The organism is Bradyrhizobium sp. HKCCYLS3070 (assembly GCF_051167575.1).
In the GTDB taxonomy this organism is placed as follows: domain Bacteria; phylum Pseudomonadota; class Alphaproteobacteria; order Rhizobiales; family Xanthobacteraceae; genus Bradyrhizobium.
On record NZ_JBNPTI010000003.1, the window covers coordinates 454,090 to 511,372 of the forward strand.

Sequence of the window (57,283 nt, forward strand, 5' to 3'; positions counted from 1 at the left end):
ATGTCGGCGAGCGCGTCGATCGCATCGTCGGTGATGTCGAGCGTCACGCCCTCGGTCTGCATCAGCGCGACATATTGCTTGATCAGCGATGCCTCCGGCTCGGTCAGGATGCGCCGCATGTCGTCGCGCGTCAGCGCCTGCAGCTCGACCCGGATCGGCAATCGTCCCTGCAGCTCCGGCAAGAGGTCCGAGGGCTTGGCGATGTGGAACGCGCCGGAAGCAATGAACAGGACGTGATCGGTCTTGACCGCGCCATGCTTGGTCGAGACCGTCGTGCCCTCGATCAGCGGCAGCAGGTCACGCTGCACGCCCTCGCGCGAGACGTCGCCGCCGGCGCGGTTCTCGCGCACGCAGATCTTGTCGATCTCGTCGAGAAACACGATGCCGTTGTTTTCGACCACGCTGATTGCTTCCTGCACCAGCTGCTCGCTGTCGAGCAGCTTGTCGGATTCTTCCGCGATCAGGATGTCGTGCGAGGCCTCGACCGTCACGCGCCGCGTCTTGGTGCGGCCGCCGAGCTTGCCGAAGATGTCGCCGATCGAGATCGCGCCCATCTGGGCTCCCGGCATGCCGGGGATCTCGAACATCGGCAAGCCGCCGCCGGAGGACTGCGTCTCGATCTCGATCTCCTTGTCGTTGAGCTCGCCGGCGCGCAGCTTGCGGCGGAACGAGTCGCGCGTCGCAGCACTCGCATTGGCGCCGACCAGCGCGTCGAGGACGCGCTCCTCGGCGGCGAGCTGCGCGCGGGCGGCGACGTCCTTGCGCTTGCGCTCCCGGACCTGGGCGATCGCGACCTCGACGAGGTCGCGGATGATCTGCTCGACGTCGCGGCCGACATAGCCGACCTCGGTGAACTTGGTCGCCTCGACCTTGAGGAACGGTGCGCCCGCAAGCTTGGCCAGCCGCCGCGCGATCTCGGTCTTGCCGACGCCGGTCGGCCCGATCATCAGGATGTTCTTCGGCAGCACCTCTTCGCGCAGGCCTGCATCGAGCTGCAGCCGGCGCCAGCGGTTGCGCAAGGCAATGGACACCGCCCGCTTGGCGTCGGCCTGGCCGACGATGTAGCGGTCGAGTTCGGAGACGATTTCGCGGGGTGAAAAGTCGGTCATGAGGCTCTAGCTAGGGTCGGACGGGGATGAGGGCAAGCCGGATTTCCGCCGTCACAGGAGCGGCGGTCCGGCCTGCCACTGCCGGATCGCCTCGGTTGGATAGATCAGCATCAAGATGTTCAGGGTCAGGTTGTCACGGATGTGCAGGCCCACCCCGATCTCGAACGCGACTGCAATCACGACGGTCAGCCAGACCGGCAGCACCCGCGCCAGCAGGAAGCCGGTCATCATCGCCAGCGTATCGCCGACCGAGTTCACGATGCTGTCGCCGAAATAGTCCAGCGAGATCGTGGCGGCACGATAGCGCTCGATGATGAAGCTGGAGTTCTCGACCAGCTCCCAGGCGCCCTCGATCAGCATCGCGATGATCAGCTGCCACGGCAGAAACGGCAGAACCAGCGCGGTCAGCGCATAGAACAGGAAGCCGTGAATGACATGGGAGAACGTGTACCAGTCGGCGAGATGCTGGGAGTTCTCCGAGCTCTGCACCACGCCGTGCCACAGCTTGACCGTGCCGCAGGCGCAGATCGGCAGCCGGCCCATCGCGAACAACAGTGCGGCCTGCAGCGCCAGCAGACCGAGCGCCAGGATGAGCCAGGGTCCGGACCAATGCCGGGACGGGGCGCCGATCTCGTCCGCGGTCATCGTCTACTCGGCCGACAGCGCTTCGATGGTGATGTTGCGGTTGGTGTAGACGCAGATGTCGGCGGCGATGTCGAGCGAGCGGCGCACGATGCTCTCGGCGTCCTTGTCGGTGTCGATCAGCGCACGCGCGGCCGCAAGCGCATAGTTGCCGCCGGAGCCGATCGCCATCACGCCGGCCTCCGGTTCCAGGACGTCGCCCGTCCCGGTCAGCACCAGCGAGACCTCCTTGTCGGCCACGATCATCATGGCTTCGAGCCGCCGCAGATAGCGGTCGGTGCGCCAGTCCTTGGCGAGCTCGACCGCGGCCCGGGTCAGCTGACCCGGATATTGCTCGAGCTTGCTCTCCAGCCGCTCGAACAGGGTGAACGCGTCGGCGGTGGCGCCGGCGAAGCCGCCGATGACGTCGCCCTTGCCGAGCTTGCGCACCTTCTTGGCATTGGACTTGATCACGGTCTGGCCGATCGAGACCTGGCCGTCGCCGCCGATCACCACCCTGCCCCCCTTGCGGACGGTCAGGATCGTGGTGCCGTGCCAGACAGTGGGCTCGTTCGAAGATGCGTGCATGGGGGATCCCTGGTTGATGCCCTGATTTAGGCGCTCAGGCGTCGGGATACAATTACCGGGTCCCTGCCCTGCCCGACCGGGTCTTGAAATCCGCTCACCATGGCCCGAGATCAGGCCTCATGGGGCTCATCCCGCAGTAGCTAAGGCGTCATCCGTTTGATAAAAGGGCCGCGTTTTCAAGGGAAAGCTGACCCCATGCGTAGCGCGACCATCAAGCGCAAGACCAAAGAGACCGACATCGAGGTGTCCGTGAACCTCGACGGCACCGGCGTCGTGAACATCGCGACCGGGATCGGCTTCTTCGATCACATGCTGGATCTGCTGGCCCGGCATTCCCGCATCGACATGACCGTCAAGGCGGTCGGCGACCTCCATATCGATTTCCACCACACCACCGAGGATGTCGGCATCGCCCTCGGCCAGGCCGTGCGTCAGGCGCTCGGCGACATGGCCGGCATCACCCGTTACGCCTCGATCCACATGCCGATGGACGAGACCCTGACGCGCGTCGTGATCGACGTATCGGGCCGGCCGATGCTGGTATTCCGCACGACCTTTGCGCGCGACAAGATCGGCGAGTTCGACACCGAGCTGGTGCGCGAATGGTTCAACGCCTTTGCCATGAACGCCGGCATCACCCTGCATGTCGAGACGCTGTACGGCGAGAACGCCCATCATATCGCCGAATCCTGCTTCAAGGGTCTGGCGCGGGCCCTCCGCGCAGCCCTTGCGATCGATCCTCGCAATCAGGGCGAAGTGCCATCCACCAAGGGTCAGCTCGGCGGCTGACCTCCCTCCTCCCAAGGGATTTTCGACATGCCCGTCTATACGGTTCACGCTCCCCTGGCCGCCGGGGCCGATCTGCGTTCGACCGATCGCTTTGTCTTCATCCGCGACGGCTTCCATTTCTGGGCCGCCGTGCTCGGCGCCGTCTGGCTGGCCTGGCATCGTCTCTGGCTTGCGATGCTGGTCTGGGCCGTGCTGACGATCGCGCTCGACGTCGTCCTGGTGCGCGTCGGCGTCAGCGGCGGCGCGATTGCCGGCATCGATCTGTTGCTTGCGATCCTGCTCGGGCTCGAAGCCTCGAGCCTGAAGCGCTGGAGCTACTCGCGCGGCAATTGGCGCCAGATCGACGTCGTCGTCGCCGACGATCTCGATGCCGCCGAGCGCCGCTTCTTCGAGCGCTGGGCCGCCCGGCGCAGCACGCTCGGCTACGACAACCACACCGTCGATCGCGGCGCGGCGCCGCCGACACGCGACAATGGCAATGGGCAGCACCCGCCGCCGCTGCCGCATGCCAGCATCATTGGCTTGTTTCCCGAACCCGGAGGTGGACGATGAGTGTTGCGATCATCGATTACGGCTCCGGCAATCTGCATTCCGCCGCCAAGGCGTTCGAGCGCGCTGCGCGCGGCATGGCGGATCCGCAGAAGGTCGTCGTGACACGCGATCCCGATACGGTCTATCGCGCCGATCGCATCGTGTTGCCCGGCGTCGGCGCCTTCGCCGACTGCCGCCGCGGGCTCGACTCCGTCGACGGCATGCTGGAGGCGATGACCGAAGCCGTGCGCCACAAGGCGCGGCCATTCTTCGGCATCTGCGTCGGCATGCAATTGATGGCAACGCGCGGCAAGGAGCACGTCACCACCGACGGCTTCGACTGGATCTCCGGCGACGTCGAGAAGATCACGCCTCGCGACGAGAGCCTGAAGATCCCGCATATGGGCTGGAACACGCTCGATGCGCTGCAAGAGCATCCGGTGCTGGAGCGGCTGCCGCTCGGACCGAAGGGCCTGCACGCCTATTTCGTGCACTCCTATCACTTGAATGCCGTCAACGAGAGCGACGTTCTGGCACGCGCCGATTACGGCGGACCGGTCACCGCGATCGTCGGCAAGGACACCGCGATCGGCACCCAATTCCATCCCGAGAAGAGCCAGCGTTTCGGTCTCGCCCTCATTTCCAACTTCCTGAAGTGGAAGCCATGAGCGCAGCGTGCCTGCTCGTCCAAGGGGCGAGCAGGGCGCTTGCCTGAAAGACAGCTCCGATGATCCTGTTTCCTGCCATTGATCTGAAGAACGGCCAGTGCGTGCGCCTGGAGCAGGGCGACATGGCGCGCGCCACCGTGTTCAACCTCGATCCCGCTGCGCAGGCCAAGAGCTTCGCCGACCAGGGGTTCGACTATCTCCACGTCGTGGATCTCGACGGCGCCTTCGCCGGCAAGCCGATGAATGCGCACGCCGTGGAAGCGATGTTGAAAGTCGTCAAGATGCCGGTGCAGCTCGGCGGCGGCATCCGCGATCTCAAGACGGTGGAGGCTTGGCTCAGCAAAGGCATCACCCGTGTCATCATCGGCACCGCGGCGGTGCGCGATCCCGAGCTGGTGAAGACCGCAGCCAAGGCCTTCCCCGGCCGCGTCGCCGTCGGGCTCGATGCGCGCGACGGCAAGGTCGCCGTCGAGGGTTGGGCCGAGACATCCGAAGTGACGGCGCTCGACATTGCCAAGCGTTTCGAGGACGCCGGCGTCGCCGCGATCATCTTCACCGACATCGCGCGCGACGGCCTGCTCAAGGGCCTCAACCTCGATGCCACGATCGCGCTAGGTGACGCCATCTCGATTCCCGTGATTGCCTCCGGCGGCCTGGCCTCGATCGAGGACGTCAAGGCGATGCTGACACCGCGGGCGAAAAAGCTAGAAGGCGCCATCGCCGGCCGCGCGCTCTATGACGGCCGCCTCGATCCCGCGGAAGCACTGGCGCTGATCCGCGCGGCGCGTGCGTAGGAGGAAACAGGATGTTCAAGGTCCGTGTCATTCCCTGCCTCGACGTCAAGGACGGACGAGTCGTCAAGGGCGTCAACTTCGTCAATCTGCGCGATGCCGGCGATCCGGTCGAAGCCGCGATCGCCTATGACGCGGCCGGCGCCGACGAGCTGTGCTTCCTCGACATCACCGCCACCCATGAGAACCGCGGCATCATGCTGGACGTCGTCCGGCGCACGGCGGAGGCCTGCTTCATGCCGGTCACGGTCGGCGGCGGCGTGCGCACCATCGACGACATCAAGACCCTGCTGCGTTCCGGCGCCGACAAGGTTTCGATCAATTCGGCCGCGGTGAGCAGGCGCGAATTCGTCAAGGAGGCGGCCGAGAAGTTCGGCGAGCAGTGCATCGTGGTGGCGATCGACGCCAAGTCCGTGTCGCGGCCGGGCGGCGGCAGCCGCTGGGAGATCTTCACCCATGGCGGCCGCAAATCGACCGGCATCGATGCCCTGGAATACGCCCAGGAGGTGGTCGCGCTCGGTGCCGGCGAGATCCTGCTGACCTCGATGGACCGCGACGGCACCCGCCAGGGCTTCGACCTGCCGCTGACCCGGGCAGTCGCCGACAGCGTCCCGGTGCCGGTGATCGCCTCCGGCGGTGTCGGTAACCTCGATCATCTGGTGGACGGCATCCGCGAGGGCCACGCGACCGCGGTGCTGGCGGCGTCAATCTTCCATTTCGGGGAATTTACCATCCGGCAGGCCAAGGAGCACATGGTGCGCCAGGGGCTGCCGATGCGGCTCGATCCCTGACGACATTGCGTCGCAAAAATGTTAGATGAACGCTGGTCCGGCCGCCGTGGTCGGGCAGGCGTTCCGAGTACCGGCTGATGTCCCGCTTCACGCTTCACGACCTGGCTGCCATCATCGACGCGCGCGCCGCGGCGGGCGGCGAGGCGTCCTATACGCGCAAGCTGCTCGACAAGGGCCCGCCGCAATGCGCCAAGAAGATGGGCGAGGAGGCGGTCGAGACGGTCATCGCCGCACTTGGCACCGACCGTGAGCATCTGATCTCCGAAAGCGCCGACCTGCTGTTTCATCTGTTGGTGTTGTTGAAGTCGCGCGACGTCCGGCTCGAGGAGGTCGAGGCGGCGCTCGGCAAGCGGACCGGCCAATCGGGGCTGGAAGAAAAGGCGTCGCGCAAGACGGAGTAGGGCGCGACGGCGGGGGAAACGAAGGGCAGCGTCATGGACATGCGCACCACCGAACAACAATATAATCCGTACCGCGTCTTCACCCGCGAACAATGGGCCGAGCTGCGCAACGACACGCCGATGACCTTGGAGCCCGGCGAGTTCTCCAAGCTGCGGTCGATGCACGATCGTCTCGACCTTCAGGAGGTCGAGGACATCTACCTCCCACTGTCGCGATTGCTGTCGATGTATGTCGATGCGGCGCAGCGGCTGTACTACGCGCAGCGCCAGTTTCTCGGCATCCGCGACCGCAAGATGCCCTACATCATCGGCGTCGCCGGCTCGGTGGCGGTCGGCAAGTCGACCACTGCGCGCGTGCTGCAGGCGTTGCTGACGCGCTGGTCGCCGCGGCCCAAGGTCGATCTCATCACCACCGATGGCTTCCTGTATCCGAACGCGGTGCTGGAGCGGCAGGGCCTGATGCAGAAGAAGGGCTTTCCGGAAAGCTATGACCTGCCGCGGCTGCTCGGTTTTCTCTCCGACATCAAGGCCGGCCGCCATCCCGTGCGCGCACCGGTGTATTCCCATCTGAGTTACGACATCGTGCCCAATCAATGGGCCGAGATCGACCAACCGGACATCCTCATCGTCGAAGGCGTCAACGTGCTGCAGACCGGACCGCTGCCGCGCGACGGCCAGGCCGTGCCGGTCGTCTCCGACTTCTTCGACTTCTCGGTCTACATCGACGCCGACGAGGCGATCCTGCGCAAATGGTACGTCAAGCGCTTCCTGTCGCTGCGCGACACGGCGTTCCATGATCCGCGGTCCTACTTCAACCGCTACGCGCTGCTGTCGGACGAGGAGGCCATCGCCACCGCGATCGCCATCTGGGAGCGCACCAACCTGGCCAATCTCGAGGACAACATCCTCCCGACACGGCCGCGTGCGACCTTGATCCTGAAGAAGGGCGCGGATCACGAGATCGAGACGGTGGCGCTGAGGCGGTTGTGAGCGGGGCCCGCGAGCGCGGCGCCGAGCTGATCCGCTCCAACTAATGACCTACGCTGGCACCTGTCGCGCCGCCGCCAGATTCGCCAGCGCCTCGTCGAGCTTGTCGCGATCGATCGGCTTGACCAGGAACCCATCCATGCCCGCCTCGAAGCAGGCGTAACGGTCCTCGACCAGGGCATTGGCCGTGAGCGCCAGGATCGGGGTGCGCCCGCCGGGCTCGCTGGCCTCGATGGCGCGAATGCGCCTGGCGGCGGCAATGCCGTCGAGCTTCGGCATCTGCACGTCCATCAGGATCAGATCATAGGGCGCGCCGGCCGAGCGCGCCGCGAGCCAGGAGTCCAGCGCGGCTTCGCCATGCACGGCGATGTCGGCGTGGTGGCCGAGCTTGCTCAGCAGCGAGCGCATCAGCAGTGCGTTGATGTCGTTGTCCTCGGCGACCAGGATGGACAGTCCCGCGCCGGCCTGGGCTGCGATCGGCGGCGCGATGGTCGGGATCGGATCGTCGGCCATGACCGTGCCGTCGGTGTCGAAGCTCACGCGCGCGGCGAGCGAGGCGGCCCGCAGCGGCTTGACGAGATAGCCGTTGAATGGCGCCCCTGGCGCCAGCTCGTGGCGGCTCGCCGGTGTCACCAGCACGATCAGCCGCGTCGTATGACGTTGCGCGACCCCGCCCACACGCAGCGATACATCGCCGCCGATGCTGTCGTCGACCAGCACGGCGTGCCAGGCGCGTTCGGGCAGCAGGGCCTCCGCCACCTCGGCCTCGGCGACCAGGCAGGTCTGCGCGCCCCAGTTCTGCAAGCGCCGCTCGATCAGCTCGGCCTGCAGCCCGGCCGGCGCGACCAGCATGATTGACCGTCCTGCGAGATCGGGGCCGCGGAAGCTGTTCTGCTCGCCGCGCTCCAGCGCCGGCGGCAGCGGCACCGACACCTCGAAAGTCGAGCCGGCGCCGAGCGCGCTCTGCAGCGCGATGCGGCCGCCCATCCGCTTGACGATCCGGTCCGAGATCGCAAGGCCAAGCCCGGTGCCGCCGAAGCTGCGCGCCACGCTGTCGTCGGCCTGTTCGAATTCGCGGAAGATCCGCTCCTGCGCGTCGGCTGCGATGCCGATGCCGGTGTCGCACACCTGGAAGCTGATCTCGTTCGGCCAGATGCCGGGCTCGGCGATCAGGGCAACGCCGCCCGTCGCGGTGAACTTGATGGCGTTGCCGGCGAGGTTGAGCAGCACCTGGCGCAGCCGCGCGGCGTCGCCCGTCACCCAGGTCGGCAGCCGCTCGTCGAGATAGGCCGCGATCTCCAGTTGCTTGGCCTGCGCCCGTGGCGCCAGCAGCTCGGTGATCTCCTCGATCAGCGCCGCCAGCGAGAACGGCTGCGCCTCGAGCGCCAGCTTGCCGGCCTCGATCTTGGAATAGTCGAGCAGCTCGTCGATCAGCGACATCAAGGCCTCACCCGAGGTGCGGACCGCCTTGGCGTAGGTCGTCTGCTCCGGCGTCAGCTGCGTCTCGAGCAAGAGCCCGCTCATGCCGAGGATGCCGTTCAGCGGCGTGCGGATCTCATGGCTGGCCATCGCCAGGAACCGCGACTTGGCGCGGTTCGCGGCGTTGGCCTGATCGCGCGCTTCCGCCAGCGCCCGCTCGGTCTCGGTGCGGTCGGTGACGTCGCGGCCGACACATTGCAGCACGGCGGGCTGGCCGGCGTCGGAACGCACCAGCGCCTCGCGCCACGCGATCCAGCGCGGCCCGATCGCGCTCTCGATACGCTGGTCGTGGACGCGCGTGCCGTTCGGCTCCAGCGCGCTGTCGCCCTGCTCGATCAGCTCGAAGGTGAACGCGCTGCCGAGCAGGTTGTCGCGATCGAGGCCCGCCATCCGGCAAAAGGCGTCGTTGACGAAGATGATGCTGCCGCCGCGCTCGCGCATGACGATGAGATCGCCCTGCTGCTCGAACAGATTGCGGGCGCGCTGCTCGGCTTCCTGCAGCTCCCAGTTCCGGTCGGCCAGCACCTCGTTGTGGAGCGCAATCTTGTGCATCTTCCTGGCGACGAAGCGCAGCCGCATGCTGAGCGTGGCCAGGCCGACGCAGGCGAGCGCGAACAGGAAGCTGGCGCCGATCGCGAACGTGTGCGGGTTATAGCCGGAGTTGTCGGAGATGCTGGCCTTGATGAAGCCGTACGCGCCGCCGAAGCCGGCGGAGAAGATCATCAGCGAGCGCAGGATGGCGAAGATGGTGCGGTGACGGCGCATGAACCGGCGCAGGCGCAGCCTGACGTGAAAAATCGGTCCCATCTCGATCACCCCCGACGATTTCGATCCCAATGTCATGGCCGGCCCGCACCATGCGGCGTCGGTATTGCTGAGACTTTGAAAGGTCATGCACGCGCGATGAAGCCGTGCTGAGATGGTGAACCGGGCGTTAGCCCGACTCACCGAACCGGATCGGCCGGCGGTGAGTCGTGGCCGCGGGCCGAGACGATGAGCGCGGCGGCGTGAGCATCTGCTGCACTGTCCTTGGCGAGATGGATCCGGAGCGCGCCAGGATGCGGATCGGCGGCGATCGCGACGACCGCAGTCGCGGCAGTCATGCCGCAGCCACGATCCTCCTTGGCGAGCACATCGTCGACCACGACGAGATCAGCCGTCTCCGGACTGTCGGCCAGCGCCACGCGAACGGTGGCGAGCGCCGGGTCATCGGTGACGTCGACATGGAGATCGGCGGTAAACGGCGCCGAGCCGAGCGAGACGCTGTCGGCGCCGACGGCAATGCAGGGCTGCGGGGAGGGCGCCAATTCGAGTCTGGCGATGACAGCGGCCGCGATCAGCGGCACAGCCGAGACGAGGACCTTGAAACGCAACATGATACGCACCGACGCGGCAGGCCTGAGGACAAAACGCGGGCCCTATGGTTGTCGGAGCGTAAAGAGAAGTCGTTACCGGAGTGTTGAGGGGGAGGGGGCGCCTTTACGCCGCATGCCGGCTGTCCTCCGCCAGCGCGCGATACGACAGCGCCTCGGCCAGATGCAGCCGGCCGATCGCATCAGTGTGGTCGAGATCGGCGAGCGTCCGCGCCACGCGCAGGACGCGGTGATAGCCGCGGGCGGACAGCCGCATCGTCTCGGCGGCTTCGCGCAGCAGCTTCTGGCCGGGCGCGTCGAGCCTGGCGATTTCGTCGAGCACGGCGGCGGGGGCCTCGGCGTTGGTCCGGATGTGCGGCAGGCCGGCTTTGGCATAGCGGGCGCGCTGCAGGTCGCGCGCGGCGGCGACGCGGGCGGCCACCTCGGCCGAGCCTTCCTTGGCGGGCGGCAGGATGAGGTCGGCGGCGGTGACGGCGGGGACCTCGATGCGCAGGTCGATGCGGTCCATCAGCGGGCCGGAGATGCGCGTCTGGTAGTCGGACGTGCAGCGGTCGATGCGGCCGCGCTTGCAGGCGTAGCCGGGCTCGAACGCGTTGCCGCAACGGCACGGATTCATCGCGGCGACCAGCATGAAGCGGGCAGGGTAGGTGACGCGGTGGTTGGCGCGCGAGATCGAGACCTCGCCGTTCTCGAGCGGCTGGCGCAGCGAATCCAGCACGCGCGGATCGAACTCCGGCAGTTCGTCGAGGAACAGCACGCCCTGATGCGCCAGCGAGATCTCGCCGGGTCGGGCGCGCAGGCCGCCGCCGGTCAGCGCCGCCATGCTCGCGGAATGATGCGGGCTGCGGAACGGCCGGCGCGACGTCAGCGCGCCACCCTCGATCTCGCCGGCGACCGAGGCGATCATCGAGACTTCCAAGAGCTCTGCCGGCGACAGCGGCGGCAGGATCGACGGCAGCCGCGCCGCCAGCATCGACTTGCCGGCGCCGGGCGAGCCGATCATCAGCAGATGATGCCCGCCGGCGGCCGCGATCTCGAGCGCGCGCTTGCCGCTCTCCTGGCCCTTGATGTCGCGCAGGTCGAGCAGGCTTGCGGGCGCCTCCTGGATCTTCGGTTGCGGCCGCGACAGCACCTGCGTGCCCTTGAAATGGTTGGCGATCTGGATCAGCGAGCTCGCCGCGATGATCTGCAGGTCCGGGCTCGCCCACGCCGCCTCGGCGCCGCAGGCGGCCGGGCAGATCAATCCTTCCTCGCGCGCATTGGCGCCGATCGCCGCCGGCAGCACGCCGGCGACTGGCGCGATCGAGCCGTCGAGCCCGAGCTCGCCGAGCACGGTGAAGCCGCCGAGCGCATCCGGCGGAATGGCGCCGATCGCGGCCATCAGGCCGAGCGCGATCGGCAGATCGTAATGGCTGCCTTCCTTGGGCACGTCGGCCGGGGCCAGATTGACGGTGATGCGCCGCGCCGGCAGCGCCAGGCCCGAGGCGATCAGCGCCGAGCGCACCCGCTCGCGCGCTTCCGACACAGCCTTGTCCGGCAGGCCAACGATCGCGAAGGCCGGCAGGCCGGGCGCGACCTGGACCTGCACGTCGACCGCGCGGGCCTCGATCCCCTCGAAGGCAACGGTGGAAACGCGCTGGACCATGATGCCCCTCCCGGGCAAGGAGGCTAGCGGAAGCCGGCATCGTTCGCAAGAACAATACGGGAACATTGTCGTTGCCGCGCTCTGTCGCAATCCATTAACGACAGCCGCGTGGGGTTGCAGCTCCGTCCGCTGCGCTTAACGCCCCTTTAGTCCGGCCTTCGCATTCTTCCTCAATTGATGATCGACCCGCGCCTCCGTCACAGCCGGGGGAGGCGCCCAACGAGGGACGTGTGATGCCTCCAGCGCCTGCGGCAGCTCCGACCGCCAAGACGCCCGCCGGTGATGCACGGACGGTGTCCGAGCTCGCCACCGACATGCTACGCCGGACCACCAGCCTGTTCCTGGCCGGTCCGCGGCCGGCGTCGACCGAGCAGCTCGATCTCTACGATCAGATGTTCGCCCGGCTGATGCCGCAGGTCGCGACCGAGCTGCTGGCCGAGCTGAGCATGGCGCTCGCCGGCGTCGAGCGCGCGCCTTACGCGACGGCGCGGATGCTCGCCGTTCACCCCGAGTTGCGCGTCGCGGGGCCGATGCTGGCCAAGGCGGCGGTGCTGACCGAGCGCGATCTCGCCGAGTTCATCCGCACCGGCAGCCCGGCGCATCTCGTCGCGATCGCCAGCCGCAGGGGCATCGGCGACAGCCTCACGACGCAGCTAATCGCGCGCGGCTTTCCGGCGGTGCGCATGGCGCTGGCGCAGAATCTTTCCGCGCGGCTGTCCGAGGACGGCTATCGCAGCCTGTTCAAGATCGCCGAGCGCGACGAGGATCTCGCCGAGAAGCTGGCGCTGCGCACCGACCTGCCGGCCAAGCTGTCGCGGGCCTTCGTCGCCGCGGCCAGCGAGGGCGCCCGCGCCCGCTTCATCAAGGCCGCACCGCCGGCGACCCGCGCCACCCTTCAGGCGACGCCGACGCGCTCGCCCGGCGCGGCGATGCGCGCGATATGGGATTATCAGCAGGTCAAGGCCGAGGTTGCCGCCCTCAGCCGGACCGGCAAGCTCGGCGACTCCGCCGTCAACCGCTTCTGCGCCACCGGCGATTTCCCTGCCGTGATCGCAGCGCTGGCGCTGCTCTGCGTCGTTACCATCGAGACGATCGAATCGCTGCTGGAGGAGGATCGCATCACGGACCTGCTGCTGGCCTGCAAGGCCGCGCGTCTGAGCTGGGCGACGACGTCGATGATCCTGCGCGATCGGCCCGGCTGCGACGCGCTTCCGGCCGATGACCTCGAGGAGGCGCGCAAGCGCTTCGAGAAGCTCGCACTGTCCGAAGCGCAGTGGAAGGTGCGCGGGCTCGAATCGCGCTGAGCGAGCGCGAGAGGCGGCCTCAGCCCGGCGGTGTGGACGGGTAGGCCGTGAAGTCGATCTTGAACATCGCCGGATCGAGCTTCTTGGTCGTATCCAGATTGTAGACGGCAATCGTGGTGTCGTAGCCCTGCGGATCGGTCACGGTCCACTGCTTGAGCTGGCCGTCCTTGGCGCCGAGCATCAGCATCAGCCGGCTGGTCCCGATCAGGGCCTGCTTCTCCTCGATCGTGATCGTGACGTAGAGGTCGTCGGCGGCGACCGCGATCACGTTGGTGTCCTTCAACAGGTCGATGCGGTCGGACAGCAGATAACGCAGCGGCGTCTGCGACAGCGGATAGACGTCCTGGGTCGCGAGCTTGCGGTCGCGCACCACCAAGGAAGAGCCGTCGGCGATGATGTCGATCGGCGTCGGCGGCTCGTATTCGAAGCGGACCTTGCCGGGCTTCTGGATGTAGAAATCGCCCTTGGTCTTGCTGCCGTCCGGGCCGACCTGGACGAAGTTCCCGACCAGGGTCTGCAGCGACGACAGATAGGCGCTGACCTTGGCCGCCTGCGCCTTCTGGTTGGCGTCGAACGAGGTGAAGATGCTGGCCGGCACGTTGCGCCGGGGATCGGGAATGACCGGGTTGGGCGGGGCCGTCTGGGTGGTCGAGGGGCTCTGGCCGGCCCGCTGCTGGTCGGAGGCGCTGAGCTGGGAGCCGCTCTTCGGGCCTGATTTCGGAGCCGGCGTGCCCTGCGCGGCGGCGTGACCGGACGCACCGGCGACAGAGCATATCGTCACGGCGCAGGCGACCAGCCAAGCGCCGATCCGGCGCCCGCGCCAAGCTGCGTGATACGAAAACGTGCTGTTCAACAAGGAGCTTTTCAAAACGACGTCCTGAGGTTTTACGCGTTCTATCCCGGTTCGGCCGGGCAGCGTGATCGTAATCGCGTGAAGATCGGGCACCGAAGCGGCGTTTCTGCGGCCATCGGGGCCGTCAGAACCCGCCTTCCTCCTCGGGCACCAGGATCTCGCGCTTGCCGGCGTGGTTGGCCTGGCCGACGATGCCTTCCTGTTCCATCCGCTCCATCAGCGAAGCGGCCTTGTTATAGCCGATCTGCAGCCGGCGTTGAATGTAGCTGGTGGAGGCCTTGCGGTCGCGCTTGACCACGGCGACCGCCTGGGAGAACAGGTCGTCGCCGCCGCCACCGCCGCCCATGCCGGTGGCATCGAACACGGCGCCATCCTCCTCGCTCGGCTCCTCGGCGGTGACCGCCTCGAGATATTCCGGCGAGCCCTGTGCCTTGAGATGCTTGACGACCTTCTCGACCTCCTCGTCGGAGCAGAACGGGCCGTGCACGCGGCTGATGCGGCCGCCGCCGGCCATGTAGAGCATGTCGCCCTGGCCGAGCAGTTGCTCGGCGCCCATCTCGCCGAGAATGGTGCGGCTGTCGATCTTGGAGGTCACCTGGAAGGAGATGCGGGTCGGGAAGTTCGCCTTGATGGTGCCGGTGATGACGTCGACCGACGGGCGCTGCGTCGCCAGGATGACGTGCAGGCCGGCGGCGCGCGCCATCTGCGCGAGGCGCTGCACCGTGCCCTCGATGTCCTTGCCGGCGACCATCATCAGGTCGGCCATCTCGTCGACGATGATGACGATGTAGGGCAGGGGATCGAGGTCGAGCTTCTCTTCCTCGTAGATCGCCTTGCCGGTCTCCTTGTCGAAGCCGGTATGGACGGTGCGCGTCAGCTCCTCGCCCTTGGCGCGCGCTTCGCCCAGGCGCGCGTTGTAGCCGTCGATGTTGCGCACGCCGAGCTTGGCCATCTTCTTGTAGCGCTCCTCCATCTCGCGCACGGCCCATTTCAGCGCGACGACGGCCTTCTTCGGATCGGTCACGACCGGCGTGAGGAGATGCGGGATGCCGTCATAGACCGACAGTTCGAGCATCTTCGGGTCGACCATGATCAGCCGGCACTGGTCGGGCCTGAGGCGATAGACCAGGCTCAGGATCATGGTGTTGATGGCGACCGACTTGCCCGAGCCGGTGGTGCCGGCGATCAGCATGTGCGGGGTGCGGGCGAGGTCGATGATGATGGACTCGCCGCCGATGTTCTTGCCGAGGCACAGCGGCAGCTTGGCGACGCTCTCGGTCGCCTCCTTGGCGACGAGCAACTCGCGCAGGTACACCTTCTCGCGATGCGCGTTGGGCAGCTCGATGCCGATGGCATTGCGGCCGGGCACGACCGCGACGCGCGCCGACAGCGCGCTCATCGAGCGGGCGATGTCGTCGGCGAGACCGATGACGCGGGACGACTTGATGCCCGGCGCCGGCTCCAGCTCGTACAGCGTGACGACCGGGCCGGGATGCGCCTTGACGATCTCGCCGCGCACCCCGAAGTCCTGCAGCACGCCTTCCAGCGCGCGCGAATTGGCCTCCAGCTCGCTCTTCGACAGCGGCTGGCGGTCGGAGGATTTCGGCGCCGCCAGCATCGAGACCGAGGGCAGGTCGTATTTGTCGTTGGCCTTGCGGGCCGGCGTCTTGGCCGCGGGCTTCTTGCGGGCGCGGGGAGCGGGCTCCTCCTCCTCTTCTTCGTCCTCGCCTTCGTCGGCCTCGTCCTCGTCGCCGCCGTCCTCGTCCATCTCGGGCGCGAGCGTCGGCTTGCCGCGACCCAGGCTGGGCTCCTGCCGGCCTGCGGCGGCGGCGCGCGGCTGCGGGCCGGAGGAGACCAGCGCACGATAGGCCGTGCTCAGGAACCAGACGACCTGGGCCTTGGCGCTCATGATGGCGTGGAACACCCAGCCGAGCCGGATCGCCTTGCGGTCGTCGTCGTCCTCGGGGTCGGCCAGCGGCGTGTCGTCGTCCTCATCCGCGAGCAGGCTCGGATCGGCTTCCTTCGCGCCCATGCCGCCGGCCACCAGCAGGCAGCCGATCATCGCAACCAGAAGAAGGGCGCCGAGCACCAGCCGATAGATCACACCGGGCGGACCGAATACCACGGCCGGTGCGCGCACCAGGGCGTCGCCGACGACGCCGCCGAGACCGGTCGGCAGCGGCCAGGCGTGCGAGCGCGGCCAGCAGCTGGCAAAGCCGGCGGCGATGACGGCGCCGAGAATCCAGGCGCCGAAGCGCAGCGCCTCGCGGTCGAACGGCCGGTGCGTCATCATCCGCCAGCCGCGGATCGAAAGCGGCAGGATCGCCATGATCGAGCCGAGACCAAGGATCTGCATCAGCAGATCGGCGCTGATCGCGCCGGGATAGCCGACGATGTTGCGGATGGCGCGCGAGGTGGCGTGGCTCAGGCTGGGGTCCTGCACCGACCACGTCATCAGCGCCGCCGCGGCCACGCCGCACAGCGCGATCAGGCAGAGGCCCGCGAGCTCGCGCAGCCGCCGCACCAGCGCGTCGCGCAGCGACGTCGGCAGGTGGTTGACCAGAGGGATGACTCGTTCGATCGCCGGCATCTGCATCAGCCCCGCGATTATCCCAGGACCTCGACCAGCCGGTGCAACGCCTCACCGGTGGATCCGGCATCCGCCACCAGCGCCAGCCTGATGTAGCCCAGGCCCGGATTGAACCCGTCGGCTTGCGGCCGCGCCAGGTAGCTGCCGGGCACCACGCGCACGCCGGCGTCGCGATACAGCCGCAACGTCACGTCCTCGTCGCCGCCGCGATCAGCCACGTCGAGCCAGACGCAGAAGCCGCCATCGGGACGCTTGTAGCCATAGCGGTTGCCGATGATCTGGTCGGCGAGATCGAACTTGGCGCGGTACAGCCGCCGGTTCTCCTCGACATGCGCCTCGTCGGCATAGGCGGCGACGGCCACGTGCTGCAGCGGCACCGGCACCTGCGGCGCCGCGACGTTGCGCAGCTCGTGAAAGCCCGCGAGGAATCGGCGGTCGCCGGCGGCGAAGCCGATCCGCATGCCCGGCACGTTGGAGCGCTTCGACAGCGACTGGAACGCGACCACGTTGGTATAGTCGGGTCCGGCATGCTCGAGCATGCTGCCGGGTGCCGCCTTCGTGTAGATCTCCGAATAGCATTCGTCGCTGAAGATCAGGAAGCCGTAAGCGTTGGCGAGCTGGACCAGCTTGCGCATGTAGTCCGCTGATGCCACCGAGCCTTGCGGGTTGGCCGGCGTCGCGAGGTAGAACGCGATCGTGCGCGCCAGGGTCGCCTCGTCGATCGCATCGAGATCGGGCAGGAAGCCGTTGTCGCGCGTGGTCGGCAGATAGATGGAGTCGCAGCCGGCGGTGCGGGCGCCGACGCCATACACCGGATAGAACGGGTTCGGCATCAGGATCGCCGGCCGTCCGCGGCGCGGGCCGACATGGCGGAGCGCGGCATGGGCGGCGAAGAACAGGCCCTCGCGGCTGCCGTTCAGGACCAGAATCTCGTGCTCGGGATCAACAGCGCGCGGCAGCGCGAATCGGCGCGACAGCCAGCCGGCGGCCGCCTTGCGGAACGGCTCGATGCCCTTGGCGGCCGGGTAGCGGCCGAACTCGGCGATGTGCTGGGCCAATACAGGCCCGACGAAGTCCGGCACCGGATGCTGCGGCTCGCCAACGGCGAGTGTGATCATCGGCTTGCCCGGCTTGTAAGGGGCGAGCAGCTCGTTCAGCCGCGCAAACGGCGAGCGTTCGCTCTCCGAATGGCTGGCGCCAGCGGGCGCGGGGGATGAAGCGGTCATTGCCATACGTAAAACGCGCGCCAAACCAGTGGAAGCCGCCGATCGCCCATGAACCGGTGCCTGTCTGGTCACCATAGGTGGGGCGAGGTTAAGACGCGATTAACCATCGGCGCTGCCGCCCGTTTTGATCGGTTTTCCCGCCCCGATCCAGAGGCAATTTCGCAACAGCGGCGGACATTGTGGTGATTCGGGTGGGGCGGCGGGAACCGTGGGAGGGCAAGGCGGCCGCCGAAGGCGGCGGCCGGCACACCGCCGCGCAGCGCATTCGCGCTCAGACCGTGGGCATGGCGCTGCCGCGACCTCGGATGGAGCCGCGGCACGACCGCCTCCGCCCATCCTACGGGCCATCGGCTCGCGCGCGAGGGAAAACGGGCGGCCCGGTGCGCCGGAATATAAATGGGAATCTACGCGCACCGGGCCTTGGCCGAACTACTTGGGGGCTTAGTTCGGATGACGATCAATTAGCACCCTCGTTTTTCCCTCGTATTGCCAATTTCCGAAGATTTGTAGAATTTGATTTCGGAAGCCACCGAATGCGGCGCGGCCGGGCCGATTGCTTAACGGAGATGTCCGTCTCAGCCGTGGCTTTCCGGTCGCAGCGCGGGCGACGCACTTATTAGCTGCTCATGCCCTCTGCCGCTCGGTTGGCCCGAGAATCTTGTCTGACCGGAAACACTCAGTCACATCCAGCATCATCAGACATTTCACGAAACGAGATCGGCGCATCGCGACCATCTTTGACGGGCATCAGCGATTCCGGTGGCGTGCCGACGAACGTCTGCGCGCCGAGGACTCTGACTTTCGAAAGAGCGTCGATGATGCGTCTGAGACTGCCGGGCGTGCTTGCCCTGATGCTGCTGGCCATGCCCGTTTCCTCGCTGCCCCGCATGGCCGCGGCGGCACCCGCCGTCGCCAGCGCGATCACCGTCGAGGGTAACAGGCGCGTCGAATCCGACACCATCCGCTCCTATTTCAAGCCGGGTCCCGCCGGCACGCTCGATGCCGGCCAGGTCGACGACGGCCTCAAGGCCCTGGTCCAGACCGGCCTGTTCGCCGACGTGAAGATCGACCGGCAGGGCGGCCGGCTGATCGTGCGCGTGGTCGAGAATCCCGTGATCGGCCGCGTCGCCTTCGAGGGCAACAAGAAGGTCAAGGACGAGCAGCTCTCGGCGGAAGTGCAATCGAAGCCGCGCGGCACGCTGTCCCGTCCGATGGTGCAGTCGGACGCGCAGCGCATCGCCGAGATCTACCGCCGCTCCGGCCGCTACGACGTCCGCGTCACGCCCGAGATCATCGAGCAGCCCAACAACCGCGTCGACCTCGTCTTCACCATCGAAGAGGGCGTCAAGACCGGCGTGAAGTCGATCAGCTTCGTCGGCAACAACGCCTATTCCGCCGCGCGGCTGCGCGACGTCATCAAGACGCACGCAACGAACTGGCTCAGCTTCCTCGGCAACAACGACGTCTACGACCCCGACCGCGTCGAGGCCGATCGCGACCTGATCCGCCGCTTCTATCTGAAGAACGGCTATGCCGACGTTCAGGTCGTCGCGGCGCTCAGCGAATATGACCCGGACCAGAAGGGCTTCCTGGTCACGTTCCAGATCGAGGAGGGCCAGCAATACCGCGTCAGCTCGGTGCAGTTCCAGTCGAGCGTCGCGGCGCTCGACGCCAACACGCTGCGCGGCTATTCGCGCGTCAATGTCGGCGCGCTCTACAACGTCGAGCAGCTCGAGAAGTCGGTCGAGGAGATGCAGATCGAGGCCTCGCGTCGCGGCTTTGCCTTCGCCGTCGTGCGTCCGCGCGGCGACCGCAATCTGGAAGCGCATACGGTCGCGATCGTATTCCAGGTCGACGAGGGCCCGCGCACCTATATCGAGCGCATCACCATCCGCGGCAACACCCGCACCCGCGAGTACGTGATCCGGCGCGAGTTCGATCTGTCCGAGGGCGACGCCTACAACCGCGCGCTGGTCGACCGCGCCGAGCGCCGGCTGAAGAATCTCGACTTCTTCAAGGACGTGAAGATCGCGGCCGAGCCGGGCTCGTCGAGCGACCGCGTCATCCTCGTGGTCAATCTGGAGGAGAAGTCGACCGGCGACCTCTCCGTTTCCGGCGGCTATTCGACCACCGATGGCGCGCTGGGTGAGGTCTCGGTTTCGGAGCGCAACTTCCTCGGCCGCGGTCTGTACGCCAAGGCGTCCGTGAGCTACGGCCAATACAGCAGGGGCGTCTCGCTGTCCTTCGTCGAGCCCTATCTGCTCGACAACCGGATCGCGCTCGGCCTGGATGTCTACTACAAGCAGCAGCTGGCGAACAGCTATACGAGCTATGGTGTGACGACGATCGGCTTCAGTCCGCGGCTCGGCTTCCAGTTGCGCGAAGACCTCTCGCTCCAGTTGCGCTACTCGCTGTATCGCCAGGAGATATCGCTGCCGTCCTACTACAAGAACTGCAACAACAACGCCGCCAACAGCCTGCTCGCCTTCAACCCGACCCCGGCCTACATCAAGAGCGTGCTCGGCGGCGTCGATCCGACCAATTCGACCAGCTCGGGCTACTATGGCTGGGGCTGCTACGGCGATGGCGAGTCGAGCCTGCCGGTCCGCAAGGAGCTGAGCGACGGCGCCGCGCTGACCTCTGCGCTCGGCTACACGCTCAGCTACAACACGCTCGACAACAACAAGAACCCGACCGATGGCCTGCTGATCGACTGGAAGCAGGATTTCGCCGGCGTCGGCGGCAATGTCAGCTACCTCAAGTCGGCGGTCGATGCGAAATATTACTCGCCGCTGGTGGCCGACATCGTCGGCATCATCCATCTGCAGGGCGGCATGCTGAACAAGATCGGCGACAAGGATCTGCGGATGCTCGACCACTTCCAGATGGGACCGAGCCTGGTGCGCGGCTTCGCCTCGAACGGAATCGGGGCGCGCGACATCACCTATCGCAGCCTCGGTGCCACCGGCGATGCGCTCGGCGGCACCAAATATTGGGGCGCCTCGGCCGAGCTGCAGATGCCGTTCTGGTTCCTGCCGAAGGAAGTGGGCTTGAAGGGCGCCGTCTATGCCGATGCCGGTTCGCTGTGGGGCTATCAGGGCCCGACCTCCTGGGCGGCGACCGGCGAGGTCAACACCGCGACCTGCAAATGCGGCCTGCTGTACGATGACAGCAAGGTGGTGCGCTCCTCCGTCGGAGTCGGCCTGATCTGGGCCTCACCGTTCGGCCCGCTCCGCTTCGACTACGCGGTGCCGCTGTCCAAGGGCAAATACGACACCGTCCAGGAGTTCAGGTTCGGCGGCGGCACGTCGTTCTGAGGCGCATAGCGACTGCGCTCTCCCAGAGGTGCGAGACGCTCACCACGCGGGCGGTGCGCTCCCCTCCCCCTGTGGGGAGCGGGGCGGGTACACGAGTCCGCTCTCAATCGGAGTCCGAGCCCCCCAGCCAATAATCCGCCGATCGTGTTCATCGCACTTTGTTGTTCGGGGTCACGCACGCCACCGAATTCAACGCCCGCGGACCCTCAACCCCTCCCCGCAAGAGGGAGGGAGCAGACTGCTGTCGTGGTAATAGCTCGACCAGAATGATGAGGCGGCTGGGGATCATGCCGGCGGTCGATAGCGTGATGCTCGCCACCGTCATTGCGAGGAGCGAAGCGACGAAGCAATCCAGAGCTCCGGCGGGACTCTGGATTGCTTCGCTTCGCTCGCAATGACGGTGGGGCTGCCAGCATCCCTCCCATGCGCAAATTGCCCGTCGTGTTAGTTTGCCGCAGCAATAAGGCTTGCACCGTCGGGCAAATCACCTGCACATTTCCGCACGTCCCTGCTGCCGCATGAGGGGCGCTTCGCGACCGTCACGAACCGTTGGCAGTGGGATGCGATGGGCGTGTGTCGCCGCAGCGTGGATCAGTCTGCGCGGACGAACGGTGATGCACGCACGGTCAAGTCGCGCGGTCCTGACATCCCGATGCTGATGTCAACTCACGTCGAGGCTTTGCTTCGCGTGGGGATGGTGGCCAGACAGCCCGGCGCACCAGGGAGAACGCGAAGCAGCCGTTAAAACCGTTGCGCGGGGAAGGCCGGGCGTTCTCGGCCAGACCTGTGGTACCTGCCGCCTGCATTTTCTTTCGCAGGCGGGCCACGGGCGCGGCCAGCGCCCGGCCTTCCCTGCGCCCTCTGTTTGAGGGGCGACCAAATTCAGCACAGCTCGGGCGCGGATGCGTCGCGGGGTGAACACACACGTATTCAACTCTGTCTCGAAGGCAACGCTGCCAACGCCAACCTCCGCCGTCGTCCCTGCGAACGCAGGGACCCATAACCACAGGGTTCAGTTGTTTTGCACGGGACTCGCCGCCTGCCTCCTACAACAATCACGCGGTATGGGTCCCTGCGTTCGCAGGGACGACACCGGTAGCTGGGCATCACCTCGATCTTCATGACCCGCGCCGACACGATTGCCGCAACCGATATCCAGCCCCGCTCAATCCCGGTTGCCCGGCGTCTGGATAAATCCCCGATTCCACGTCGGACTGATCAGGATCTCGTTGACGCACACCCGCGGCGGCATGTTCGCCACAAAGGCGATGGTGCGGCCGAGGTCTTCCGGCTGCAGCATCCGCGCCTGCTCCTCGGCGCTCGGCACCACCGGGCGCTGCTGCAGGATCGGCGTGGCGACCTCGCCGGGCATCAGGCAGCAGGCGCGCAGGCCGTTGACGCATTCCTCCATGTTGAACGAGTGCGTCAGCGCCAGCACCGCGTGCTTGGTCGAGGTGTAGGCCGGCCCCGGCATCTTCGAGACATGACGGCCGGCCCAGGACGAGACGTTGATGATGGTGCCGTCCTGCTGCGCCCGCATCGCCGGCAGCACCGCCTTCATGCAGTAGAGCACACCGTTGAGGTTGATCTCGACCAGCTGGTTCCAGCCCTCGATCGTCAGGTCGTCCCAGCGCCGCTTCGGCACGTTGACGCCGGCCGAGTTGACCAGCAGATCGATGCGGCCATGCCGCGCCAGGATGGCATCAGCCGCGGCCTGCACGTCGGCGGCCTTGGCAACGTCGAGCGTGACGGCCTCGGCCGTGCCGCCCGCCGCGGCAATCTTGGCCACTACGGCCTGGAGCGCGGCCGTGCGCCGGCCCGAGACGATCACCGTCCAGCTGTCGGCCGCGAGCGCCAGTGCGCCGGCCTCGCCGATTCCGGTGCCGCCGCCGGTGATCCACGCGATCCGTTTTCCCTTGACCATATCCCAGCGTCTCCCGTTGCCTTCGAAAGGGCGTTTTTGCTAGAGCAGCCTCGATCAGAGATGGCGACCGTGGTGATGGCGATGTCACCGGTCTTGTTCGCTGTCCCGGCCCTTTTCGTCTTCGTCGAGCATGATGTTCCGCCGGCTGGCACTGCCGGCCTGCCCATGCTCCCAGGGGAATGTTGCATGAACCAAGCCGCCAACGCCAATCTGTTCTCCCGCCTGTTCGATGGCCTCGACGATCCCAGCCGCCTGGCGATCGAGACCCATGACGGCCAGCGCATCACCTACGGCGACCTGATCGCGCGGGCAGGGCAGATGGCGAATGTGCTGGTGAACAGCGGCGTCAAGCCGGGCGACCGGGTCGCGGCGCAGACCGAGAAGTCGGTGTCCGGCCTCGTGCTCTATCTCGCCACGGTGCGTGCAGGCGGCGTCTATCTGCCGCTCAACACCGCCTATACGCTCAACGAGCTCGACTATTTCATCGGCGACGCCGAGCCGACCGTCGTCGTCTGCGATCCGGCCAAGGCCGAGGGCATTGCCACGCTGGCGGCCAAGGTCGGCGCCAAGGTGGAAACGCTCGATGCGTCGGGCAGGGGCTCGCTGACCGAGGCGGCCGACAAGGCCGACAAGGCGTTCACCACGGTGCCACGCGGCGCCGATGATCTCGCCGCCATTCTCTATACGTCCGGCACCACCGGTCGCTCCAAGGGCGCGATGCTGTCTCACGACAATCTCGCCTCGAACTCGCTGACCCTGATCGACTACTGGCGCTTCACCAAGGACGACGTGCTGATCCACGCGCTGCCGATCTATCACACCCATGGTCTGTTCGTGGCCAGCAACGTCACGCTGTTTGCGCGGGCGTCGATGATCTTCCTGCCCAAGCTCGATCCGGACCTGATCATCGACCTGATGGCGCGCGCCACCGTGCTGATGGGTGTGCCGACGTTCTACACCCGGCTTTTGCAGAACCCGCGGCTGTCCAAGGAGACAACCAGCCACATGCGGCTGTTCATCTCCGGCTCGGCGCCGCTGCTCGCCGATACCCATCGCGAATGGTTCGCGCGGACCGGCCATGCCGTCCTCGAGCGCTACGGCATGACCGAGACCAACATGAACACGTCGAATCCTTACGAGGGCGAGCGCGTACCCGGCGCGGTCGGCTTCCCGCTGCCCGGAGTCTCGGTGCGCGTCACCGATCCCGAGACGGCCAAGGAGCTCGCGCGCGACGAGATCGGCATGATCGAGGTGAAGGGCCCGAACGTGTTCAAGGGCTATTGGCGCATGCCGGAGAAGACCAAGTCGGAATTCCGCGACGATGGCTTCTTCATCACCGGCGATCTCGGCAAGATCGACAAGCAGGGCTACGTCCACATCGTCGGCCGCGGCAAGGACCTCGTGATCTCCGGCGGCTTCAACGTCTACCCGAAGGAGATCGAGAGCGAGATCGACGCGATGCCGGGCGTGGTCGAGTCCGCCGTCATCGGTGTGCCGCATCCTGATTTCGGCGAAGGTGTCACGGCGGTCGTGGTGCGCCATCCGGGGGCCGATGTCAGCGAGGCCGGCGTGCTCAAGGGTCTCGACGGCCGACTGGCGAAATTCAAGATGCCCAAGCGCGTGTTCGTGGTCGACGAGCTGCCGCGCAATGCGATGAGCAAGGTGCAGAAGAACGTGCTGCGTGATCAGTACAAGGACATCTATACGAAGTGACGGCGGCCTAGCGCCGGCGCCCGATCGCCAGTCCTACAAGCGCGGCGAGCGGCGGCGCGGCGCAGATCAGCACGAATTCGAGCACGGCGAGCGAGGCAATCTCATGCTGGATGGCCAGCGCGAGACAGGCGGCGAACAGGCCGGCGGCGGTGAAGCCGAGCACGCAGGTCAGGGGCTCCTCGACGGGCTCGTGCGACGACACCTTGCGCGCCGGCAGCGCCGCCGGGCGTTCAGTGGTTGTCGGTCGGACCGTCGGCAGCGGCATCGAGGCTCCCTGCACCGCGTCTGTTGCACCTCGCCTGAGACTAGGCCGCTTCGCCGGGCGGCGACATGCGGCAAAAACGACCGGCGGAGGGGCCCCGTGCGCGGCGAGGAACGCGGGAGATCGAGGGAGATTTGCTGCAGCGCAGGCGGTCGCAACGCAGGTTGTTGCTCCGCGAATCGCTCCGGGCAGGTTTGCAGAATCATCAGATGGCGCTGGCGCTTGCCGCGAAACCGGCTTGGTCAGGACCGTAGCTAAGCGGTGAATCAATGCTCGACAGTCGGCGCCATTTGACAGTCTCGCGGCGTCGGTCATGGCCTTGGTGAGGGCTTAGGAATGAATAATAGTTCGCCGCATCCGGTCACGATCGGTTTCTGGTATACCACGGCGGCCATTGATCCTTTTGCGATCGGTCGCCTAGGACTGAATCGCTGTTCGCATTTGGGCGATTTGTTCGTTGCAACGCCTGTTCCTTCTCCGTAAATAAAGCCCGCCTTGCCGATCCACACGGCCGCAAGCCCCCCGCGTTCACGGCCCACAAGAAATCATCAAAGCAACCAATGACAGCCAGGATCGAACGACCGCTTTCGCCGCATCTGCAAACCTACCGCTGGACGCTGACGATGATTCTCTCGATCGTCCATCGCGCCACCGGGGTTGCATTATATTTCGGGACGCTGCTGCTGGCCTGGTGGTTGATCGCCGCCGCGTCCGGTCCCAGCGCCTACTCCTACGTCCAGGGCTTCATGGGCAGCTTCCTCGGCCGCCTGATCGTGTTCGGCTACACCTGGGCGTTGCTGCACCACCTGCTGTCCGGCATCCGCCACTTCGTCTGGGACCTCGGCTACGGCTTCAAGGCCAATGAGCGCGAGGCGCTCACCTGGGGCGCCCTGATCGGCGGCATCACCTTGACCGTCCTGGTGTGGATCGTGGCTTACGCAGTGGGAGGCGGCCGATGAGCAACGCACACGCGAAATCGATGCGCACCCCGCTCGGCCGGGTCCGCAACCTCGGCGCAGCGCATTCCGGCACCGGCGACTTCTGGCGCCAGCGGCTCACCGCCGTCGCCATGACCCTGCTGATCGTGCCGGTCGTCGTGGTCGTGATCATCCTGCTCGGCCGCAACCAGGCCGGCGCGGCGCAGATCCTCGGCTCTATTCCGATTGCGGTGATCATGCTGCTGTTCGTGATCGCGAGCTGCTGGCACATGAAGATCGGCATGCAGGTCGTGATCGAGGACTACGTGCACAGCGAGCCGCTCAAGCTCGTCGCGATCATGGCCAACAACTTCTTCGCGGTGACCGTGGCGCTCGCCTCGATCTACGCCCTCATCAAACTGTCCACTGGAGTCTAGCCTATGGCCGGCGGAGCAAATGGCAGCGCGAATGGCGCGCCCGCGACGAACGGAAAAGCCTATCCGATCGAGGACCACACCTATGACGTCGTCGTGGTCGGCGCCGGTGGCGCGGGCCTGCGCGCCGTTGTCGGCTGCAGCGAGGCGGGCCTGCGCACCGCCTGCATCACCAAGGTGTTCCCGACCCGCTCGCATACGGTGGCGGCGCAGGGCGGCATCTCGGCCTCGCTCGGCAACATGCACCAGGACGACTGGCGCTGGCACATGTACGACACCGTCAAGGGGTCGGATTGGCTCGGCGACCAGGACGCGATCGAATACATGGTGCGCAACGCGCCCGACGCCGTCTACGAGCTCGAGCATTGGGGCGTGCCGTTCTCGCGCACTGAGGACGGCAAGATCTACCAGCGGCCGTTCGGCGGCATGACCCTGGACTACGGCAAGGGCCAGGCGCAGCGCACCTGCGCCGCCGCCGACCGCACCGGCCACGCGATGCTGCACACGATGTACGGCCAATCGCTGCGGCACGCCGCTGAGTTCTTCATCGAGTTCTTCGCCATCGACCTGATCATGGACGACCAGGGCGTCTGCCGTGGCGTCATCGCGCTGAAGCTCGACGACGGCACGTTGCACCGCTTCCGCGCCCAGACCACCATCCTCGCGACCGGCGGCTATGGCCGCGCCTATGCCTCCTGCACCTCGGCGCACACCTGCACCGGCGACGGCGGCGGCATGGCGCTGCGCGCCGGCCTGCCGCTGCAGGACATGGAGTTCGTGCAGTTCCACCCGACTGGCATCTACGGCTCGGGCTGTCTGGTAACCGAAGGCGCGCGCGGCGAAGGCGGCTATCTCGTCAACGCCGAGGGCGAGCGCTTCATGGAGCGCTATGCGCCGTCCGCCAAGGACCTCGCCTCGCGCGACGTCGTCTCCCGCGCGATGACCATCGAGATCCGCGAAGGCCGCGGCGTCGGCCGGAAGAAGGACCACATCTTCCTGCATCTCGACCATCTCGACCCGAAGGTGCTGGCCGAGCGTCTGCCCGGCATCTCCGAATCGGCCAAGATCTTCGCCAATGTCGACGTGACGCGCGAGCCGATCCCGATCGTGCCGACCGTGCACTACAACATGGGCGGCATCCCGACCAACTATCACGCCGAGGTGCTGACCAAGAAGGATGGCGACGACAACGCGATCGTCCCCGGCCTGATGGCGGTGGGCGAGGCGGCCTGCGTGTCCGTGCACGGCGCCAACCGGCTCGGCTCGAACTCGCTGATCGACCTCGTGGTGTTCGGCCGCGCGGCGGCGCTGCGGCTGGCCGAGAAGCTGACGCCGAACGGCAAGCAGCCGGATCTGCCGAAGGACTCCGCCGACAAGGCGCTGAGCCGGCTCGATCATTATCGCTACGCCTCCGGCGGCACGCCGACCGCGAAGCTGCGCGAGAGCATGCAGAACGTGATGCAGACCAACTGTGCCGTGTTCCGCACCGGCGAGGTGCTGCAGGAAGGCCATAACCTGATCCACAAGGTGTATGGCGGCATCGGCGACATCGCGGTGTCCGACAGATCGCTGGTGTGGAATTCCGACCTGATCGAGACGCTCGAATTCGACAATCTGATCGCGCAGGCAGTCGTGACGATGGACTCGGCCGTCAATCGCACCGAGAGCCGCGGCGCCCATGCGCGCGAGGATTTTCCGGATCGCGACGACAAGGACTGGATGAAGCACACGCTGGCGTGGATCGACAGCAAGGACGGCAAAACCACGATCGATTACCGCCCGGTGCACAACTACACCATGACCAACGACGTGCAGTACATCCCGCCGAAGGCGCGGGTGTACTGATCGCGTGTGACCTGAGCCCGTCCGTCAAACCCAAGAAGGCCTTCCGAAATGGCTGAGTTCGCACTTCCGAAGAATTCTCAGATCACCGGCGGCAAGACCTGGCCCAAGCCGGCCGGCGCCACCGAGGTCCGCGAGTTCAAGGTCTATCGCTGGAATCCGGACGACGGCAAGAATCCGAGCGTCGATACCTTCTACGTCGACGTCAACGATTGCGGCCCGATGGTGCTGGACGGGCTGATCTGGATCAAGAACCACATCGATCCGTCGCTCACCTTCCGCCGCTCCTGCCGCGAGGGCGTGTGCGGCTCCTGCGCGATGAATATCGACGGCCAGAACACGCTGGCCTGCACCAAGTCGATGCACGACGTGAAGGACGGCGCGGTCAAGATCAATCCGCTGCCGCATCAGCCTGTCGTGAAGGACCTGGTGCCGGACCTCACCAATTTCTACGCGCAATACGCCTCGATCGAGCCGTGGCTGAAGACGACCTCGCCGACGCCGCAGAAGGAATGGCGGCAGAGCCACGAGGATCGCGAGAAGCTCGACGGCCTTTACGAGTGCATCCTGTGCGCCTGCTGCTCGACCTCGTGCCCGAGCTACTGGTGGAACAGCGAGCGCTATCTCGGACCCGCCGCTCTGCTGCAGGCGACGCGCTGGGTCAAGGACAGCCGGGACGAAGCCACCGGCGAGCGGCTCGACAATCTCGAGGACCCGTTCCGGCTGTACCGCTGCCACACCATCATGAACTGCGCCAAGGCCTGCCCGAAGGGGCTCAACCCCGCCGAGGCGATCGCGGAACTCAAGTTCAAGCTGGTCGAGCGGCAGATCTAGCCTGACGGGCGGCTTTCGATCTCACCTTCCGCGCCCGATACCGGTGCAAGTTTCGGGCGCGGCTAGTTTGTAGCTGCCGTCGATTGCGTTAAGCTCGTGGCCCTTTGAAGCCGGAGCGACCGTGCAGACCGCACAACGCAAATCGATGACGATGCTGCGCTGGATGATGGTCGCGTCCCTCGCGCTTCCCGTCGCGCTGTTCGTGATCACGGCCTACGTATCCCACGGCACGACGTATGAGGAGGCCGATCGCGAGATCCGCCGCTCGCTCGAAATCGTCCACGAGCACGCGCTGAAGGTGTTCGAGACGATCGAGCGCAGCCTCTCGGAGATCGACGAGGTCGTCCGCGATCTGTCGGATGCCGACATCAAGGCGCGCGAGCAGGTGCTGCATGCCCGGTTGCGACAATTGTCGGACGCGCTGCCGCAGATGAAGTCCGCCTGGGTGTTCGACGCCAATGGCCGGCCGCTGGTCAACAGCATGATCTATCCGGCGCCGGACATGACGTTCCTCGACCGCGACTACTTCAGCGCCCACGTCAAGGACAGCATCGGCACCTTCATCGGCGCGCAGTTGACGCCGCGGCCGCCCTATCAAGGCGCGCCGTTCTTCAGCATCAGCCGCCGCCGCCAGAGCGACGACGGCAGCTTCACCGGTATCATCCAGGCCTCGGTGCTTCCGGATTATTTCGAGCACTTCTATGCCCGGATCGGCCGGGCGCCCGGCAGCTACTTCGCGCTGCGCCGCTTCGATGGTCTCGTTCTGGCGCGCTTCCCGGCCGGCGGGCGAAGCGCGGCTGCGGGGCCCAGCGACATCGCCGCCCGGGCCGCAGATACGGAGCAGCTCGTCACCGAGATCTCGCCGGTCGATGGCGTCGAGCGTCTCGTCGGGTATCAGCGGCTCGGCGGCTATCCCGTCTACGTCTCGGCAGGGCTTGCGACGTCGACCATCCGCAGCCGCTGGCTCGGCACGATCGGCCGGCATCTCATCTTCGGCATCCCGGCAACCGCGCTGCTCATCGTCTTCCTGGCCCTTGCCCAGCGGCGGACCGAGCGCCTGCATGTCGAGGCCGCCCGCCGCCTCGAGGCCGAGGATGCGCTCAAGCACGGTCAGCGCATGGAGGCGCTCGGACAATTGACCGGCGGCGTCGCGCACGACTTCAACAATCTGCTGACCGTGATCCGGGCCTCAGCCGACCTGTTGCGCCGGCCGAATCTGGCTGATGAACGGCGGCAGCGCTATATCGACGCGATCTCGGATACGGTGGCGCGCGCATCGAAGCTCACGTCGCAGCTCCTCGCGTTCGCCCGTCGCCAGACGCTGAAGCCGGAGGTCTTCGACATCTGCCGCAGCGTCGTCACCCTGCGCGACATGACCAAGACCCTGGTCGGGTCACGCGTCGAGGTCGCGGTCTCCGTTCCCGACGAGCCGTGCTACGTCAATTCCGACGCTGGCCAGTTCGAGACGGCACTGATCAACCTGGCCGTCAATGCCCGCGATGCGATGGCCGGCCAGGGACGTCTCAGCATCACCGTCGCCCCTGCAGCGGCGCTGCCGACGCCGGCGGCGCCGCACGACCGTCCGCCGCTGGGCTATGTCGCCATCACCGTCCAGGACACCGGCGTCGGCATCCCGTCGGAGCATTTCGGACGCATCTTCGAGCCGTTCTTCACGACCAAGACCATCGGCCAGGGCACCGGCCTCGGTCTCTCGCAGGTCTTCGGCTTCGCGAAGCAGTCCGGCGGCGAAATCGGGGTCATGAGCCAGCCGGGCCGCGGCGCGACGTTCACGCTCTATCTGCCGCGCGTCGCTCCAGCCCAGGTGCAGCGCGGCGAGGACGGCAGCCATGCGGAGCCGATCGACGGTCGAGGCATGTCGGTGCTGGTGGTCGAGGACAACATCGACGTCGGCAGGTCGGCGACCGAAGCGCTGGCCGAGCTCGGCTATCGGACCACGCTGGTCGACAACGCCAGAGACGCGCTGGAGGAGCTGATCAGCGGCACCAGCCGGTTCGACGTCGTCTTCACCGATGTCGTGATGCCCGGCATGACTGGGCTGGAACTTGCCGAGGAAATCAGGCGGCTCGAGCTCAACGTGCCGGTCGTGCTCGCGAGTGGCTACAGCCATGTGCTGGCGCAGCAGGGCACGCATGGCTTCGAGCTGCTGCGCAAACCCTATTCGATCGAGGAATTGTCGCGCGTGCTGAACAAGGTCGTTCCGGTGCCGCTGTATCGCGCCCCACCAATGGCGCCGAACACGCAGGTGCCCTGAAACCGGCGCGCAACGCGCGGGAACCAGGCCGGGAACCTTCTGTTCGCACTGCTGTTATCGCGCGATGGGACAGGTTCAGGACACCGCGCGGCCGCCGGCACAGGCGCCCGAGAAGGCGCCGATCATCGAGATCGCGGCCGAGAATGGCGCCCAGGTTGAGCCGCCGCCGCCCGAACTGGTGGAGCCTGATCCGGAGCTGTCGCCCGAAGAGGCAGAGCAGCTGCGCAAGCGCTATCTGCTGACGCGGTTCTGGATCAGCGCCCGCGGTTATTGGGGTCAGAGCGGCGACCGTCTGGCGTGGGCATTCACGATCGGGCTGCTGTTCCTGATCGTTGCGACTGTCGGATTTCAGTACGGCATCAACGTCTGGAATCGGTCGATCTTCGATGCGATCGAGAAACGCGATTCGGCGACGGTCTTTCATCTCACCGCGATCTTCTTCCCGCTCGCGATCGGCAGCGTCATACTCGGGGTCGCCCAGGTCTATGCGCGCATGTCGATCCAGCGGCGCTGGCGCGCCTGGCTGACCAACAGCGTCGTCACCCGCTGGCTGGCCAGCGGGCGCTACTATCAGCTCAATCTCGTCAGCGGCGACCACAAGAATCCGGAATACCGGATCGCCGAGGACCTGCGCATCGCGACCGATTCGCCGGTCGACTTCATCGCCGGCGTGACCTCGGCGCTGCTGTCGGCTGCGACCTTCATCGTCGTGCTCTGGACCATCGGCGGCGCGCTGACGCTGCATCTCGGCGCCACTGAGATCACCATTCCCGGTTTTCTGGTCATTGCCGCGATCGCCTACGCCGCCATCGCCTCGGGCTCGATCATGACGATCGGCCGCCGCTTCGTGCAGGTCTCCGAGGACAAGAACCAGGCCGAGGCCGATTTCCGCTACACCCTGACCCGCGTCCGCGAAAACGGCGAGAGCATCGCCCTGCTCGGCGGCGAGACCGAAGAGCGCGCCGGCATCGACCGGACGTTCGGTAACGTGCTGCAGCAATGGGCGCGGCTCGCCGGCCAGCACATGCGCACCACCCTGGTGTCGCAGGGCTCCAGCCTCATCGCCCCTGTCGTGCCGCTGCTGCTGTGCGCGCCGAAATTCCTCGACGGCAGCATGACGCTCGGGCAGGTGATGCAGGCGGCGAGCGCGTTCACGATCGTGCAGACCGCGTTCGGCTGGCTGGTCGACAACTATCCGCGGCTCGCGGATTGGAATGCCTGTGCCCGCCGCATCGCCTCGCTGATGATGTCGCTCGATGCGCTGGAACGTGCCGAGAGAGGCGACGGCATCGGCCGCATCAAGCGCGGCGAGACCACCGGCGACGCGATGCTCAGTCTGAATGATCTGCAGGTGACGCTCGACGACGGCACCGCGGTGGTCGGCGAGACCGAGGTCGTGGTCGATCCCGGCGAGCGCCTGCTCGTCGCGGGCGAATCCGGCACCGGCAAGAGCACGCTCGTGCGCGCCATCGCCGGGCTGTGGCCGTGGGGCGGTGGCAGCATCAACTTCCACCCCGACCGCAAGCTGTTCATGCTGCCGCAGCGACCCTACGTGCCATCGGGCACCCTGCGCCGGGCCGTCGCCTATCCCGGGGCTGCCGAGGATTGGAGCGTGGCGCAGGTCGGCGAAGCCCTGCACAAGGTCGGTCTCGACCATCTCAAGGACAAGATCGAGGAGGACGCGCCCTGGGATCAGACGCTCTCCGGCGGCGAGAAGCAGCGTCTCGCCTTCGCGCGCCTGCTGCTCCACAGCCCCGACATCGTCGTGCTCGATGAAGCCACCTCCGCGCTCGACGAGAAGAGCCAGGACAAGATGATGGAGATGGTGACGAGCGAGCTGCCGAAGGCGACCATCGTCAGCGTGGCGCATCGGGCGGAGCTCGAGGCCTTCCACAGCCGCAAGATCGTGCTCGAACGGCGCAAGGGCGGCGCCAAGCTCGTCAGCGACATCGATCTCATTCCGCGCAAGGGGAAGCGCCGCCTCATCGGCCGCTTCCTGCGTCAGCGCAAGGCGGCCTGAACGGCTCGGGCGTTGCCTCAGCGCGGTCCTGGAGACGACACAATGCGGCCACGCCGCCTGCATTGGAGATCGCGGCGAAACCAGCTATCACACGTCGCCCTCAGCCCAGGACGCGACCTTGACGCCCGACAACGATCCTTCTCCGCCCCCCTTTGGTGCCTTCGCTCCGAATGCCGCCCAGGCGCTGGTGATCCGCATGGCGCACGGCTCCGGGCTGAAGCGCGGCGCGTTCCGGCCGATGTTGACGCGTGTCGTCAACATGCTCGGAGCAGGCCCTGTCGACGTCGGCTATCAGGGCGCCAATTTCCGCTTCTACCATCAGGTCAGTGCGACCGAGCGCGGTGCACTGTTCAATCCCGACTACAATCGCGAGGAGCTGGATTTCCTGCGCAGCCACGTTCCGCCGGGCGGCGTGGTGGTGGATGTCGGCGCCAATGTCGGAACGTTCGCCTTGCCGCTTGCCCGTCACGTCGGGCCTGATGGCCTCGTGATCGCAGTGGAGCCGCATCCGGTCACGCATGCGCGGCTGAGCTTCAACCGTGCTGCGTCCGCGCTGCCCCAGGTCAGGCTGCTCGCGGTGGCAGCGGGTGAGAGCGATGGCGAGGTGATGATCGAGACCGATGGGGACAATCTCGGCGCCAGTCACATCGTGACCGGCGAGGCCGGAGCGGAAGCGTTCAAGGTGCCGTCGTTGCGGCTGCAGACCATTCTCGCACAGGCCGGAGCGACCAGGGTTGATGCGCTGAAGATCGACGTGGAAGGTTTTGAGGACCGCGTGCTGACCGGCTTCTTCCGTGACGCGCCTGCCGCGTTATGGCCGCGTGCCGTCGTCATCGAACACCTGTCACGCGACGAATGGCAGAACGATTGTCTCGCCGACATGCTCGGTCGCGGTTACCGTGAGAGCGGCCGCACGCGCAGCAATACGCTGCTGCTGCGCGGCTGAACGGCGTTCGCTTTCCCCGGGCGCGTCCGGAACATCGGCGCCCCACGCGGCGTTGTCGCCCCTGACATTGAGGGAGCCGACCATGAGCAATGACGACGCGCGCGACCAGGACCGCGTTTGGGACCTGATGAAGAAGATCGGCTTTGCGATGCTGGTCACCCGCGACGGTGACAGGCTGCGGGCACGGCCGATGAGCGCGTATCTCGCGCGCGACGAGAACACGATCTATTTTCTCACCGACGCGCGGCATCACAAGGACGAGGAGATCGCGCGATCGCCGCAGGTCAATCTGTCGTTCGCGGACGCCGGCAACCAGAAGTACGTGTCGCTGACGGGTACGGCGGCCATTTCCAACGATCGCGGCAAGATCCGGGAGCTGTTCTCGACGCCGGCCAAGGCCTGGTGGGACAGCGCCGAGGATCCGAACATCCGCCTCTTGAAGATCACGCCCGACGACGCCGAATTCTGGGATTCGCCCGGCACGGTCGTGAGCTACGTCAAGATGGCGGCGGCGGCGGTGACAGGCACGCGTCCCGTTCTCGGCGACAATCGAAAGGTCGCGATGTGATGCCGATCGAACCGCCAGAGATTCCACCGGCGACGCCGGGCCGCCCGGTCGAACCGCCACCGGAGGATCCTGTCGGCAATCCGCAGCCCGACATTCCGCCGCCGGTCTACGAACCCGATGCGCCGGAGCCGCCGCGCGAGCTGCCGGGGCAGACGCCGGACGAAATCCCCGGCCGGGGGCCGCTCGGTCCGACCACACCGAATCCGGCCACGGATTGACCGCGATTGGACGGTCATGATGATCGCCTGCCAGGGGCTTGGTCGCGGGCCGGTCCCGCAGCCCTGCGGCTGCGCCAAGCCCTTGAAAATCAAGGCTGAATGAAACCTGAATGGCGGCCCTGCGGGGGTGGCTTCGCGTCGAAATAAATCCCCCTGCGGATTTGAACTGCGCCACAATCCGGCCTAACGCATACTTGTTGATCTCTCCGTGCTTGAAAAAGATCGTTCCGGGAAAACAAGACACATGAGCAAACTTCGCGTCCTGCTGCTGGCGACGACTGCGCTGTCGGCGATGCAACTAATGAGCTCCGGCTCCCATGCGCAGGGGGCGCCGATGATCGTCGCCCAAGGCCCGGGCGGCGGCGAAGTCGGTCCAGACGGCCGGCCGAAACAGCAGCCGCAGGGGCAGCCGCAGCGACCTGGCCCAGGCGCGCCGCCACCGCATCAGGCTGCGCCTCCGCCGCCTCCCGCGCCGCCGCCGGCCGCTGCTCCACGCCCAGCGCCTCCACCGCCCGCGCCGCCACCGGCAGCGGCCCCGCGTCCCGCACCCCCTCCACCACCGCCTGCTCCGCCGCGGGCCGAGCCGCCGCGTCCGGCGCCCCCACCGCCCCCTCCGCCACGGGCCGAGCCACCACGTCCGGCTGCTCCGCCGCCGCCCCCACCGCCGCCGCGGGCTGAGCCGCCACATTCGGCACCGCCGCCTCCACGGGCTGAGCCGCCTGCACCTCCGCCGGCGCGTCCTGCGCCACCTGTTGCGGCTCCGCCGGTGCATACGCCGCCGCCTCCAGCGCCTCCGCCGGGGCCGCCGCGTGAGCCGGCACGTCCTGCGACTCCGCCTGCGCCCCCGCCGACGGCTGCTCCCGCGCGTCCAACGCCGCCCACGCCGCCCGTGGCCACGCCCGCCCCGCCACCTCCGCCGAGTCCGGCACCGAACCTGCGGCCGGGAACGCCGCCGTCAGCCGTGACACCCCCGCCTTCGTCGCCAGCGGCCGGGAACGCGTCGCCGCCTGCGCACTCGCCGGCTCCGTCCGCGGCGCCGTCTCCGCAGCCGACGCCGGCTCCGACTCCTCCGGTTGGCCCCGGGCAGCGGCCGCCGACACAGCCAGGTGCCGGCGCCCCGCCGCCTGGTGCTCCCCAGGGAGCACCCCCGCCACGCGGCGCGCCGACGCCGCCGGCCGGAACCGTCGCGCCTGCTCCGGGAACTCCGCCGGCGCCACCCGCGCCTCCGGCCACCCAGACGCCGTCGCAGCAAGGCACGCCGCCCGCAGCCGGGAGCCCGCCCGGCGGACGTCCGGGGACGCCCCCAGGAGCCCCGGGTGGTCCGCCTCCGGCGGCAGGTCCTGGTGCTGCCGGACCCGGTCCGGGACCCGCCGGCGCGCCGCAGGCCGGTCCTGGCGCTGTGCCGCCCGCCGGCCCCCCGGCCATGTCCAATCGGCCGCCGCCGCAGGTCACTGCGCCCATCCCGGCGCCGCCGCCGCCGACGGCACAGCAGCTCACGCCGATCGCGCCCGGCGCGCCGTTGGCGGGGCCGCAGCGGCTGGACGATTTCCGCGGCCAGCGCCGCGAGGTCCAGGAGGGCGGTCGCACGCTGATCTACGAGCCGGGCCGCGTCATCGTGCGCGATCCGAGCGGTCAGGAGTTCGTGCGTCATGACGAGCTTGAGCGCTTCCGCTACGGCGCGCGGGACATCCGCGTCCAGCAGGAGCGGGGAGAGACGCGCACGGTGGTGATCCGTCCCGACGGTAGCCAGATCGTCACGATCACCGCGCCGGACGGCCGGCTGCTGCGCCGCATCCGCCGCGACATCGGTGGCCGCGAGATCATCATCATCGACAACACCTACCGCGATCCCCAGGCGGTCGGCGGCTTCTACGTCGACCTGCCGCCGCCGGAGATCCGCATCCCCTACAACCGCTACATCGTCGACGCGGATGAGGCCGAGCCGGATGTCATCTACGACACGCTGATCGCGCCGCCGGTGGAGCGCGTCCAGCGCCGCTACTCGCTCGACGAGGTCCGCTACTCCCCATCGGTGCGGCAGCTGATGCCGTCGATCGATCTCAACACGATTACCTTCGAGACCGGATCGTGGGAGATCAGTCCCGACCAGGTGGCGAAGCTGCAGGTCATCGCCGACGGCCTCAACCAGGCGATCCAGCGCAACCCGCGCGAGGTCTTCCTGATCGAGGGCCACACCGACGCGGTCGGCAACGACACCGACAATCTGTCGCTCTCGGATCGCCGCGCCGAGTCGGCCGCCACCTTGCTCACGCAGCAGTTCGGCGTGCCCGCCGAGAACCTGACGTCGCAGGGTTACGGCGCGCAGTACCTGAAGGAGCAGACGCAGGGGCCGAGCCGCATCAACCGCCGCGTCACGGTCCGCCGCATCACGCCGCTGCTCAATGGCGGCCAGGCCGCCCTGCCGCCGCCACCTCCGGGCGTCGCGCCGCCGCGGTGAGACGCGACTGAGCCAAAATGAAAATGGCCGGGAGCGATCCCGGCCATTTTTGTAAGTGGCAATCCGTTTCGTCCTGTTCGGTGTCGTCCCTGCGAACGCGGGGACCCATACTCACAGGATCCAGTTTTGCGATGGCTGGAGCCGCAGCCGGCTCTCACCGTGTCAGTCGGTGGATATGGGTCCCTGCGTTCGCAGGGACGACAGCGGTGGAGACGGCGCGGATTGCGCTCGACAGCTCCAACTCAGCCCTTGTCGTGGCCGAGCTGGAAGATCTGAGCGCCGTCCGCGCCCGACAGCAGCCCCGTGTCCGAATAGAGCTTCAGCTTGGAGCGGGTGTCGGTGATGTCGAGATTGCGCATCGTCAGCTGGCCGATGCGGTCGGCAGGCGTGAACGCGGCGTCCTCGACCTTCTCCATGCTCAGCCGCTCCGGCTGGTAGGTCAGGTTGGGGCTCTCGGTGTTGAGGATCGAGTAGTCGTTGCCGCGGCGCAGCTCCAGGGTCACCTCACCGGTGACGGCGCGCGCTACCCAGCGCTGCGCGGTCTCGCGCAGCATCAGCGCCTGCGAATCGAACCACCGGCCCTGATAGAGCAGGCGACCGAGGCGCATGCCGCTGATGCGGTACTGCTCGATCGTATCCTCGTTGTGGATGCCAGTGACGAGCCGCTCATAGGCGATGTGCAGCAGCGCCATGCCCGGCGCCTCGTAGATGCCGCGGCTCTTGGCCTCGATGATGCGATTCTCGATCTGGTCGCTCATGCCGAGACCATGACGGCCGCCGATCGCGTTAGCCTCCAGGAACAGCGCCACGGGATCGCTGAAGCTCTGGCCGTTCAGCGCGACCGGCTGACCCTCCTCGAAGCGGACCACGACCGTCTCCGGCTTCACGGCGCAATCCTCGCGCCAGAACGGCACGCCCATGATCGGATTGACGATGCGGATGCCGCTGCTCAGGCTCTCGAGATCCTTGGCCTCGTGGGTGGCGCCGAGCAGATTGCTGTCGGTCGAATACGCCTTCTCGGCGCTCATCTTGTAGTCGAAGCCGTTGGCCGTGAGGAAGGCCGACATCTCGGCGCGGCCGCCGAGCTCGTCGATGAACTGCTGGTCGAGCCAGGGCTTGTAGATCTTGAGGCTCGGATTGGTCAGCAGGCCGTAGCGGTAGAAGCGCTCGATGTCGTTGCCCTTGTAGGTCGAGCCGTCGCCCCAGATGTTGACGCCATCCTCCTTCATCGCGGCGACCAGCATGGTGCCGGTGACGGCGCGGCCGAGCGGGGTGGTGTTGAAATAGGTGATGCCGCCGGTCGAGATGTGGAAGGCGCCCGACTGAATCGCGGCGATGCCCTCATGCACCAGCTGAGTGCGGCAATCCACGAGGCGCGCCTTCTCGGCCCCGAAGCTCACCGCCTTGCGCGGGATCTCGTCGTAGTCGGACTCGTCGGGTTGCCCGAGATTTGCCGTGTAGGCAAAGCAACGCGCGCCCTTCTGCTTCATCCAGAGCAGCGCGGCGCTGGTGTCGAGACCGCCGGAAAAGGCGATGCCGACCTTCTCGCCCTTGGGCAGGCTTTTCAGGATCGTGGTCATGGGAGGGTCCAACCGTGTTTGTGGCTGCGCCGTTCAGAAATTCGGGCGCGAATAACAGATTTTGCGTTGCTGGGCACGCCTTTAATGGCGACTGAGGGCGACCGGCCCGCGCTCAGGCCGCGGGGCTGGTATCCGCGGTACGGCGGCCGAACAGCCGGCGCATCAGGCGGAAGCCCGGCCAGGCGAAGCGGGTCAGGGCGGCGTCGATGCCGGCGTCGGTGAGGCGGGTGGACGGCCAGCGGTAGATGTAGCCGTGCAGCAGCCAGATCACGATGAAGGTGACGAGGCCGGCCGCGGCGATGTCGGTGAAGAAATGTCCGCCAAACGCCATCCGCAACACCGAGGTGGCGATGCCGAACAGGACGGCGGCGCCGTAGGCGACGGGCCGGATCGCGGGCGGCGTCAGCGCGGCCGGCGCCAGGGTCCAGAATGCGGTGGCTCCCTCTCCGGAGAAGAACGAGCAGTTGCGGCCGCAGCCGCCGCGCGGATCCCACCACGGCACGAACTGCATGTCGCCGCCGAACTCGGCCACCACAACCGGGCGCGGCCGGCCCCAATAGGATTTGAAGGTGAAGTTGGTGAGCACGCCGGCCGAGAGCGACAAGGTCAGCAGCAGGAACGCCACGGTGCGGCCCTTCACCAGCAGCGGCCGGTCGGGACGGACGAGCTTCACGACCAGCGCAACGATGGACGGCAGCGCGATGCCCCAGGCGACCCACATCGCGGCATCGCGCGCGAACGCAGCATAGCCGTCGAGCTTCACGGGGAAGCTGTGCGTGCGCGGATCGTAGAACAGCGCGGCCAGCTTGAGGTCGAGCTCGGGATAGACGCCGAACAGCACGCCGATGACGAGCGCGAGCGACAATGCGATGAAGAGGCCGGTCCGGTTCATGGCGCGCGGTTTAGCGAAAGCGGATGGCGATGGAAAGGCCGGCGGCTCAACGTGGCGATCCCGACGGCAATGGCGGCGGTGGCGGCAGGCGCGGCGACGGCTCGCGCCAGCGGCCGGCGTTGCGGCCGGCAATCAGCCAATAGACCAGTCCGCCGACGATGCCGGCCCCGGTCAGGATCTCGAGATGGCGACGCACGATGCCCTCGAACCGGAAGGTCTCGGGATCGAACGGGACCAGGCCGAGATAGCAGGCTGCGCCGACCACGCCGCCGCCGATCGCGTAGGCGAGCACGCTGCGGATCGAGAAAGCCTCGGTGATCAGTGCGATCAGCAGCGCCGGGATCAGCGCGAAGCCCGACACGAAGATGAAGCCGAAGCCGATGATGACCTCGAACGCGCCCTGATCGATCGGGCCGTTGCCGAGATCGGAGAACTCCGGAAACAGGACCGCGGTCACCACGATCAGCCCCGCGAGGAAGCACGCGGCAAGAAACGCGAGCGCGATCACGACGAGACGACCGATCAGCGCCATGGCTTTAGACCCGTATTACCCAAGCGAGGCCCCGCTTTCTTCGCTCGTCATGGCCCGGCATGAGCCGGCCATCCATCTCTCGGTCGATGAATCGATGGCGCCCGGGTCAAGCCCGGGCATGACGATCTCGTTCGGAGATGCAGGCGCGATCAATCATCAATCCGTCATCGCCATCGCGCGCAGTGCCTGACGCTCCCGCGCGGACAGCTTCTCCGTCTCCGACTTCAACTGGCCGCAGGCGGCGAGGATGTCGCGGCCGCGCGGCGTGCGCACCGGCGACGAATAGCCCGCGTTGAAGACGTATTCCGAGAACTTCTCGATCTGCTCCCAGTCCGAGCACTCATACGCCGAGCCGGGCCAGGGATTGAACGGGATCAGGTTGATCTTGGCCGGAATGCCCTTCAGCAGCTTGACCAGCAGCCGGGCGTCGTCGAGCGAATCATTGACGCCCTTGAGCATCACATATTCGAAGGTGATGCGGCGCGCGTTGGATGCGCCGGGATAGTCGCGGCAGGCCTGCAGCAGCTCGGCGATCGGATATTTGCGGTTGAGCGGCACCAGCTCGTTGCGCAGCTCGTCGCGAACCGCATGCAGCGAGATCGCCAGCATCACGCCGATCTCCTCGCCGGCGCGCTTGATGTTCGGCACCACGCCGGAGGTCGACAGCGTGATGCGGCGGCGGGAGATGCCGATGCCCTCATTGTCGGAGACGATCAGCAGCGCGTCGCGCACCGCGTCGAAATTGTACAGCGGCTCGCCCATTCCCATCATGACGATGTTGGTGATGAGCCGGTTGCCGAGCGGGGTCTCGCGGTCGGCCCAGTCGTTCAGCCGGTCGCGCGCCACCATGACCTGGCCGACGATCTCGCCGGCCGTCAGGTTGCGCACCAGCCGCTGCGTGCCGGTGTGGCAGAACGAACAGTTGAGCGTGCAGCCGACCTGGGAGGAGACGCAGAGCGTGCCGCGATCGGTCTCGGGGATGTAGACGCACTCGACCTCGTGGGCCTTCTGCAGATTGTCGCCGCTCGGCAGCCGCAGCAGCCATTTGCGGGTGCCGTCGTTGGAGATCTGCTCGGCCACGACCTCGGGACGCTCGACCGTGAAATGTTCGGCCAGCGCGGTGCGTGTGTCCTTCGATACCGATGTCATCTCGTCGAACGACCTGGCGCCCCGGAAATAGATCCAGTGCCACAACTGCTGCACCCGCATCTTCTGCTGGCGCTCTGGCACTCCGACCTGGCCGAGCCTTGCTGCCAGCTCCGCGCGTGACAGGCCGATCAGCGAGGGCTTCGCCGGCGGGACGTAGGTTTCGAGCGGAGTCTTTTCGAGGGGCGCAGAGGAGTCGCGCAGCCCGGCAGTCGTTGCCATGTCGATGGGCCCAAAGTGCTGCCCGGCCGCGGCGGCCGAAGGCGTTCAGCGGGTTTATATAACGATCCGGCCGGCAAATGCGACCCGTCTGACGAGCGGTACCAGCGGCCGCCGTCTACCGGCGGCAATCCTGCCCGATGCGGTCGAGCGCCTGGGCGAGGCCCTTCAGTGAGAACACGTCGGTGGTCTCCGTGCCCTTGGCCGAGACGCCCTTGACCACGGCCTCGGGCGCCTTGCGCATGGCATCGACCATCCGCTCTTCCTCCGCGGCGTTCTTGATCCAAAGTCCGTCGCCCTGGGTATACATGGCATAGGAGGCTCCGCCGACCTCCACCGTGGCGTCGGATCCCGGCTTCAGCGCATAGCCGATCATGATCGAGACCTCGTTGAAGACCTTCTCGGAGGGCCGGGTCGACACGAAGGCATAGGCGGGATCGCGCGGACGGTTGGGCGGATTGGTCTTGGAGGATGTCGGCTTGGCCAGCGCGAAGCAGACCTTCTTGCCGCCGGGCATCGCGGTATAGGCGCCCCAGCCGCCGAACTGTCCGATCAGCGTCGGTTCCGCGCCGCCGATGTTGGGAACGGCCGGCTTCGATTCCGATTTCGGTGCGGCCTTCGGATGCGGAGCTGCGGCCTTTGGCGCGGCGCTCTGTGCCGCTACGAGGCTCGGAGCTCCGAACAGCAGCACGCCGCCGACCAGCGTTGTCAACAATCGCCCGAACAACATGATACGTTGAGTTCCCCCGCGACTTCGTTCCACCAATATTGTGACTGGATAATGGCCCGGAATCGCTGACCGTGGTCGCGATGGATAGCGGCTAAATGCACCGCTTGCAAAGGCCGCAGAGCCGGATTGTCCGGCGCTCCGCGTCCCTGGCCCGGCGCTGCGCAGCTGCCGCGGCCTGATGATGATTGTGGCGCGGCGGCAAATCCGGCATGACGTTCCCAAAGCCGGACCTCGATCCGGCGGCAACGACCAAGGAGCGCCCATGAAAGCCATTCTCTGCTCGCAATTCTGTCAGCCCGACGATCTCGTCCTCACCGAGGTGCCAGATCCGGTGGCCGGTCCCGGCGAGGCCGTGATTGCGATCAAGGCGGCGGCGCTGAACTTCTTCGACATCCTGATGATCCAAGGCAAGTACCAGATCAAGCCGCCGTTCCCGTTCTCGCCGGGTGCGGAGGTCGCGGGTGTCATCGAGAGCGTCGGCGATGGCGTCACCGAACTGAAGGTCGGCGACCGTGTCGTTGCCTCCTGCGGCCACAACGGCGCGCGCGAAAAGATCGCGCTGCCGGCCGCCTCGATCGTCAAGATTCCGGACAATCTCGATTTCGATCGCGCCGCCGGCATCATCATCATCTACGGCACTGCGCTGCATGCGCTGGAGGATCGTGCCAGTCCGAAACCGGGCGAGACGCTGGCCGTGCTTGGCGCCGCCGGCGGCACCGGCCTGGCGGCTTGCGAGCTGGGCAAGCTGATGGGGTTGAAGGTCATCGCCTGCGCCTCTTCGGACGAGAAGCTCGAATTTGCCAGGCAGCACGGCGCGACGCTGACGTTGAACTACGCCAAGGAGGATCTCAAGGAGGGACTGCGGCGGCTCACCGACGGCAAGGGTGCCGACATCATCTTCGATCCCGTCGGAGGCGCCTACGCCGAGGCGGCGCTGCGTTCCATCGCGTGGGAGGGCCGGTTCCTGGTGATCGGCTTCGCGGCCGGCGACATCCCGAAGATGCCGCTGAACCTCGCGCTGCTGAAGGGCTGTGATATCCGCGGCGTGTTCTGGGGCGCCTGGACCCGACTCAACCCCGCCAAGAACCGCGCCAACCTCGAAAAGCTCGTGCAGTGGACCGCGGAGGGCAAGCTGTCGTCGCATGTCGACCGCACCTTCCCGCTGGCTCAGACCGCCGATGCCTTGAAGGTGCTGGCCGGCCGCCAGGCGATGGGCAAGGTGATCCTGCACCCCTGAGGACGTCGCGCAATGAAGGCCCCCGGGGGGCTGTACTCCCCGGGATAGCCTCGCCCTGATCCGTGCAACCAAACCGAGCAGTGCCCCGGCTGTTGTGCCGATGGAATGCTCGAGCCGGCCCGGCGTCGCTGTGACATCCGCGCGCTGCGCGGCGGTCGCAAATTTGTTCGGCGGGCTGCCGCGCCGGCGCCACGGATTCGCAACCGGAAGCAGAAAATCCGAAAACGAGCGTTTCTTGGTTAACGCAACCGCGCCACATTATGGCGTGGTTAATTTGAGGCTTGGCCGTTGTTATCACGACGTTTCTGGATTTGGTGCCGTGCGATGTCGCACGTGCGTTGCCACAATCAGATCAAAATGTTTCCAGAATCATGCCGGCTCTCGTCCACTTTTAGTCGGATTCAATTAGTCAATTAGTTGTCGGCAGTGGGGTGCCTCTGGCAATCGTGACGTGTCTCGAGCTTCTGACGGGCTTGGGACTAAAAGTATGTTGCGTGAAGTTGAGATGGGGATGAAGGCCATGGCTGAGCGGACGACGCGCGGGCGTTTCAACAACAGAACTCCTTCGGAGCCTGACTTCAGGCCTTTCCCCGACGAACTCCCTCAGGAGCGCCCCCCGAGCTATCGTTTCGGCCGGTCGACCCAGGATAACTATCCAAACGACGAATCGATGCCGATGTTCCTCTCTGAGTATGAGAGCGGCAACCAGATCGACAGCACGCATTTCGAGGACCAGTGGCCGGAGCGGACCCGCCGCGTCTCGGTCTCGTCCCGGATTCTTCTCGCCGTGGTGGCTGCGGCCGGCGTCGCGGTGCTCTTCGCGCTTGTCACCTCGGATGCGACGCGCGACCTGATCGCCAGTGCCAAGGCTTCCATCATCGGCGCCACGCCGGACCCGACGGCCCCGCCGCAGGCCACCAACACGCAGCTCACCGCGCGCGACATGCAGCTGAACGAGCCGGCGCGACTGCCGCCCGCCGAGCCGCCGGCTGCGGCGGCGCCGGTGCAGACGGCAGCCGTGGCCCCGACGCGTGACGACATCGCCAACGCCTACCAGACAGCGCTGCAGAATCGCAGTGTGACGCAGCCCGCGCCGGTTGCAGCACCACCGAGCTTCGCCACGGCACCGTCCGCGCCGGCCCCGAGCGCGATGGAGCCATCCTCGATCAATTCGCCGGGCGCCGGATCGGCAATCGTCGCACCCGGCCTCGGCGCCGTGACCGCCGCTCCGCCGCCCGCGCAGGTCCGCCGGCTAGATCCCGACGAACTCGCGGGCATCATGAAACGCGCCAAGAGCCTGCTGGCCGCGGGCGACATCCCGCCGGCCCGACTGCTGCTGGAGCGCGCGGCCGAGGCGCAAGAACCGGCCGCGGCGCTGATGCTTGCGCAGACCTACGATCCCCACGTGCTGGGGACGAAGGACATCCGCAACATCAATGCCGATCCGGCTGCGGCTCGCAACTGGTACCGCCGCGCCGCCCAGCTCGGCTCGGCTGAAGCGCAGCGCAGGCTCGATCAACTGCAGAACTGAACGCTCGTGACGGCAGCGATGCCGCCTCGTTTCATTTTTTTGTTTCACGCGTGATTTTCGAGTCTGTTCATGGGCGATGCCAGGCGAGACTTGGCGCTGCCCGCGTTCCGGCTCGCAAACATGTGCCAGCCTTAGATCAAGGGGGACAGATGCGACGTCTTGTTGGAGCGGCCCTGGCCGCAATGATGATAGCGTGCGGTTTCGCTGCCCACGCCGAGGAAGGCGAGTTCGACCCCGCCAAGGTGAGCGACAGCCTCAAGGCGATCTTCCAGTTCGGCTCGGTGCAGACCAAGCAGGCGCTGAACGCCAACACGGTGACGCTCATCACCGGCACCATTGGCGGCACCTATGTGCAGTTCGGCGCCGATCTGGCCTCGCTGCTCGACGACGGCAACAATCTGCGCGTCCTGCCGATCGTCGGCCGCGGCTCGGTGCAGAGCGTGGCCGACATCCTGTTCCTGCAGGGCGTCGATCTCGGCGTCGTCCGCGCCGATACGCTCGACTACCTTGAGCGCAAGGGTTTCGCCAAGGACATCAAGCGGCAGTTCACCTACGTCACCAAGCTCTACAATGAAGAGATGCAGGTGATCGCGCCGCGCGCGGTGCGCAACCTGCGTGATCTCGAGGGCCGCCGCGTCAGCGTCGACCTGCCGAATGGCGGCACCTTCGTCACGGCGCTGACGGTGTTCGAGCGGCTTGGCCTGCGCGCCAACTTCGCCTACATCGAGCAGCGCATCGCGATGGAGAAGCTGAAGCGCGGCGAGCTCGATGCCGTCATCGTGGTCGGCGGCAAGCCCTACAAGTCGGTCTCGACCTTCGTGAACGACGGCCGCTTCCATCTCGTCAACGTCGACTACGATCGACCGCTGCAGACCGACTATCTGCCGGCGACCCTGACGGCGAAGGACTACCCGAACCTGATCGCCGAGGGCGAGAAGGTCGACACGATCGCGGTGCCGGCCGTGCTCGCCGCCTATAATTGGGCGCCGAACACCGACCGCTATCGCAAGCTCGCGACCTTCGTCGACGCCTTCTTCACCAAATTCCCGGCATTCCAGAATCCGCCGTTCCATCCGAAGTGGAAGGAGGTTTCGCTTTCGGCGCCGCTCGCCGGCTGGCAGCGGCTGCCGTCCGCCAGCAAATGGCTGGAGAGCCACGCCATGGAAGGCGCACAGCGCGACCGCTTCGATGACTTCCTGAAGCAGAGCAGCGCCGGCAGGGCGATGCCGAGCGAGGCCGACCGCGAGGCGCTGTTCAAGCAGTACCAGGCCTGGGAGGCCGAGAAGACCGGCAGCGCCCGCGCCCAGGCGCGCGGCCAGCGCTGAGCTCGTAGCGTTCGACGAAGTCCCATCAGGAGAAAAGCCCCGCGGATGCGGGGCTTTTTGCTGTTGTGCCCTTCCGATGCGCTGACTGCGGGCGCCCGGCTTGCCGGCCGGAGCCGCCGTCAGCCGATATTCTCGCCGTCAGCGTTCTTGTCTGCCGCCAGCCGCGCGAGTACGGCGCGGGCTGCCGCATGATGGTCGGGCGTGATGTGCGAAGCGACCATGCGGATGGCGGTGGCGAGCACCGCCGCGTCGTCGGTGAAGCCGAGGATGGGCAACACGTCAGGCATGAAGTCGAACGGCACGACGAAGTAGGCGATGGCGCCGAGCAGGGCGACCTGTACGTGCCGGGGTGTCTCCTTGTCGAAGGCGCAGTAATACGCCGCAAGCAGCTCCTCGGCGAATGGCAGCCGCGCGACAACCTTCTTGAACTTGATCCAGAAACGACGGCGAAGGGTCTCGCGATCCCGGGCCAGCCGCTCCGCGGGCTCGAAGCCAACGCTGTAGTCGGTCGCATCCGACATGATGTCCGATCTCCGGTTCCCGACGGCGCTGGGGGCGCGGTCCTCGCCCTCGGATGTGGTGATGGCGGCGCCGGCCGCAAGGCGCGTGCCGTCGTCGCGAAGATCTCAGCCGCGCATCGTCGCGGCGATCGCATTCATCGCCTTGGCGAGCGCGATGTCGCGCATGGTCACGCCGCCTGCGTCATGGGTCGTGAGGACCACCTCGACGGTGCGGTAGACGTTGCGCCACTCGGGATGATGGTCAGCCTTTTCAGCGACCAAGGCGACGCGGGTCATGAAGCCGAAGGCTTCGTTGAAGTCTGTGAATGTGAACGTGCGGGCGATGGCCTCACGGCCTTGCGCCTCAGACCAGCCGGGAAGCTCCCGCAAGGCGGTGGCGCGTGCCTCCGTCGACAATGGTTGCGGCATCTCGATCTCCTCTTGTGCTGCAATCGACCGGACACGTGGCGGCATCCGGGTGATCGCGGGGCTACCTCCGGCTGGATCGCGCTGGTGTCCGGTTGCCAAGACTAACCGAAAACGCATCCCGATCAGAGCCTTGTCACAGGCGCGATGCCGGAGGCGCTTGGAACTGCCCCGATCCTCCGGCGACTGGTGCGATGGTAACCATGACGCAGATGTCACCCCGGGCGGACAAGAAATTTGCTACAGTTCGGCTCTATTGAAGGACGACGTGGCCAGACGAAGCCGCCTGTGGCATCGCCCGGGCCTGGGACCACCGGAGGACGGGATCTGGTAGATACTCAGACCACGCCAGCGCAGCGCTCACGGATGCGCCCTGCCGTGTTCATCGTCATCGCCGGGATCCTTGCGGTCGTCGGCGCTTTGACGGGTGCCTACTATTTCGCGATGCGTCCCGTGGTGCTCAAGATCGCGGTCGGTCCGCCCAACAGCGACGACCTGAAGGTCGTCCAGGCCCTGACCCAGGCCTTTTCCCAGTCGCACGCCTCCGTCAGGCTGCGGCCGGTTCCGACCGAGGGCGCCGCACAGAGCGCGCAGGCGCTGGCCGCAGGCAAGGTTGATCTCGCGATCGTCCGGGGTGACCTCGAGGTCCCAAAGAACGCGCAGGCCGTGGCGACGCTGCGCAAGAACGTCGCCGTGCTCTGGGTGCCTCCGGGCGGCAAGGGCAAGGGTCGCAAGGGCGCCAAGATCACCAAGATCTCCCAGCTCGCGGGCCACAAGGTCGGCATCATCGGTCGGACCCCGGCGAACGCCAATTTGCTGAAGGTGATCCTGCATCAATACGGCGTCGACGCCGGCAAGGTTGAGATCGTCCAAGTCCCGATCACCGAGGCCGCCGAAGCCGTGCGCAACCAGCGGGCGGACGTCTATCTTGCGGCCGGACCCATCAATAGCAAGATCACGGCGGATGCGATCGCCGCTGCCACCAAGGACGGCGGCACGCCGACCTTCCTGGCGATCGATTCGGCCGAAGCGATCGCGCAGAACCACCCCGAATATGAATCGACCGAAATTCCCGCCGGCGCGTTTGGCGGCTCGCCCGATCGTCCCGAGGACGAGGTGAAGACCATCAGCTTCAACCACCACATCGTGGCGCGCAAAGGCCTGTCGGATTCGACAGTGTCCGCGTTCACCCATCAGCTGTTTTCGGTGCGCCAGCAATTGCTGTCGGAGTTCCCGCTGGCTGCCAAGATCGAGACCCCCGACACCGACAAGGACGCCGCGATTCCGGCGCATCCCGGCGCGGCGGCGTTCATCAACGGCGAGGAGAAGACCTTCCTCGACCGCTACAGCGACTACATCTGGTGGGGCCTGATGGCGCTTTCGGCGATGGGTTCGGCCGGTGCGTGGTTCGCCGGCTATCTCAAGCGCGACGAACGCACCATCAACACCTCGCTGCGCGATCGTCTGCTGGAGATGATCACGATCGCGCGCAAGAGCGATTCGACCGAGGAGCTCGACCAGCTGCAGAGCGAGGCCGACGAGATCCTGCGCAACACGCTGACCTGCTTCGAGGACGGTGCAATCGAGCACGCGGCGTTGACCGCGTTCAACATCGCGCTCGAGCAGTTCCACAACGCGGTGGCCGATCGCAAGCTCATCCTGATGAGCATGCCCGCCAATCTGCAGCGAACCGGCGCGCAGTTGCGTGCCGCCGGCACCTGAGGGCGGACGATGTTCGCCCTGCGGCCGCGTCACGCGCTGTCCACGGCGCGATTGTAATTCCAGCGTCATCAATCTTTTCTAGGTCTGCCGGGCCGTGGCTCGCGCCGGCTCCCGCGCGCGATCCGACCAGGAGATCCGCATGACGCTTCGCATTCCTCGACCGCAGACAGCCCTGTCCCGCCGCCGCTTCCTGTCGACGGCCGCCGCAGCCGGCGTCACGACGCTGGCGATGCCCTATCTGAGCCGCGCCGCCGACCGGCCGCAGATCACGCATGGCGTGCAGTCCGGCGACGTCGGCATGGATGGTGGCGTGGTCTGGGCGCGCGCCGACCGGCCGTCGCACATGCTGGTCGAGGTGGCGACCACCGAATCGTTCAAGGACGCGCGTACGCTGCCTCCGATTGCCGCGCTTCCGGAAAGCGACTTCACGGCCAAGATGCTGATCGACGGCCTTCCGAGCGGCCAGGACATCTTCTACCGTGTCAAGTTCCGCGACCTGTCGCATACCGCGGTCGAAAGCGAGGCCGTGGCCGGCCGCTTCCGCACCGCGCCAGGCAACAAGCGCGACGTCTCGTTCGTCTGGGGCGGCGACGTGGCGGGGCAGGGCTGGGGCATCAATCCCGATGATGGCGGCATGTTCACCTTCTCGACGATGAAGAAGCACCGCCCGGACTTCTTCCTGCACTCCGGCGACACCATCTACGCCGACGGTCCGATCAAGTCCGAGGTGAAGCTGCCGGACAACAAGGTATGGAAGAACCTCACCGTGGAAGAGAAGGCCAAGGTCGCCGAGACGCTCGACGAATTTCGTGCCGCCCACAAATACAATTTCCTCGACGAGAATGTTCGCGCCTTCAATGCCGAGGTGCCGATCTTCGTGCAGTGGGACGATCACGAGGTCACCAACAACTGGTCGGCCTCCAAGGAGCTGCCCGCCGCCTACAAGGAGCGCAACATCCAGTTGCTCGCGGCCCGCGCGGCGCGCGCCTTCCACGAGATGTATCCGATGCGCGAGAGCATCATCGAGCCGGGCCGAGTCTATCGCACCATCAACTATGGCCCGCATCTCGACGTGTTCGTGCTCGACGAGCGCAGCTACCGCGGCGCCAACGGTCCCAATCTCGAGGACGAGTATGGTCCGGCGTCCTACTTCATCGGGCCGGAGCAGATGCGCTGGTTGAAGCAGGCGCTGCTCAATTCCCGCGCGACTTGGAAGGTGATCGCCTCCGACATGCCGCTCAGCATCATCGTCTATGACGACGCGGCCAACAAGAAGGGCTCGGAAGCCATCGCCCAGGGTGACGGCCCGGCGCGCGGCCGCGAGCTCGAGATTGCCGAGATCCTGCGCTTCATCAAGACCGCGCCGATCCAGAACACGGTGTGGCTGACGGCGGACGTGCACTACGCGGCCGCGCATTATTACGATCCGAACAAAGCGCAGTTTCAGGACTTCGAGCCGTTCTGGGAGTTCGTCTCCGGTCCGCTGCATGCCGGCACGTTCGGTCCGAACGAGCTCGATAACACCTTCGGCCCCGAGGTGCGCTTCATCAAGGCGCCCGGCCTCGACAGGCAGAATCTGCCGCCGTCGGCCGGCATGCAGTTCTTCGGCCACGTCAAGATCGAAGGCGCCACGGGCCAGATGACCGTGACCCTGCGGGATCGCGCCGACGTCGCGCTGTGGTCGACCACGCTCGATCCGAAGCTCGGCTGAGGTCTCGTTGTTCGGCGGCAAGACGATCGCGTGCGGCGACGGCAACTAATCGCGTCGCCGCAGCACCGCCTCCAGCGCCTCGGTCGGGCAAGGCTTCGGCAGCCGCGGCCGGTCGGCGAATGCGGCCGGCACGCGGTCGGCGCCATAGCCGGTCGAGAATGCGAAGGGAATGCCGAGCGCCGTCAGCCGCTCGGCAATCGCAAAGCTCTTTTCGCGGACCAGGCCGACATCGAGCAGCGCGAATTGCGGGACGCGCTCGGCGATCATGGCGAGCGCGGTTGCGACGTTGGCTGCGATCCTGATGTCGGGAACGCCGAGGTCGGTGATCGTGTCTTCCAGTCCGAGCGCAATGATGGGGTCGTCTTCGACGACCAGCACATGCTGATAGAACTCGGGCACGCCTGATTGCGAGCTGGTCATGGGATCTGCGGGTTCCAGGATGAGGGATGGACCCCGCGGCCGGCGCCTCCTCTCGAGCGCGCTGGCGGGTTCCTGGAACCAAGGCAGCATATCAGAGTTCCTGTGTCGGTGCACTTGTGAACACAAGGTGCACGGATCACGCACATGCGTTGCGCACGGGGATGACGATGCTGAGCCAAGGTGTGACCACGCTGAGCCGGGAGCGGCCCTACAACAACCTGCTGCGGCGGCTCAGTCCGGCCGACTACGCGCTGATCTCGCCGTATCTGGTGGAGGACGAGGCAACGCCGAACGAGCTGCTCTACAGTCCGGGTGACGACGTCCAGATCGTGCATTTTCCCTGCGGGCCGGCGCTGACGTCCTATCTCGTTCCCAATGAGGATGGCCGCGACGTCGAGACCATCCTGGTCGGCCGCGAGGGCGCCGTCGGCGGGATCGTCAGCGAAGGCTTCCTGCCGGCCTACACACGGATCGTCGTCAAGTTCGGCGGCCCGTTCGCACGGCTGCCGCTGTCCCGCCTGGCGGCCGCCAAGCTGCAATCCAAGACGCTGCGCAACGTGTTCGCGCGCTACGCCGATTGCATGCTGGCGCAGATGTTCCAGTCGACCGCCTGCAACGCAATCCATTCGATCGAGCAGCGGACGGCGAAGTGGATCGTGGCCGCGATGGACCGTACCGATGGCGAGCCGATCGTGCCGCTGACGCATGAGCAGCTGGCAACGCTGCTGGGCGTCGGCCGCAGCTACGTCAGCCGGGTTGTCCAGACCTTCAGGGCCGAGGGCGTTCTCGAAACCCGCCGCGGTGCCTTCATGGTGCGGGACTTCGACGCGCTGAAGCGCCGCTCCTGCCTGTGCAACGAGGCCGTGAAGACCCATTTCGAAGAGGTCCTGCGCGGCGTCTATCCGACCGAGCAGGCCGCGGCGGGCTGAGCCTGCAGGCGCCATTGACGTCCCGCGTACAGACTCCAGCCAACCGCGTTGGCTGTCAGCGCTGGTCCTCGTGGGATTGCCGGTCGGAGTGGTTGATCTTGTCTTCTCCCGCGCCTCCCGGAGGCGCGTGGCGGCGGAGGCGTTAGCCAGCCGCTCGGAAACCGCTCCCCGTTCCTGAAAGCAGTCATTGTTTTTTGGCATTTTCTGCCTATATTGCGCCGCAACGCGTGAGGTCTGCCCGGTCGATTGGCCGGGCTTCCTATTTGGGGCTGCCGGCCCCTGCCGCCGAACGAGTTTCGCGAGCGCGCGTCGCAAAGCTAACAGCTTGATTCGACTATAACAAAGCGCGCGCCCCGCCGGGGACAGAGCACGGGCTCTTGAGAAAGCTTAGAAGACACCGACCATGAATCTTCGCAACATCGCCATCATCGCCCACGTCGACCACGGCAAGACCACCCTGGTTGACCGTCTCCTGCAGCAGTCGGGTACCTTCCGCGAGAACCAGAAGGTCGCCGAGCGCGCCATGGACTCGAACGATCTGGAGCGCGAGCGCGGCATCACCATCCTGGCCAAGGCCGCCTCGGTGCAGTGGAAGGACACCCGCATCAACATCGTCGACACTCCCGGCCACGCCGATTTCGGCGGCGAGGTCGAGCGCATCCTGAACATGGTGGACGGCGCCCTGGTGCTGGTCGACGCCGCCGAGGGCCCGCTGCCGCAGACCAAGTTCGTGGTCTCCAAGGCGCTCAAGGTCGGCCTCAAGCCGATCGTCGTCATCAACAAGGTCGACCGTCCTGACGCCCGTCCGACCGAGGTCATCAACGAGGTGTTCGACCTGTTCGCCGCGCTCGACGCGTCCGAGGAGCAGCTCGACTTTCCGATCCTGTACGGCTCGGCCAAGCAGGGCTGGATGGCCGAGAGCCCGGAAGGTCCGAAGGACGCCGGGATGCAGCCGCTGTTCGACCTGGTGCTGCGCCATGTGCCGGCGCCGTCGGTCGAAGAGGGGCCGTTCCGCATGATCGGCACCATCCTGGAGGCCAACAACTTCCTGGGTCGCATCATCACCGGCCGCATCACCTCGGGCAGCATCAAGCCCAACCAGGCCGTGAAGGTGCTGAACGCCGAGGGCAAGGTCGTCGAGCAGGGCCGTATTTCCAAGATTCTCGCGTTCCGCGGCATCGAGCGCGTGCCGCTCGACGAGGCCGAGGCCGGTGACATCGTCGCGATCGCGGGCCTGACCAAGGGCACTGTCGCCGACACGTTCTGCGATCCCTCGGTCGAGACTCCGCTCCCGGCGCAGCCGATCGACCCGCCAACCGTGTCGATGTCCTTCATCGTCAACAACTCGCCGCTGGCGGGCACCGAAGGCGACAAGGTCACCAGCCGCATGATCCGCGACCGCCTGCTGCGCGAGGCCGAGGGCAATGTCGCGTTGCGCGTCGTCGAATCCGCCGACAAGGACGCCATGGAAGTGTCGGGCCGCGGCGAATTGCAGCTCGCGATCCTGATCGAGACCATGCGCCGCGAAGGCTTCGAGCTGTCGGTGTCGCGCCCGCGCGTGGTGCTGCAGAAGGACGAGGCCACCGGCGCGTGGCTGGAGCCGATCGAGGAGGTTGTGATCGACGTCGACGAGGAGCATTCCGGCGTCGTCGTGCAGAAGATGAGCGAGCGCAAGTCCGAGATGATCGAGATGCGCCCCTCTGGCGGCAACCGCCTGCGGCTGGTGTTCTACGCGCCGACCCGCGGCCTGATCGGCTATCAGGGCGAGCTGCTCACGGACACCCGCGGCACCGCGATCATGAACCGCCTGTTCCACGGCTATGCCCCGTTCAAGGGCGAGATCGCCGGCCGCCGCAACGGCGTCTTGATCTCCAATGACCAGGGCGAGGCGGTGGCCTACGCGATGTTCAAGCTGGAGGACCGCGGCCCGATGATGATCGAGCCGGGCTGGAAGGTCTATCGCGGCATGATCGTCGGCGAGCACACCCGCGACAACGATCTCGAGATCAACGTGCTGAAGGGCAAGCAGCTCACCAACATCCGCACCACGTCGAAGGACGAGGCCGTCCGTCTGACGCCGCCGATCAAGATGACGCTGGAAAAGGCGCTCGCCTATATCGAGGACGACGAGCTGGTCGAGGTCACGCCGAAGTCGATCCGGCTGCGCAAGAAGCATCTCGATCCGAACGAGCGCAAGCGCGCCGAGAAGCAGAAGGAAGCGGTGGCGTAATTTCCGCCCTCCATTCTCAAATGCGTCATGGCCGGGCTTGTCCCGGCCATCCACGTTTTGGGGCTTGCGAGGACGACGTGGATGCCCGGCACAAGGCCGGGCATGACGACGGAGTTGGATGAGCCAATGTCTTTCCCATCCTCCATCGACATCGCCATCATCGGCGCGGGTGCCGCGGGCCTCGGCGCGGCACATGCGCTGCAGGACAAGGGCGTCTCGTTCATCGTCCTGGAGGCCCGCGACCGCATCGGCGGCCGCGCTCACACCATCATGGCTTCGCCTGATGTCACCTTCGATCTCGGCTGCGGCTGGCTGCATTCGGCTGATCGCAACTCGTTCGTCGGCATTGCCGAGCAGCTTGCTTTCACTATCGACACCAGCCGGCCGCCCTGGCGCGATCAGGCCTATGAGGCGGCATTTCCGCGCGACGAGCGTGAGGAGTTCTTGCGGGCGCTGGAGGCGTTCTTTACGCGCACCGCAGAGGCCGCCAAGAGTGGCCGAGATGCCCCGGCGAGCATCTGCCTGGAGCCTGGCAATCGCTGGAACGGCATGATCGATGCGATCTGCACCTATCTCAACGGCTGCGAGCTCGACCAGATGTCGCTGCTCGACTTCGAGGCCTATGAGGACACCGAGCTGAACTGGCGGATCCGCCGCGGCTATGGCGCCCTCGTTGCAGCCTACGGTGCGGACCTGCCGATCGTGCTCGACTGCAACGTGACGCTGATCGACCGTGGCGACAGGCGCATCCGCCTGACGACGTCACAGGGCACGCTGACGGCCGACAAGGTCATCGTGACCGTGCCGACCAATCTCATCGCCGACGAAGCGCTCCGTTTCACGCCGGCGCTGCATGCCAAGGTCGAAGCCGCCGCTGGCCTGCCGCTCGGTCTCGACAACAAGGTGACGCTGGCGCTCGACGGCTGGGAGCACCTGCCGAGGGATTCGGGCATGCGCGGCCGCAGCCACACCGCGCGGGTCGGCAGCTTCCAGCTGCGCCCGTTCGGCCAGCCCTGCATCGAAGGTTTTTATGGCGGCAGCTTCGCCCGCGACATCGAGGCGGCGGGCGAGGGGGCCTTGGCGGCGCAGGCGATCGACGACATCGCGGCCCTGCTCGGCAACGACATCCGCAACAGCCTCCGTCCGCTCGCCGAGTCCCGCTGGGGCGCCGACCCGTTCGCGCGCGGCGCCTATTCGCATGCACTGCCCGGACATGCCGACAAGCGCGCCGTGCTGGCCGCGCCGGTTGATGATCGGCTGTTCTTCGCCGGCGAGGCGACGCCCCCGGATTTCTTTTCGACCGCCCATGGCGCGCGTGACAGCGGCGAGCGCGCGGCGCGGGAAGCTCTGGCGTCATTAACCAGGCGCTAGTCCATCGATCGTCATTGCGAGCCCAGCGAAGCAGTCCAGACTGTCACCGCGGTGGGATTTCCGGGTCGCTTTCGCTGCGCTCGCGATGACGTGCCGATCAATACGTCTCCTCCACCATCCGCAGAAACTCCCGTGCGGCCTGCGTCTGGTGATGCTCTTTGTGGCGCAGGCTGTAGAAGTGCCGCTTGGGCAGCTCGATGTTGGCGACGGCGAGCAGCCCGGCCTTGACGGCGCGCATGACCACGAGGCGCGACAGCACCGTGACGCCGGCGCCGGCTTCGACGGCGCCGCGCACGGCCTCGTTGGACGGCAGGTCGAACACCACATCGAGCTCGGCCGGAGTGATTCCGAAGCGGCCAAGCGCTGTTTCGAGCGCGGCGCGCGTGCCGGAGCCCTGCTCGCGCAACACCCAGCGCGCCGTCTTCAGGTCGCTGGTTGTCACTGACCTTCCGCGGCACAGCGGATGATCGATCGGACCGACCAGCACCATGTTGTCCTCCGCGACCGGCTGAGCCGTGAGCACGGGATCGTCGACATCGCCCTCGATGAAGCCGAGATCGGCAGAGCCCTCGCGGACCTGGGTCGCGACCTGCTCGGTATTGCCGATCGACAGCTGCAGCCTGATCGCCGGATGCGCGGCACTGAAGCGGTGAATGAAGGCCGGCAGCCAATAGCCCGCGATGGTCTGGCTGGCCGCCAGCGCCAGCTGCCCCCGCTTCAGGCCGGCGAGATCGTTCAGCACGGTCTCGGCGGCGGCCGCGCGCGCCAGCACCGCCTTCGCTTCGACGAGAAACGCCTTCCCGGTCGCCGTGAGCACGATGCGGCGTCCGACTCGATCGAACAGCCTGGTCTCGTAGCGCGCTTCGAGCGCGGCCACGGCCGCCGATGTCGCCGACTGGGTTAAATTGAGGTCGCGCGCCGCCTGGGTGACGTGCTCGCGGGTCGCGACCGCAACGAAGATCCTGAGCTGTTCGAGCGTCACAAGCGTCCTATGTGGTGAGCTTCACCAGGGCCAGGCTGAAGCCTGCGATGAACAGGAAGGCGAGCAGGCCCAGCGCCAGCGGCCGCAGGCCCTTGGCCTTGAGCTTGGCGAAATCCGTTTCCAGTCCCATCGCGGCCAGTGCCATCGACAGCAGGAACGTGGTCGCCGTCACGATCACCGTCTTCATCTCGGCGGGAATGCTGATCACGCTGTTGAGGCCAACCAGCGCGATGAAGCCGAACACGAACCAGGGCAGTGGCGGCTGCGCATTGCCTCGGGTCTCGCCGCCATGGCGCGCACGCCGCGTTGCCAGCAGGCCGAGCGTGAGC

At 66.7% G+C, this 57,283-nt stretch carries 50 protein-coding genes (2 of these 50 running past the window's edge); 28 read left to right on the forward strand and 22 right to left on the reverse strand.

The genetic code is table 11. The features are described from left to right. The 3 genes in view from hslU to hslV are tightly spaced (at most 51 nt apart) and all read right to left on the reverse strand, a layout consistent with a single transcriptional unit that may run on beyond the window. Window positions 1-1,109, reverse strand: partial view of an ATP-dependent protease ATPase subunit HslU gene (gene hslU, locus ACQR03_RS14600; protein ID WP_315716792.1) — the 5' portion only. 196 nt of this gene lie to the left of the window's left edge; 1,109 of the gene's 1,305 nt are visible here — the first part of the coding sequence; the start codon lies at window positions 1,107-1,109; its stop codon lies beyond the left edge, outside the window. A gap of 51 nt (window positions 1,110-1,160) precedes the next feature. Further along, complete coding sequence (locus tag ACQR03_RS14605; RefSeq protein ID WP_316201878.1) at window positions 1,161-1,754, reverse strand: DUF2585 domain-containing protein; 594 nt, start codon at window positions 1,752-1,754, stop codon at window positions 1,161-1,163. 3 nt (window positions 1,755-1,757) lie between these two features. After that, the gene (gene hslV / locus ACQR03_RS14610) at window positions 1,758-2,318 is read right to left on the reverse strand and encodes an ATP-dependent protease subunit HslV (protein ID WP_315716790.1); all 561 of its coding nucleotides are present in this window, start codon (window positions 2,316-2,318) and stop codon (window positions 1,758-1,760) included. A 195-nt stretch (window positions 2,319-2,513) separates the two neighbouring features. On the opposite strand from hslV, the gene hisB reads away from it, so the two are divergent. The 7 genes from hisB (at window position 2,514) to coaA (ending at window position 7,279) form a co-directional block, all read left to right on the forward strand. Further along, entirely contained in the window at window positions 2,514-3,107 is a 594-nt protein-coding gene (gene hisB / locus ACQR03_RS14615; protein ID WP_172132601.1) for an imidazoleglycerol-phosphate dehydratase HisB, read from the forward strand. A 27-nt stretch (window positions 3,108-3,134) separates the two neighbouring features. Further along, window positions 3,135-3,659 carry a DUF2628 domain-containing protein gene (locus ACQR03_RS14620; protein WP_316166413.1) on the forward strand — a complete coding sequence of 175 codons (525 nt, stop codon included), beginning with the start codon at window positions 3,135-3,137 and terminating at the stop codon, window positions 3,657-3,659. Further along, window positions 3,656-4,306, forward strand: coding sequence for an imidazole glycerol phosphate synthase subunit HisH (hisH, locus tag ACQR03_RS14625; RefSeq protein WP_315750522.1), 651 nt, complete (start codon window positions 3,656-3,658; stop codon window positions 4,304-4,306). The genes ACQR03_RS14620 and hisH overlap by 4 nt, the downstream gene beginning before the upstream one ends. A gap of 59 nt (window positions 4,307-4,365) precedes the next feature. Next, window positions 4,366-5,100, forward strand: a complete 735-nt coding sequence (gene hisA / locus ACQR03_RS14630) for a 1-(5-phosphoribosyl)-5-[(5-phosphoribosylamino)methylideneamino]imidazole-4-carboxamide isomerase (RefSeq protein WP_315716786.1) — start codon at window positions 4,366-4,368, stop codon at window positions 5,098-5,100. 11 nt (window positions 5,101-5,111) lie between these two features. Beyond that, window positions 5,112-5,888 carry an imidazole glycerol phosphate synthase subunit HisF gene (hisF, locus tag ACQR03_RS14635; RefSeq protein WP_315716785.1) on the forward strand — a complete coding sequence of 259 codons (777 nt, stop codon included), beginning with the start codon at window positions 5,112-5,114 and terminating at the stop codon, window positions 5,886-5,888. Window positions 5,889-5,965: 77 nt separating this feature from the next. After that, complete coding sequence (locus ACQR03_RS14640) at window positions 5,966-6,289, forward strand: phosphoribosyl-ATP diphosphatase (RefSeq protein WP_315716784.1); 324 nt, start codon at window positions 5,966-5,968, stop codon at window positions 6,287-6,289. A gap of 33 nt (window positions 6,290-6,322) precedes the next feature. Next, window positions 6,323-7,279: a type I pantothenate kinase gene (gene coaA, locus ACQR03_RS14645; RefSeq protein ID WP_315716783.1), complete on the forward strand. Its 957-nt coding sequence runs from the start codon at window positions 6,323-6,325 to the stop codon at window positions 7,277-7,279. A gap of 48 nt (window positions 7,280-7,327) precedes the next feature. Here the strand turns inward: coaA and ACQR03_RS14650 are convergent, their stop codons facing one another. From ACQR03_RS14650 to ACQR03_RS14660, 3 genes are all read right to left on the reverse strand, one after another. Then, complete coding sequence (locus tag ACQR03_RS14650) at window positions 7,328-9,562, reverse strand: ATP-binding protein (RefSeq protein ID WP_434841494.1); 2,235 nt, start codon at window positions 9,560-9,562, stop codon at window positions 7,328-7,330. 137 nt (window positions 9,563-9,699) lie between these two features. Continuing rightward, window positions 9,700-10,131, reverse strand: a complete 432-nt coding sequence (locus tag ACQR03_RS14655) for a hypothetical protein (RefSeq protein ID WP_315825699.1) — start codon at window positions 10,129-10,131, stop codon at window positions 9,700-9,702. Window positions 10,132-10,234: 103 nt separating this feature from the next. Then, window positions 10,235-11,773 carry a YifB family Mg chelatase-like AAA ATPase gene (locus ACQR03_RS14660; protein WP_315750526.1) on the reverse strand — a complete coding sequence of 513 codons (1,539 nt, stop codon included), beginning with the start codon at window positions 11,771-11,773 and terminating at the stop codon, window positions 10,235-10,237. Between the two features lie 233 nt (window positions 11,774-12,006). Between ACQR03_RS14660 and ACQR03_RS14665 the strand changes: the two genes are divergently transcribed. After that, entirely contained in the window at window positions 12,007-13,077 is a 1,071-nt protein-coding gene (locus ACQR03_RS14665; protein ID WP_315825700.1) for a DUF2336 domain-containing protein, read from the forward strand. Between the two features lie 19 nt (window positions 13,078-13,096). Here ACQR03_RS14665 and ACQR03_RS14670 read toward each other — a convergent pair whose 3' ends face one another. From ACQR03_RS14670 to ACQR03_RS14685, 4 genes are all read right to left on the reverse strand, one after another. Continuing rightward, window positions 13,097-13,858, reverse strand: a complete 762-nt coding sequence (locus ACQR03_RS14670; RefSeq protein ID WP_315716778.1) for an outer membrane lipoprotein carrier protein LolA — start codon at window positions 13,856-13,858, stop codon at window positions 13,097-13,099. Window positions 13,859-14,054: 196 nt separating this feature from the next. Continuing rightward, window positions 14,055-16,526 carry a DNA translocase FtsK gene (locus tag ACQR03_RS14675; RefSeq protein ID WP_315750528.1) on the reverse strand — a complete coding sequence of 824 codons (2,472 nt, stop codon included), beginning with the start codon at window positions 16,524-16,526 and terminating at the stop codon, window positions 14,055-14,057. 11 nt (window positions 16,527-16,537) lie between these two features. Then, window positions 16,538-17,752, reverse strand: coding sequence for an aminotransferase class I/II-fold pyridoxal phosphate-dependent enzyme (locus ACQR03_RS14680; RefSeq protein WP_316166418.1), 1,215 nt, complete (start codon window positions 17,750-17,752; stop codon window positions 16,538-16,540). Window positions 17,753-18,422: 670 nt separating this feature from the next. Further along, complete coding sequence (locus ACQR03_RS14685) at window positions 18,423-18,611, reverse strand: hypothetical protein (RefSeq protein ID WP_315716967.1); 189 nt, start codon at window positions 18,609-18,611, stop codon at window positions 18,423-18,425. Here ACQR03_RS14685 and bamA point away from each other — a divergent pair. Beyond that, window positions 18,562-21,063, forward strand: coding sequence for an outer membrane protein assembly factor BamA (gene bamA, locus ACQR03_RS14690; RefSeq protein ID WP_315716775.1), 2,502 nt, complete (start codon window positions 18,562-18,564; stop codon window positions 21,061-21,063). The two genes, ACQR03_RS14685 and bamA, sit on opposite strands and share 50 nt — an antisense overlap. A gap of 1,165 nt (window positions 21,064-22,228) precedes the next feature. Here the strand turns inward: bamA and ACQR03_RS14695 are convergent. Then, window positions 22,229-22,987 (reverse strand): SDR family oxidoreductase, encoded by a 759-nt coding sequence (locus ACQR03_RS14695; RefSeq protein WP_315750530.1) that lies wholly within the window; start codon window positions 22,985-22,987, stop codon window positions 22,229-22,231. A gap of 186 nt (window positions 22,988-23,173) precedes the next feature. Here ACQR03_RS14695 and ACQR03_RS14700 point away from each other — a divergent pair, with 186 nt between their 5' ends. Continuing rightward, window positions 23,174-24,700, forward strand: coding sequence for a malonate--CoA ligase (locus ACQR03_RS14700; RefSeq protein WP_315750531.1), 1,527 nt, complete (start codon window positions 23,174-23,176; stop codon window positions 24,698-24,700). 7 nt (window positions 24,701-24,707) lie between these two features. Here ACQR03_RS14700 and ACQR03_RS14705 read toward each other — a convergent pair whose 3' ends face one another. Next, entirely contained in the window at window positions 24,708-24,965 is a 258-nt protein-coding gene (locus ACQR03_RS14705; RefSeq protein ID WP_315716772.1) for a hypothetical protein, read from the reverse strand. 557 nt (window positions 24,966-25,522) lie between these two features. On the opposite strand from ACQR03_RS14705, the gene sdhC reads away from it, so the two are divergent. The 10 genes from sdhC to ACQR03_RS14755 all read left to right on the forward strand — a co-directional run bounded on the left by sdhC (window position 25,523) and on the right by ACQR03_RS14755 (window position 37,471). Then, entirely contained in the window at window positions 25,523-25,921 is a 399-nt protein-coding gene (gene sdhC, locus ACQR03_RS14710) for a succinate dehydrogenase, cytochrome b556 subunit (protein ID WP_315716771.1), read from the forward strand. A 20-nt stretch (window positions 25,922-25,941) separates the two neighbouring features. Beyond that, window positions 25,942-26,316, forward strand: coding sequence for a succinate dehydrogenase, hydrophobic membrane anchor protein (gene sdhD / locus ACQR03_RS14715; protein WP_315750835.1), 375 nt, complete (start codon window positions 25,942-25,944; stop codon window positions 26,314-26,316). Window positions 26,317-26,319: 3 nt separating this feature from the next. Continuing rightward, window positions 26,320-28,158: a succinate dehydrogenase flavoprotein subunit gene (gene sdhA, locus ACQR03_RS14720; RefSeq protein ID WP_315750532.1), complete on the forward strand. Its 1,839-nt coding sequence runs from the start codon at window positions 26,320-26,322 to the stop codon at window positions 28,156-28,158. A 48-nt stretch (window positions 28,159-28,206) separates the two neighbouring features. After that, entirely contained in the window at window positions 28,207-28,989 is a 783-nt protein-coding gene (locus ACQR03_RS14725; protein ID WP_315716769.1) for a succinate dehydrogenase iron-sulfur subunit, read from the forward strand. 121 nt (window positions 28,990-29,110) lie between these two features. Continuing rightward, window positions 29,111-31,261, forward strand: a complete 2,151-nt coding sequence (locus ACQR03_RS14730; protein WP_315750533.1) for a hybrid sensor histidine kinase/response regulator — start codon at window positions 29,111-29,113, stop codon at window positions 31,259-31,261. 64 nt (window positions 31,262-31,325) lie between these two features. After that, window positions 31,326-33,281, forward strand: coding sequence for an ABC transporter ATP-binding protein/permease (locus ACQR03_RS14735; RefSeq protein ID WP_315750534.1), 1,956 nt, complete (start codon window positions 31,326-31,328; stop codon window positions 33,279-33,281). Window positions 33,282-33,399: 118 nt separating this feature from the next. Then, window positions 33,400-34,227 (forward strand): FkbM family methyltransferase, encoded by an 828-nt coding sequence (locus ACQR03_RS14740; RefSeq protein ID WP_315750535.1) that lies wholly within the window; start codon window positions 33,400-33,402, stop codon window positions 34,225-34,227. 82 nt (window positions 34,228-34,309) lie between these two features. Beyond that, window positions 34,310-34,795 carry a pyridoxamine 5'-phosphate oxidase family protein gene (locus ACQR03_RS14745; protein ID WP_315750536.1) on the forward strand — a complete coding sequence of 162 codons (486 nt, stop codon included), beginning with the start codon at window positions 34,310-34,312 and terminating at the stop codon, window positions 34,793-34,795. Continuing rightward, complete coding sequence (locus ACQR03_RS14750; protein WP_316169993.1) at window positions 34,795-35,013, forward strand: hypothetical protein; 219 nt, start codon at window positions 34,795-34,797, stop codon at window positions 35,011-35,013. The genes ACQR03_RS14745 and ACQR03_RS14750 overlap by 1 nt, the downstream gene beginning before the upstream one ends. Window positions 35,014-35,257: 244 nt before the next feature. Beyond that, window positions 35,258-37,471, forward strand: a complete 2,214-nt coding sequence (locus tag ACQR03_RS14755) for an OmpA family protein (RefSeq protein ID WP_316169992.1) — start codon at window positions 35,258-35,260, stop codon at window positions 37,469-37,471. A 242-nt stretch (window positions 37,472-37,713) separates the two neighbouring features. Here the strand turns inward: ACQR03_RS14755 and argG are convergent, their stop codons facing one another. The 5 genes from argG to ACQR03_RS14780 all read right to left on the reverse strand — a co-directional run bounded on the left by argG (window position 37,714) and on the right by ACQR03_RS14780 (window position 42,570). After that, a complete protein-coding gene (gene argG / locus ACQR03_RS14760) occupies window positions 37,714-39,051 on the reverse strand; it encodes an argininosuccinate synthase (protein WP_316201881.1) in 1,338 nt (445 codons plus the stop codon). 112 nt (window positions 39,052-39,163) lie between these two features. Further along, window positions 39,164-39,943: a phosphatase PAP2 family protein gene (locus tag ACQR03_RS14765; protein WP_316166424.1), complete on the reverse strand. Its 780-nt coding sequence runs from the start codon at window positions 39,941-39,943 to the stop codon at window positions 39,164-39,166. Between the two features lie 46 nt (window positions 39,944-39,989). Further along, entirely contained in the window at window positions 39,990-40,475 is a 486-nt protein-coding gene (locus ACQR03_RS14770; RefSeq protein WP_315716758.1) for a hypothetical protein, read from the reverse strand. A 156-nt stretch (window positions 40,476-40,631) separates the two neighbouring features. Next, entirely contained in the window at window positions 40,632-41,843 is a 1,212-nt protein-coding gene (gene rlmN / locus ACQR03_RS14775; RefSeq protein ID WP_316173444.1) for a 23S rRNA (adenine(2503)-C(2))-methyltransferase RlmN, read from the reverse strand. A gap of 115 nt (window positions 41,844-41,958) precedes the next feature. After that, complete coding sequence (locus ACQR03_RS14780) at window positions 41,959-42,570, reverse strand: invasion associated locus B family protein (RefSeq protein ID WP_316173443.1); 612 nt, start codon at window positions 42,568-42,570, stop codon at window positions 41,959-41,961. A 262-nt stretch (window positions 42,571-42,832) separates the two neighbouring features. On the opposite strand from ACQR03_RS14780, the gene ACQR03_RS14785 reads away from it, so the two are divergent. The 3 genes from ACQR03_RS14785 to ACQR03_RS14795 all read left to right on the forward strand — a co-directional run bounded on the left by ACQR03_RS14785 (window position 42,833) and on the right by ACQR03_RS14795 (window position 46,663). Then, window positions 42,833-43,807 carry an NADPH:quinone oxidoreductase family protein gene (locus tag ACQR03_RS14785; RefSeq protein WP_315750543.1) on the forward strand — a complete coding sequence of 325 codons (975 nt, stop codon included), beginning with the start codon at window positions 42,833-42,835 and terminating at the stop codon, window positions 43,805-43,807. Window positions 43,808-44,327: 520 nt separating this feature from the next. Beyond that, on the forward strand, window positions 44,328-45,338 hold the full coding sequence (locus tag ACQR03_RS14790) for a hypothetical protein (protein ID WP_315716754.1): 1,011 nt from the start codon (window positions 44,328-44,330) through the stop codon (window positions 45,336-45,338). Window positions 45,339-45,487: 149 nt separating this feature from the next. Beyond that, window positions 45,488-46,663: a TAXI family TRAP transporter solute-binding subunit gene (locus tag ACQR03_RS14795; protein ID WP_315716753.1), complete on the forward strand. Its 1,176-nt coding sequence runs from the start codon at window positions 45,488-45,490 to the stop codon at window positions 46,661-46,663. 119 nt (window positions 46,664-46,782) lie between these two features. Here ACQR03_RS14795 and ACQR03_RS14800 read toward each other — a convergent pair whose 3' ends face one another. Together ACQR03_RS14800 and ACQR03_RS14805 are read right to left on the reverse strand one after the other, a co-directional pair. Beyond that, on the reverse strand, window positions 46,783-47,184 hold the full coding sequence (locus ACQR03_RS14800; RefSeq protein WP_315716752.1) for a YkvA family protein: 402 nt from the start codon (window positions 47,182-47,184) through the stop codon (window positions 46,783-46,785). Between the two features lie 105 nt (window positions 47,185-47,289). Beyond that, window positions 47,290-47,637 carry a 4a-hydroxytetrahydrobiopterin dehydratase gene (locus ACQR03_RS14805; protein WP_316193776.1) on the reverse strand — a complete coding sequence of 116 codons (348 nt, stop codon included), beginning with the start codon at window positions 47,635-47,637 and terminating at the stop codon, window positions 47,290-47,292. Window positions 47,638-47,967: 330 nt separating this feature from the next. Here ACQR03_RS14805 and ACQR03_RS14810 point away from each other — a divergent pair, with 330 nt between their 5' ends. Next, complete coding sequence (locus ACQR03_RS14810; RefSeq protein ID WP_315825712.1) at window positions 47,968-49,311, forward strand: TAXI family TRAP transporter solute-binding subunit; 1,344 nt, start codon at window positions 47,968-47,970, stop codon at window positions 49,309-49,311. 139 nt (window positions 49,312-49,450) lie between these two features. Beyond that, on the forward strand, window positions 49,451-51,022 hold the full coding sequence (locus tag ACQR03_RS14815; RefSeq protein ID WP_434841495.1) for an alkaline phosphatase D family protein: 1,572 nt from the start codon (window positions 49,451-49,453) through the stop codon (window positions 51,020-51,022). Between the two features lie 45 nt (window positions 51,023-51,067). On the opposite strand, the gene ACQR03_RS14820 is transcribed toward ACQR03_RS14815, so the two are convergent. Beyond that, window positions 51,068-51,442: a response regulator gene (locus tag ACQR03_RS14820; RefSeq protein ID WP_434841496.1), complete on the reverse strand. Its 375-nt coding sequence runs from the start codon at window positions 51,440-51,442 to the stop codon at window positions 51,068-51,070. A gap of 167 nt (window positions 51,443-51,609) precedes the next feature. On the opposite strand from ACQR03_RS14820, the gene ACQR03_RS14825 reads away from it, so the two are divergent. The 3 genes from ACQR03_RS14825 to ACQR03_RS14835 all read left to right on the forward strand — a co-directional run bounded on the left by ACQR03_RS14825 (window position 51,610) and on the right by ACQR03_RS14835 (window position 55,972). Continuing rightward, window positions 51,610-52,371 (forward strand): Crp/Fnr family transcriptional regulator, encoded by a 762-nt coding sequence (locus ACQR03_RS14825; RefSeq protein ID WP_316201883.1) that lies wholly within the window; start codon window positions 51,610-51,612, stop codon window positions 52,369-52,371. A 403-nt stretch (window positions 52,372-52,774) separates the two neighbouring features. Beyond that, window positions 52,775-54,601, forward strand: coding sequence for a translational GTPase TypA (gene typA, locus ACQR03_RS14830; protein ID WP_315716745.1), 1,827 nt, complete (start codon window positions 52,775-52,777; stop codon window positions 54,599-54,601). Between the two features lie 126 nt (window positions 54,602-54,727). Beyond that, entirely contained in the window at window positions 54,728-55,972 is a 1,245-nt protein-coding gene (locus ACQR03_RS14835) for a flavin monoamine oxidase family protein (RefSeq protein WP_434841497.1), read from the forward strand. A gap of 97 nt (window positions 55,973-56,069) precedes the next feature. On the opposite strand, the gene ACQR03_RS14840 is transcribed toward ACQR03_RS14835, so the two are convergent. Further along, window positions 56,070-56,954 (reverse strand): LysR family transcriptional regulator, encoded by an 885-nt coding sequence (locus ACQR03_RS14840; RefSeq protein WP_316166427.1) that lies wholly within the window; start codon window positions 56,952-56,954, stop codon window positions 56,070-56,072. A 7-nt stretch (window positions 56,955-56,961) separates the two neighbouring features. Next, window positions 56,962-57,283, reverse strand: partial view of a YeiH family protein gene (locus ACQR03_RS14845; RefSeq protein ID WP_409977905.1) — the 3' portion only. It continues 749 nt past the right edge of the window; 322 of the gene's 1,071 nt are visible here — the last part of the coding sequence; the start codon falls outside the window, past its right edge; its stop codon occupies window positions 56,962-56,964.

Coding starts and splice junctions, on each gene's coding strand:
- ACQR03_RS14605 (WP_316201878.1), bottom strand. CDS start 1,754: ATGACCGCGGACGAGATCGGCGCCCCGTCCCGGCATTGGTCCGGACCC.
- hslV (WP_315716790.1), bottom strand. CDS start 2,318: ATGCACGCATCTTCGAACGAGCCCACTGTCTGGCACGGCACCACGATC.
- hisB (WP_172132601.1), top strand. CDS start 2,514: ATGCGTAGCGCGACCATCAAGCGCAAGACCAAAGAGACCGACATCGAG.
- ACQR03_RS14620 (WP_316166413.1), top strand. CDS start 3,135: ATGCCCGTCTATACGGTTCACGCTCCCCTGGCCGCCGGGGCCGATCTG.
- hisH (WP_315750522.1), top strand. CDS start 3,656: ATGAGTGTTGCGATCATCGATTACGGCTCCGGCAATCTGCATTCCGCC.
- hisA (WP_315716786.1), top strand. CDS start 4,366: ATGATCCTGTTTCCTGCCATTGATCTGAAGAACGGCCAGTGCGTGCGC.
- hisF (WP_315716785.1), top strand. CDS start 5,112: ATGTTCAAGGTCCGTGTCATTCCCTGCCTCGACGTCAAGGACGGACGA.
- ACQR03_RS14640 (WP_315716784.1), top strand. CDS start 5,966: ATGTCCCGCTTCACGCTTCACGACCTGGCTGCCATCATCGACGCGCGC.
- coaA (WP_315716783.1), top strand. CDS start 6,323: ATGGACATGCGCACCACCGAACAACAATATAATCCGTACCGCGTCTTC.
- ACQR03_RS14650 (WP_434841494.1), bottom strand. CDS start 9,562: ATGGGACCGATTTTTCACGTCAGGCTGCGCCTGCGCCGGTTCATGCGC.
- ACQR03_RS14655 (WP_315825699.1), bottom strand. CDS start 10,131: ATGTTGCGTTTCAAGGTCCTCGTCTCGGCTGTGCCGCTGATCGCGGCC.
- ACQR03_RS14660 (WP_315750526.1), bottom strand. CDS start 11,773: ATGGTCCAGCGCGTTTCCACCGTTGCCTTCGAGGGGATCGAGGCCCGC.
- ACQR03_RS14665 (WP_315825700.1), top strand. CDS start 12,007: ATGCCTCCAGCGCCTGCGGCAGCTCCGACCGCCAAGACGCCCGCCGGT.
- ACQR03_RS14675 (WP_315750528.1), bottom strand. CDS start 16,526: ATGCAGATGCCGGCGATCGAACGAGTCATCCCTCTGGTCAACCACCTG.
- ACQR03_RS14680 (WP_316166418.1), bottom strand. CDS start 17,752: ATGGCAATGACCGCTTCATCCCCCGCGCCCGCTGGCGCCAGCCATTCG.
- bamA (WP_315716775.1), top strand. CDS start 18,562: ATGATGCGTCTGAGACTGCCGGGCGTGCTTGCCCTGATGCTGCTGGCC.
- ACQR03_RS14685 (WP_315716967.1), bottom strand. CDS start 18,611: ATGGCCAGCAGCATCAGGGCAAGCACGCCCGGCAGTCTCAGACGCATC.
- ACQR03_RS14695 (WP_315750530.1), bottom strand. CDS start 22,987: ATGGTCAAGGGAAAACGGATCGCGTGGATCACCGGCGGCGGCACCGGA.
- ACQR03_RS14700 (WP_315750531.1), top strand. CDS start 23,174: ATGAACCAAGCCGCCAACGCCAATCTGTTCTCCCGCCTGTTCGATGGC.
- ACQR03_RS14705 (WP_315716772.1), bottom strand. CDS start 24,965: ATGCCGCTGCCGACGGTCCGACCGACAACCACTGAACGCCCGGCGGCG.
- sdhC (WP_315716771.1), top strand. CDS start 25,523: ATGACAGCCAGGATCGAACGACCGCTTTCGCCGCATCTGCAAACCTAC.
- sdhD (WP_315750835.1), top strand. CDS start 25,942: ATGCGCACCCCGCTCGGCCGGGTCCGCAACCTCGGCGCAGCGCATTCC.
- sdhA (WP_315750532.1), top strand. CDS start 26,320: ATGGCCGGCGGAGCAAATGGCAGCGCGAATGGCGCGCCCGCGACGAAC.
- ACQR03_RS14725 (WP_315716769.1), top strand. CDS start 28,207: ATGGCTGAGTTCGCACTTCCGAAGAATTCTCAGATCACCGGCGGCAAG.
- ACQR03_RS14735 (WP_315750534.1), top strand. CDS start 31,326: ATGGGACAGGTTCAGGACACCGCGCGGCCGCCGGCACAGGCGCCCGAG.
- ACQR03_RS14745 (WP_315750536.1), top strand. CDS start 34,310: ATGAGCAATGACGACGCGCGCGACCAGGACCGCGTTTGGGACCTGATG.
- ACQR03_RS14750 (WP_316169993.1), top strand. CDS start 34,795: ATGCCGATCGAACCGCCAGAGATTCCACCGGCGACGCCGGGCCGCCCG.
- ACQR03_RS14755 (WP_316169992.1), top strand. CDS start 35,258: ATGAGCAAACTTCGCGTCCTGCTGCTGGCGACGACTGCGCTGTCGGCG.
- argG (WP_316201881.1), bottom strand. CDS start 39,051: ATGACCACGATCCTGAAAAGCCTGCCCAAGGGCGAGAAGGTCGGCATC.
- ACQR03_RS14765 (WP_316166424.1), bottom strand. CDS start 39,943: ATGAACCGGACCGGCCTCTTCATCGCATTGTCGCTCGCGCTCGTCATC.
- ACQR03_RS14770 (WP_315716758.1), bottom strand. CDS start 40,475: ATGGCGCTGATCGGTCGTCTCGTCGTGATCGCGCTCGCGTTTCTTGCC.
- rlmN (WP_316173444.1), bottom strand. CDS start 41,843: ATGGCAACGACTGCCGGGCTGCGCGACTCCTCTGCGCCCCTCGAAAAG.
- ACQR03_RS14780 (WP_316173443.1), bottom strand. CDS start 42,570: ATGTTGTTCGGGCGATTGTTGACAACGCTGGTCGGCGGCGTGCTGCTG.
- ACQR03_RS14785 (WP_315750543.1), top strand. CDS start 42,833: ATGAAAGCCATTCTCTGCTCGCAATTCTGTCAGCCCGACGATCTCGTC.
- ACQR03_RS14790 (WP_315716754.1), top strand. CDS start 44,328: ATGGCTGAGCGGACGACGCGCGGGCGTTTCAACAACAGAACTCCTTCG.
- ACQR03_RS14795 (WP_315716753.1), top strand. CDS start 45,488: ATGCGACGTCTTGTTGGAGCGGCCCTGGCCGCAATGATGATAGCGTGC.
- ACQR03_RS14800 (WP_315716752.1), bottom strand. CDS start 47,184: ATGTCGGATGCGACCGACTACAGCGTTGGCTTCGAGCCCGCGGAGCGG.
- ACQR03_RS14805 (WP_316193776.1), bottom strand. CDS start 47,637: ATGCCGCCACGTGTCCGGTCGATTGCAGCACAAGAGGAGATCGAGATG.
- ACQR03_RS14815 (WP_434841495.1), top strand. CDS start 49,451: ATGACGCTTCGCATTCCTCGACCGCAGACAGCCCTGTCCCGCCGCCGC.
- ACQR03_RS14820 (WP_434841496.1), bottom strand. CDS start 51,442: ATGACCAGCTCGCAATCAGGCGTGCCCGAGTTCTATCAGCATGTGCTG.
- ACQR03_RS14825 (WP_316201883.1), top strand. CDS start 51,610: ATGCTGAGCCAAGGTGTGACCACGCTGAGCCGGGAGCGGCCCTACAAC.
- typA (WP_315716745.1), top strand. CDS start 52,775: ATGAATCTTCGCAACATCGCCATCATCGCCCACGTCGACCACGGCAAG.
- ACQR03_RS14835 (WP_434841497.1), top strand. CDS start 54,728: ATGTCTTTCCCATCCTCCATCGACATCGCCATCATCGGCGCGGGTGCC.